The following is a 57,671-nucleotide window of genomic DNA, read 5'->3' on the forward strand; positions in this document are numbered from 1 at the left end:
TCGCCGGGATCTGCGCGGGTCGACGGGGCCGGGAGTCAAACCGGTCTGTTCCAGGATCTGTCGGAGTCGCTGACGGCCCCTTCCGGGCGACTTTGATCCTGCCCGTCCGAGGGGGAACGTCGATCGGGATGAAACAAGCCCTCAATCGCCGTCCCTCGAGACAAACGGTTTCGCGGAGCGGTCGGTCCACGCCGAAACGCAAACACTAAACCCACGGTCATCCGGGCTTGGCCCGGCCGCTCCGCGCCTCCTCACCTTCTCAGCGGCCGTCCGCGTGAGACGGCGACGCCGTGTGTCTCAAGTCCTTCCCCCGTGGGGGAGGTGTCGGCGAAGCCGACGGTGGGGGGAGTGATCGGATGCCGGCTAGACCTGCGATCGAAGACCCCAAAACTCCCCCCACCGGTCGCTGCGCGACCACCTCCCCCACGGGGGGAGGATTTTCACCCCGGCTCGGTCGCCAGCTCGCAGCGGCGCTAAGCGGTCGGGTAATGGCCCAGGTCCGCGCTATGGCCGCCGGCGTCATGGCCCTCCATCGCCACCGCCGGGCTCGCCATCACTGCCTTGAACGCCGTCTTGAACGCCGCCATCTCGGCGGGCGTCCCCACCGAGATCCGCACGGCGTTCGGCCAGATCGGCCAGGTGCGGCCGATATAGACGCCCTTGGCCTTCATCGCCGCGATCACGCCCTTGCCGTCGCGGCCAGTGTCGATCATGAAGCAGTTGGTCTCGGGCGCACCGATCACTCTGTAATCGTTGGCCTTCAGCCAGGCCAGGGTGTCGCGGCGGGTGTCGCCGATGATCGTCTTGCGCTCGGCGACCAGGCCCTTGTCCTCCAACGAGGCGCGAGCGGCGGCCGAGCCGGTGATCGGCATGGCGTTCTGGCCGAACGGCGCCAGCTTGGCCAGCAGGTCGGGCCGAGCCACCGCGAAACCGCAGCGGATGCCGGCCATGCCATAGATCTTCGAAAAGGTCCGCAGCACTATCAGGTCCTTGCCGGCCGCCACCAGGTCCAGCGTGTCCTGGGCGTCCGACAGGTGGATATAGGCCTCGTCGACCAGCAGGATCGAGCCGGCGGGCTTGTGGTCCAGCGCCCAGGCGATGTCCTGCTTGGTGGTGGTCGTGCCGGTCGGGTTGTTGGGGTTGCAGATATAGATCACCCCGGCGGCCGGATCGGCGGCGACCATGGCCTTGACGTCGTGGCCATAGTCGGCGGCCAGCGGCACCTTGACGATCTTGGCCTTGCTGGTCATCGCCGCATACATGCCCGCCTCATAGGACGGATCGGCGGTGACGAAGCTGCGGGTCGGCGAGGTGAAGGCCAGCACGCTGTAGTGCAGCGGCTCGGAGGAGCCTGCATAGACGGCGATGTTCTCGACCTTCAGCCCGTTCTGGGCCGCGAAGGTCATGGCCAGCATCTCGGTCTCGCCATTGAGGTCGTAGCGGCCGCCCAAAGGGGCCACGCGGGCGATGGCGTCGCAGGCGGCCTTGGACGGGCCCAGCGGGTTTTCGTTGGCGTTGATCAGCACCGAACCGGGCGGCGGAACGCTGGGGCCCTGGCCGTGCAGGGCCATGCCGGACGGCGGGGCGGCGGTGGTCTGGGCGGCGCGAGCCAGGCTGGCCTCGGTCAGGATCGGCGTCGCGGCGACCAGCGCGGCGGCGCGCAGGAACGACCGGCGGCCCAGAGCCTTTGTGTCAGAATTTTGCATGTCCATGTTCGTTCCCGTCTCCTTGGCGCGGGTCTTGCCGGCCCGACCTTGGCAGGACACGCCGCTCTTGAGGGACGCGCAAGGTCTCGTCTGGAGCCGCGCCGCCGAAGCGATATCCTGCTCGCGGCGGGAGCATCCCTGCTCGGGGGATCGTCAGCGCCGACGCCAGGACGCTCTTGTCATTCGGGCGAGGGCGCGAAATGAGTGCGTCCCCCTTGGTGTCCGGAGCCGCCCATGCCCAACCGCCCCTTCGCCGTCGGCCTCGTCGCCCACGACGACAAAAAGACCGCCCTGGTCGCGTGGGCCGTGGCGCACCGGGGCTTTTTGAGCCAGCACAAGCTCTACGCCACCGGGACCACCGGCGGCCGGATCCTCGAGGCCTTGCCGGACCTGGACCTGACCCGGCTGAAGAGCGGACCGCTGGGCGGCGACCAGCAACTGGGCGCGCTGTTGGCCGTGGGCCTGCTGGACATGCTGGTGTTCTTCGTCGACCCGCTGTCGCCCCAGCCGCACGATGTCGACGTCAAGGCGCTGATCCGCATGGCGACCCTGGCCGAGGTGCCACTGGCCTGCAACGTGGCGACGGCCGACCTGATCGTGGCGGGGCGCTAGAGCATTTTTCGAGCGAAGTGGTTGCGGTTCGCGTGAAGAAAAATGCGTCAAAACAGAAGATTAGAGCTCACGGCCTGACGCAGTCAGGTCGGGAAATGCTCTAGCGGGGGAACTTCAGCAGGTTCGGCTTCGGGATCGCGGCCTTGAAGCTGCCCCGGGTCTTGGCGGTGTCGAGGCCGAAATCGGCCCAAGCCTTGAGGAAGCCGGCGGCGGGCGCGGCGTCGGTGAGCGGCGTCAGGGTCAGCACCGGACGGGCGGCCAGCAGCTTGCGGGCGGCGGCCCAGGCTTCGGGGTCGGCCAGGGCGCAGGCGCCGTCGGTCGCGGCCAACTCGGCGGCCAGGGAGGGCTCGGCGACATAGAGCTTCACGGCCGTCTGCGCCGGCAGGTCGGCCAGGGCGGTCAGGGCTTCGATCAGGCCGGTCAGAACCATGCGCGGGCCGGTGACGCGACGCTCACCGCCAGCCGCGCCGGCCAGGGTCCCGTCGGCGTTGCGCCGCACGTAAGCCCAGCCGCCATAGCCGGGGTCGGGTTTGCACAGGGCGGCGGTCCAGAGGGTCACGGCGGTCATGGCGCCTGTCTAGGGCCGTCGCCCCGACGTGGCCAGAGGCGGGTGACGAACGGGCTGAAGACAGCTTCGCCGGAACAGAAAGTAAACCAGGCCTTAAAAACCTTGGTTAACGTCATCTTCAGGTCGATGAACAGAGTTCTAACGCGGATGGCTTTTTCGCCGTCCCGTCAAGAACCGGTAAGCAAGAAATGTGCCATATCGGGGCGGAAGCAACGCTTTTGTTGGCTTTGAGGAACGAAGCGTAAACGAGTCCCAAATATTTATGGTTAACGCCATCTTAGGATCGGTTAACGACTTGTTAAACGCGATGGCTCCGGCTTTGCTACTGATGCGTTGAACCCTTGCCGGACGTCCCGGCGTGGGACGTTCCGTGTGCGGAGTACGCAGCGATGTTTGAGTTTGGTCGTGATTTGAAAAGACTCTTCGGAGTCGACGCCGGCGCCCCCGCCAGGGCCGCCGCCCATCGGGACGGACTGACCGGCGGCGACACCTCGCTGCTGGAGTTGCTAGACCTGCGACTGCTGGTTAACGAGGCCCGGTCGGCCGACGTGGCCGCCGGCCGCATCGGCGCCAAGGATCGCGGCCGCCGCCTGCTGGAAGCCGCCACGGTCTGGCGCGAACTGGCCCGCCGCTCCGGCGACGCCGCCGCCTTGCGCAAGGGCGCGGCGCAGGCCGAAGCCGCCGCCAAAATCTTCGAGACCGAACGCCGCGCCGACTGCCTGGCCGCCGCGCGCTGCGAGCAGGCGACCCTGGCGGTTCTGGGCGCCGACATGTTCGGCGATGAGGGTCTGCACGCCGCCGCCGGCGCCACCCTGACCCTGGCCAAGACCGCGCCAGGCCATCGCTGCGCCATGGCTGAGGCCCTGATGGCCGGGCTGGAAGGCCGCGTCGCCTTGGCCGAGAACGATATCGACCGCGCCCTGGCTGCGGCCCAAGCTTTTGAATCGCCGCTACGAGGCCTGTCGGCCGCGCGTCGGGTCAAGGGCGGGGCTTCGCGCCTGCTGCTGGCCGACCAGCGCGCCGCGCGCGTCGAGCTTTTGCTGTCGTGCGCCGCCCGCCTGAAGGACCGCGCCTTGACCGAGGTCGCGCTGAACGAGGCCAAGGCCGCCGAGGCGGCGCTAGACCCGGACTTCGAGCCCCTGGCCTGGTCGCGGCTCGAGTCGCTGCGCGGCACGGCGCTGGTGCAACTGGGCGAACTGGACGGCGAGATCAACCACATCGCCGACGGCGTCGAGGCCCTGGCCCAGGCGTTGGAGCCGGTCACCGCCGACCACAGCCCCATGGACTGGGCCCGCGCCCAGGCCGCGCTGGGGGCCGGCCTGCAAGCCATGGGCGAGGCGACGACCTCGGAGCGCTGTTTCGAACGCGCCGTCACCTGCTACGACCGCGCCTCGCACATTCTCAAGACCCAGCCGGCCCTGGCCCTGCGCGCCGTGGTCGCCAACAACCGAGCCCTCAGCCTGGCCCGCTGCGCCGAGCTGACCGCCGACCTGGCCGTGCTCGACGCCGCCGAGATGGCCTTCAAGGCCGAGCTTACCGCCGCGCCAGGCGCGCGCGATCCGGCCGCCTGGGCCGTGGCCCAGATGAATCTGGCCCGGCTCTACGAGGCGCGAGTCGAGATCACCGGTCGCGACGATGGCCGCCTGGATCGGGCCGCCATGGCCTTGGCCAGCGCCTTTGACGTGTTCGCCGAACTGGGCCTGCGGTCGCTAACCGAGTTGGCGGCTCAAGGGTTGCAACGCGTGAAACAGGCGCACCCCGCCTGACCCAGAATGAAACCGGCCAGCTCCGACGGGGCCTGGACCCAAGCCAGTAGGGAAGACCCAGTGATCGCTTCGTTGCTCGCCGCCGCCGCCGTTTCCATCGCTCCCGCGCCGACCACCTCGGCTCAACCCGCCATGACCCAGATCCGGGACACTACGCCTCGGGTCGCCGAAGCGATCCTCAGCTGCATGGTCAAGCGCGATGGCGGCCTGACCGCCTGCTCGGTGCAGAGCGAGACCCCGGCCGAACTGGGCGTCGGTCAAGCCGCCCTGTCGATGGCCTCGCAGTTCCAGGTCGAGCTGATGGGCCCCGACGGCAAGAGCCGTGCTGGCTCATTCATTGAAGTCCCGGTCCGCATCCGTATTCGCTAGACTGGCCTACCAGGGCTCGCCGGGCGGCGGGTCGTCGCCGCGCGGCGGCGGGGCGTAGCGATCGTCCTCGCGGTCATCGCGCCAACGACGCTGCTCCAGCCGCTCCTGCTCCAGCGCGGCCCGTTCGCGGCGGTCGTCCTCGGCCATGCGCTCACGTTCCCAGCGGGCGCGTTGCGCCTCCCGGGCGTCATCGCGCGCCCAGCGCTCGCGCTCCCACCGATCATCACGACGGTCAGGCTCCGTCTGGGGGAGACCAACCTCCTCGTCGTCGCGCTCGACGGGGATGACCCGGGGAGGCGCGGGCCCCATCACCGGCCTCGGCGGCGGCGAATCTGCAGCGGGGGCGAAGGTGTCGGTCAACGCCTGCCGGCCCTTGGTCATGGCCAGGGCGGCGTCGGAAAGGCCAACATCCAGGAGGCCGGTCCGCGCGACCGCCGCTTTCGGCGGTTGGACCAAATGGATACTGATCCCGTCCGCTCCCGCCGCCGCCTCCGTGGGCGGCTCCGGTCGCGTCAGGGCTGGCCACGCCAGGGCGGCGATGGCGGCGGCCGTCATGGTCCCGGCCACGGCGACGCAGGCGACCAGGGTCGCGCGTTTCTTTGACTGTTCCACAAGGGCGCTCCGGAGGAAGGCCCCTCGATGGACTTCAAACGATCGCCTGCCGAGCGAGTTCCGCCCGTGGCCGGATCAACGCGACGCCAAACGGGGCTCGGTCTGGTTTCCGCGCCTCCAGTGGTCGGGATCAGGCGCGAGCCTTAGGCCGCCGCCACGTCGCCCGTGGTGCGACGCATGCGCCAGAAGCGGATGGTGCGCAGGGCCGCATCGCGGGGCAGGGCGGCGTAGAGCTCGCCATAGGCCTTGGCCTTGTCCATGGCGTTGTCGTTGGGATCAAGGATCAGCAGGGCGAAGGTGAGGAACAGGGCGCGATCAAAATCGGCCGCCTTGCAGACCACCGCCAGGCCGTCGAGCTCGCGGCGCTCGATGATCTTGCGCGCGGTGTGGAAGTCGATGTCGGCCATCTCGGCGAGGGCGACCAGAAACAAGGTGGTCTTCTTGGCCCGCAGCATGCCGGCCAAGACCGGCGGCGTGACGCCGCCGCGAGCCTTCATCGCGCTGATCTCCTCGACCGCCGCAGCATAGTCGGGCGGCAGGGCGCCGTCACGTTCGGCCACGCGGTTGCGGCCGGCTTTCAGGGCCGCGTCGAGGGCGATCGGATCGACATTGGCGTTGCGCTCCATGATCCGGTCGCGCAGGCGCGCCTCCGCCACGAAATACATCTCGTTGAGCAGGTCGATGGGCAGGGCCTGGCGATCGATCACCGCCTCGTGCAACTCGGGATTGGCGGTCGCGCGGTCGATGGCCGTCTCGTGGGCTTTGCGCGACAGCACCGCGCCTTCATTGCGCAGAAGCACGCTCAAAGTGGTGTCGTCGCCGCGCGCCACGATGGCGTCCGAGACGACCATGGGCACGGCGAGGCGCTGGGAGATGGCGCGCAGATGGTCCTGGCCCTGGGTGCGGGCCACGTGCAGCAGATCGGCCTCGGTAAGCTGCGGGGCGCCTTGCAGGATCGGGCGGGCGACGGCGATGGTGTCGCTGACCAGGGCCCGGGTCAGGGTCGGCGGCGCTTTCGCCACCGTGCCGAGCCGCTCGGCCAGCTCAATCTTGACGGCCTCTTCCATCTCGCCGGCCAACTGGCCCATGACGTCGTCGAACAGGCCCATCTCCACATCGTCGTGGCTCTCGCTGGCGAAGAACAGGTCGGTGACCCCACGCAGCAGGTCGCGGCGGCGCTCGCTGGACGGCTCGTCGGCCAGGGCGATGAGGTCGTGCAGACGCGACTGGATCACTGGAATTTCCGGGTCTTGCGGCTGTCGCCGTTGTCATCTTCGTCGTCGCCATTCACGCCGGCCGCCAGCCAATCGGCCGAGCCATGGCGGGGCGCGGCGTCTCTGGCTTCGGGCGTCGGTTCGCTGGCGGTGATCAGCACGCGGCTGTCAGGGCCCAGGGGCGGGATGGCGTCGGGCGTCAGGCCGTATTCACGGCCCACGGAGTAGAAGCGCGCACCTGTTCCGGCCGTGTTCACGGCGGCGACCTGCCGGGCGGCTGGCGGCGGCGGCGACGCGGGCGGGGTCGGCGGGGCGTAGAGGCTGGTCGGCAGCGGCGCGGCCGGTGGTGTGAAGGCTGCCGGCCTTGGCGTGGCCGGGGCGCGAGCGGGCTGGTAATTGGTCGATGCGGCGACCGGCGCCGGTGTGGCTGACGTCGAGACGAAGGCGGCCGCCTGACGCTTGTTGGCCCAACCCAGCATGGGTCCGTCATAGCGCGCGGTCGCCGCGGCGGCGGTCACGGCGACGGCGGCGGTGGTCTGGCGGGGGCTGCTGGGACCATAGCGGCTCTCGCGCGCGCCTTCGGCGTACGCCGGGGCGGCGACGCTGATCAGCACGGGCAGGAGGACAACAAGGCGCATGAACCGGTCCGGAAACGAGCAGGGTCCCCTTGATCCATAAGCATCCCGACTTAATCCGGGCCTAACGGCGACGCGAATTCGCGCGCCGTGACCCTGGGCCGCGCCAGGCTCGGGTCAGCGACCCCACCACCAGGCCAGCAGGCGGCGTTCCACCAGCGCCATCACGCCGTGCAGCGCCACGCCGAGCACAGCCAGCACGGCCAGGGCGGCGAACATACGCGCGGTCTGCAGGCGGTAGGACGCCTCTAGCAACCGCCAGGCCAGGCCCTGGACGCCGCCGGAGCCTGCGACAAACTCGGCGACCACGGCTCCGACAACAGCCAGGCCGGCAGCCACCTTGTGGCCCTCCAGCAAGGCCGGGACCGCCGAGGGCAGGCGCAACCGCCACAGACGCTGGACGGGTCCCGCGCCATAGAGGTCGAATAACCTGGCCAGATCTGGATCTACGGACTTGAGGCCGGTCAGGGCGCCCGAGAAGATCGGGAAGAAAGCGGCCACGGCGGCCAGGGCTGTGACCGCGCGCTGCGGATGGTCTATCCCAGCCCAGATGGTCATCAAAGGTCCAAGGGCCAGGAGCGGCGTGACCTGCAGTATGACGGCCACGGGCCGTATAGCGTCCTCCAGCACGGGATTGAGACTGACCAGCAGGGCCAGGCCGCAGGCGAGCAGGCTGGCCAGGGCCAGGCCGATCAGGGCGGTCGACAAGGTCCCCCAGGCGCTGGACAGCAGCAGCGGCCAACCCTGGGCCAGGGCGGCGCCGATCGCCGAGGGCGCGGGCAGGAGGTAGACCGGCACGTTGAGGACGCGACAGCTTAGCTCCCAGGCGGCCAGGAGAAGGATGATCAGGGCAAGGGGGGCGAGGAGCTTCATTACCAAGTCCGCCTCCCGTGGGGGAGGTGTCGGCGAAGCCGACGGAGGGGGGAGTCGGTCGAGGCGGGTCTGCTCCCCCCACCGGCGCTTTCGCGCCGCCCCCCCCACAGGGGCAGGGCCTGTTGAGCGGCGGTCATGCCGCCGCCTCGACACCGCGCGCCAGCAAGCCTGACACCGCCTCCGCCGTCTCGCGGAACGCTGCTGTCGTCCGAAAGCCGGGCGGCCGGACGACAGGCCCCTCGACCGCCACCTCGCCCGCGATGCGGCCCGGACCGGGGCTCATCACGACGACCCGCCGGGCCATATAGACGGCCTCCTCCACATTGTGAGTGACGAAGACCACAGCGGGCGCCAGGGCCTCGACCAGGTCCAGAACATCATCAGCCAAGGCCCGCCGGGTGATCTCGTCGAGGGCCGCGAAAGGTTCGTCCAGCAGCAGCAAGCGCGGGCTGGTGACCAGGGCGCGCGCCAGGGCGGCGCGCATGGCCATGCCGCCCGACAGCTGGGCGGGGCGGGCGGTCTCGGCGTCCTTGAGGCCCACCCTGGCCAGGGCCGCGACAGCCTGCTCCCGAGCCTGCCGCCTTGGCGTTCCAGCCAGTTCGAGCGGCAGGGCGACATTGGCCGCCGTGCTCATCCACGGGGCCAGGGTCGGGGCCTGGAACACCACCGAGGTCTCGCCCCGACCGGCGGCGCGGGTCACCGTACCCCGCGTCGGCGACTCCAGCCCCGCCAGCAGACGCAGCGCCGTGGACTTTCCGCAACCCGACGGGCCGACGAGGGCGACGATTTCTCCGGCGTTCAGGGTCAGGTCTATGGGACCCAGGGCGCGCCCGCGACCGGGGTAATCCACCTCGACCTGTTGCAGGGCCGCGATCACTTCGGCAGGTAGTCCAGCGAATAGGCCCGCTTGTAGTCCATGCCCTTAGGATAGACGCCCTGGCCAGAGGTTGCCGCGAAGAACGCCGCCCAGCGCGCGTCGGTCATAGCGCCCACGCCGGTGCGGGGCACCACGCTGTAGGACCGCATCTTGTCGCGCGCCTGGTCGAGGACGTCCTGGGTCATTTCCGGATTGTCCTTGAGGATCAGGGCGTCGCCCGGCTTGGCGTCGCCATAGACGTAAGACGTCCAGCCCGCAGCCGTGGCCTCGACGAAGGCTTTCACCGCCGCGGGGTTCTTGGCGATCAGGGCGTCGGGGACGAGCGCCATCGAGGCGTATGAGGGGTAACCGTCGTCGGCCAGCAGGAATACCGCCGGCTTCAGCTTGCCCTCCCTCTCGATGAGGTAGGGCTCGGAGGTGACATAGCCCTGCTGGATCACCCGCTTGTCGGCCAGGAACGGCGCGGCCGAATAGTTGTAGCTGTGGACCTGGTCGTCGGTGAAGCCGTGCTTGGCCTTCAGCCACACCCAAAAGGCGGTCTTGGAGGCGTCCGACAGCAGGATCGGCCGGCCCTTCATGTCGGCGATGCTGTTCACGCCCTGGCCGGGGTGGGCGATCAGGACCTGGGGATCCTTGTCCATGAAGGCGGCGACCGCTTTGACCGGCACGTTCTGCTGGGCCAGGTTCAGCACGATGAAGCTGTTGGAGCCGACGCCCACGTCCACCGCCCCGGCGGCCAGAAGCTGCGGCACGTTCACGCCGGGACCTCCTTGGATCAGGGTCACGTCTAGCCCGCGCTTGGCGTATTCGCCGGTGGCCAGGGCTTGGTAATAGCCGCCGAGTTCAGCCTCAGCCTTCCAGTCAGTGGCCAGCTTCAAGGCCGTGCGGCCGGGAGTCTCCACAGCCTGCTTGGCGGGCGAACAGGCGGCCAAAACGGCGCAGAGGGCCAGGGCGGCCAGGCGCAGGGTGTTCATGCTCTTCTCCCCGAATAGCGGGGGGAGGTTAGTGGGGGAGGCGGTGAGAGGGAAGCCTAGTTCCTTCCCCTCTGGGGGAGGCGGCCGAAGGCTGGTGGGGAAAGCTTTGGGATCGTCGATCCGAGTCCGGCTAACTGCCGATCACGCCCCCTCCGTCGGCTGCGCCGACACCTGCCCCACAGGGGGAAGAATGCCTACTTCCGCGCCAGCCACCGACTGACCTTGGCGTACAGCACCTCGCGCTGCACGGGCTTGGCCACGTGGTCGACCATGCCGGCGGCATAGCAGCGCTCGACCTGCTGGGGCAGGGCGTCGGCGCTCATGGCGATGATCGGGATCTTCCCGGCCTCTCCGTCGAGGGCGCGGATGGCCCGGGTGGCGGCCAGGCCGTCCATCTCTGGCATGTGGATGTCCATCAGGATGATGTCGTAGCCGCCGCGCGCGGCCATGGCCACGGCTTGCTGGCCATTGTCGGCGGTCTCGACCCGGCAGCCGACCAGGGCTAGCAGCGCCGCGCCGATCTCGCGGTTCATCGGGTGGTCATCGACGAGCAGGATGCGCGCCGCGCCGGGTTCGGCTGCTGGCTGTGCCTCTGGGAGGTCATAGGCTTCGACCTGCGGCGCGCCGAGCTCCAGCCAGAAGGCCGAGCCGTGACCCAGGGCCGTATCGACGCCGATCCTGCCGCCCATTAACTCGACCAGGGCCTTGCTGATCGCCAGGCCAAGGCCGGCGCCTGCGTAGGCGCGACTGGCCGAGCCGTCCACTTGGCTGAAGCGCTGGAACAGACGCCCTTGCTGCTCGATGGCGATGCCAACACCGGTGTCGACGATCTCGAACCGCAGCCTATCCTCGATCTCGCCCGGCTCAATCGCCAGGCGGGCCCGGATCCGGCCGACCTCGGTGAACTTCACCGCGTTGTTTAGCAGGTTCAGCAGCACCTGACGCAGGCGCAGGCCGTCCAGGTCATGCAGGCCGCCGACCTGGTCGACCACCTCGACCTCGATGGTCAGGCCCTTGTTCTCGGCCTCGGGCCGGATAATGCCGACCGCGTCGTGCAGCACGGCCGCCGCCGAGGTGGGCTGGAACAGCAGCTCCACCTGGCCGGCCTCGACCCGCGAGAAGTCGAGGATGTCGTTGACCACGGTCAGCAGGGCCTTGCCGGCGGTGTCGATCAGACCCAGTTGGCGGCGCGCGTCGGCCGGCAGGTCCGTGCGCTCGACCAGGAGTTGGGAGAAGCCGAGCACGCTGTTGAGCGGCGTGCGGATTTCGTGGCTCATCGTGGCCAGGAATTCGGTCTTGGCCTCGTTGGCGGACAGGGCGCGGGCGCGGGCGGCGCGGGTCAATTGTTCGCGACGGACCAGCAGACGGCGCAGGCGCTCTTGCTGGGCCAGGGCCAGGCCGGTGGCGAGGCTGGTGACGAACAGCACACCGACGAACACTTGGACAAATCGGTTCTGATGAGCGTGGGACCAGCCCGTGGAGATCTGCTGGGTCCACAGGCCGTTCACGGTGAGCGGAATGGCGACGCAGGCGACGATCAGCGAAGCCTGGGCCGCGCCGCGCGGACCCAGGCGGAAAGCGGTCAGCACGGCGGCCGGGAACAGCAGGAACGGGGCGGGCAAGCCCTTGGCGTAGAAAACTGCGCCGCTAAGCCCTGCCATCAGCACGGCCAGCCCCAGCTGTTCCGGCGGCGCCCGTTGAAAGGTGCGGCGATGCTCGGCGTCGATCAGCACCAGCACGCCGGGCAGCACGATGGCCATGCCCAGCACGCCGCACACGAACCAGGCGCCCATCACCGGCAGGAACGGCTGTCGATAGAAGATCAACAGCAGCGTCGCGCAGACCGCTGACATCAGCAAGGCCACCGGAGCGGTCAGGGTGGTCAGCAGGGCCAGCTGTCGCATGGTGCGCACGCGCGGCGGACCGCCGAAGAACCGGCGGATCACCACCCACGCCAAGACGGCTTCGCCGAGGTCGACCACGGTATAGATGACGGCGCGGCCAACACTGTCGCCGACCAACAGGTCGATGACCAGATGGGCCACCAGCGCGATCGCGGCGAGGATGAGCCTGCGGGGGCGGCTGAGAACCAGAAACCCCGCCGTCAGCAGAGCGTTCGACGGCCACAGCGCGGCGATGCCCAAGGCGTCGCGGGTCAGGAAGTCGCTGAAGGCCTGGCTGGCCACCAGCGACACCGCCAGTAGCGCCAGGAGCGAGTCCTGCCGTCGTTGCTCCTGATGGGCGGCGCTAGCCTGCATCTTGATCCCGTTCCCCCGGCGGAAGGAATACGATGAACGACCGCCTTGAGTTTCTTCGATATTCCGGATGTGACGCTTTGTCGCATCCTTAGGCCGAGCGCGATCCCGTCGAGGTTGTGGTCATTCAGCGGGGTTTGTTGGCCGCGCGCCAGGCGTCGATCCGCGCCATCAAGGGCGTGGCGGTGACGCCGTGCACCAGGATCGAACACAACACCACGAAGCCGGTGATTGCCCATAGGCGATCCCACCGCTGGAAGTGCCCGTGATTGAGACCATAGGCCAGGTAGTAGAGCGAACCAATCCCTCGAATACCAAAGAACGCCACGAGGGCCCGTTCGCGGAGGGAGTGGGGCGAGCCGATCAAGCCGATCCATCCGGCCAGGGGCCGAATGACGAACACCAGGGCCAGACCAAAGGCGATCTCTTTCCAGGTCAGGGAGTCCAGCAGACCGCCGGCCACCGCCCCACCGAGCAGCACCAGGACCAACATCATCAGCAGGCGCTCCACCTGTTCGGCGAAGTCGTGCATGGCTTCGTGGAAGACGTGGTCGCGCTCGGTTTCGCGCAGGGCCAGGCCAGCGACGAACACCGCCAGGAAGCCGTAGCCGTGCGCCGCCTCGGTGACGCCGTAGGCCACCAGGGTCGCGCCGAGGGCCACGAGACCGTCGCCCGTACCCGACATCCGGGCGTGCGGCGCCTTGAAGGTGGCCCAGCCCAGCAGCTTGCCGACGCCCCAGCCGACGCTTACGCCCGCCGCCACCCGCCACAGGACGTCGATGGTCAGCCAATGGGTCAGCAGACCCTGACTGGCCGCGCCGCCCGCCAGGGCGATGGCGACGGCGAGATGGACAAAGGGAAAGGCGAAGCCGTCGTTGAGTCCGGCCTCGGCGGTGAGAGAAAACCGCGCCTCGCCCCGGTCGCCGGCCATCGGCGGTCCGACCTGAACATCCGAGGCCAGCACCGGATCGGTCGGCGCCAGGGCCGCGCCTAGCAGCAGGGCCGAGGCCAAGCCCAAACCCAGGCCGTGCATGCCCATCAGGGTCACGCCCAGGATACTGAGCGGCATGGTGATGGCGATCAGCCGCCAGGCAGAAGCCCAGCGCTTCAAGCCGATCCGCCGGTCGATCTTCAGGCCCGCGCCCATCAGCGAGACGATGACCACGATCTCGGTCATGCGTTCGGTCAGGGTGGAAAAGCGCAATGGATCGGAGCGGAACGGCACGACGCCGCCGTGGAACACCGCGACCCCGATCAGGACACAAAGAATGGCCAGCGACAGCGGCAGGCGGCTGAGCGCCATCGGCAGCCAGGCGACCAGCAGCACCACAACGCCCAGGCCCAGCAGGAATAACAGATAAGGATCGAACATCCCGTCCCTAACGCATGGAAGCTCGCGACGACCCTGTCTAACCGCAGAACAAATTGTCCAGCTTGTGCGTTAGGGCGCCAAGGGAGCGCCCATGGACAAGCTTTTCGCCAAATTCGCCAACGCCACCGCCAAGATCACCGGCAGCCCGCCGGCCTTTCTGATCTGCGTGCTGATGGTGCTGGTCTGGGCCGCCAGCGGACCGCTTTTCAAGTTTTCCGAGACTTGGCAGCTGGTGATCAACACCGGCACGACCATCATCACCTTCCTGATGGTGTTCCTGATCCAGAACACCCAGAACCGCGACGGAGCTGCCGTTCAGACCAAGCTTGACGAACTGATCCTGACCTCAGCCGCAGAGAACAAGTTCATGGGCATCGAGAAGCTGACCGACAAGGAGCTGGAGGCCATGCACGCCCGCTGCACCGAGCATGCGGAGATGGCCCAGTTGCGCTTGGACAAGATTGGCGAAGAACGTGAGAAGCGGACCAAGTCCAAGGCCTCGCCGCGTATCAAGCGCAGTCCGGCCAAGCGCCCGCCGGCCAAGGACGCGCCAGCGCGCCGGGTGAAGACCTCTTAAACAACGCTCATTTTGGCGAATGCCGAGAGGCTACTTCTTCTCCAGCAGCAGCGTGCCCTGCTTCTTGACCTGACCGGTGATCTTGCTGGCGATCATGCCCAGCAGGCCGGGCAGGACGATGTCCATCCGCACCGATTGCTCCATCACGAACAGCGCGCCCGAGATGGTCTGACCCATGGCCAGGGCCGAGAAGTTCAGGGTGTCGCCGTCCCAGGTCTTCCGAACGTCCCTCAGCGCGCCGCCCGCCTGGCCGATCAACTGTCCAAACCCCTCCTCGATGCGGCGACGCGCCTCGGCGGCGCCGAGCTGATGTGGAATGGTGATGGTGATCGGCTTGCTCATTCGTCGGGCTCTCGTTCGGCAGGGCTAACGCCCGGAAGCGACATATGGGTGCGAAAACCGTCGTCGGCCACGTCCGGATCTGACGCAGCGGGCGGCGATGGTCACGGTGTCCACGGAGAACGCCATGACCGACATCCCCATGCCCAGCCTTTTCCAGCCCCAGACCCGTCCGGTAAACTTCACTCGCCCGGGCCGTCCCGGCGGCGTCGTGGGCGCGCTGAACTATGCCGGCGTGCTGTTGGTGTGGGTCGTGCTGTTCGTATGGGATCCCCGGTTGGCCATGCAGGTGCTTCGCGAGCGCCGCGCCGACTCGCCGATCCCGCGCCGGATCGGTTGAAGAGTCTCGCCAAACTGGCTTATCGATGAGCCATGCAGCGCACCGTCTCGATCGTCCCTGTCAGCCACCGCCTGAAGGCGCCGTTCCGCATTTCGCGCGGGGTCAAGACCGCCGCCGAGACGGTGGTGGTCGAGGTCGTCGAAGGGGATCTGATCGGGCGCGGCGAGTGCGTTCCCTATGCCCGCTACGACGAAACGGTCGAGAGCGTCATCGCCGAACTGCAGCCACCCGTCCAGGCCCTGCGGGATGGCGCCGCGCCGCATGAGGCCCTCGCGCTGCTGACGCCCGGCGCGGCCCGCAACGCCCTGGACTGCGCGCTCTGGGACTTGCGAGCCAAACGCGAGGGGCTGAGCGTCGAGGCCTTGACCGCTCTGCGTGTGCCCGACCGCCTGATCACCGCCGTGACCATCAGTCTGGACACCGTCGAGGCCATGGGCGCGGCCGCCCTGGTGGTGGCAAGCGCGCCGCTGATCAAGGTCAAGCTGTCGGCCGACGAGCCGGCCGCGCGGCTGCTGGCCGTGGCGCGGGCCGCCCCGCACGCCCGCCTGATCGTCGACCCCAATGAAGGCTGGGATTTCGCCACGCTCGACGGGCTCAAACCCATCCTGTCGGACCTGAATATCGCCCTGGTCGAGCAACCGCTTCCGGCCGGGGAAGACATGGCGTTGGAGGGCTATGATCCGCCCTATCCGATCTGCGCCGACGAGTCGGTGCATACCGCCGAGGACTTGGCGGCTCTGAAGGGTCGCTATGGCGCCGTGAACCTCAAGCTCGACAAGGCTGGCGGACTGACCGAGGGGCTGCTGATGCTGGAGGAGGCCCGCAACCACGGCTTCACCCTGATGGTTGGCTGCATGGTGGCCTCGTCCCTGGCGATCGCGCCGGCGCTGCATCTGGCGGGGTCCTGCGCCTTCGCGGATCTCGATGGACCCTGGTGGCTGGCGGAGGATTATCCCGGCGGCGCGCGAGTGGCCGACGGGTGGTTGACGCGACCGGCGGAAGGCTTCTGGGGCGACGGCGTGACAGCGGCGGGGCTGTGGCTTTGACCCTCAGCCCGCTCCCCTCCGGGAGAGGGAGGGGTCCAAGCGAAGCTTGGGAGGGTGAGGGGTTTAGACGTCCGCGCTGGGATCGCCGACCTGTCGCAGGTGGATGCGATCGAGGTCTACGACTGCTTCACCGCCACGCAATACATGGCCATCGACCACCTCGGCTTGACCGCGCCGGGCGAGAGCTGGAAGGCGATCGAGGACGGCTCCATAACCATGCGCGGCCGCCTGCCGATCAACCCGTCGGGCGGCGGCTCGACCACGACAACGGTGAGCCTGTTGGTGGGGGTGTAGATTTTCCCCTCAGAGGGGGAAGGATCTTCCTTGAGCCGCCAGACGTAGCTACCATCAATTTGAAAGTTCAATCGTGCCTCTGCTCACCCTCTTCCTGATCAACGCCGCCGTCTCCGCCGCCGCTTTCCTCGGCCTGTGGCTGATTGGCCTGCGGCTCAAGGACGTCAGTTTCGTCGACGCCTGGTGGGGCGTGGGCATGGCGCTGATCGCCTGGAGCACGCTGGCCCAGGTCGGCGTGACGCCGCACGGGGCGCTCCTGACCGGCCTGTGCACCCTGTGGGCCGTGCGCCTGGGTGGCTATCTACTGTGGCGCTGGCGTAAGCAGGGACCAGACCGCCGCTACGTGACCATGATGCACCATGCCGAGACCGTGCGGGGCTGGAGCTTCGCCAAGGCCTCGCTGCTGATCGTGTTTTCGCTGCAATATCTGCTGCAGTTCGTCGTGGCCCTTCCGGTGCAACTGGGTCAACTCAGCCCTTCGCCGCTCGGCCCCCTGGCCATCGCCGGCGCGGTGCTGGCGGTGGTGGGCATCGGCTTCGAGAGCCTGGGCGACTGGCAGTTGCTGCGCTTCAAGGGCGACCCGGCCAACGCGGGCAAGGTGCTGGACACCGGCCTGTGGCGCTACACCCGACACCCCAACTATTTCGGCGACGCCTGCGTCTGGTGGGGCCTCTACCTCGTCGCCGCCGAAACGGGGCTGGGGGCGTGGTCGCTGCCGGGCCCGATCCTGATCACCGTGCTGCTGACCCGGTGGAGCGGCGTGCCGACCGTCGAGGGGCGCATGCGCCGCAAGCGGCCGGACTACGAGGTCTATGTGGCGCGGACGTCTGGCTTCGTGCCGTGGTTTCCGAAGAGGGGGTCACGCTAAAACCCTCTCCCAAAGGGAGAGGGAGGGGCCTAAGCGAAGCTTGGGAGCGTGAGGGGTTTAGATGCCGGACGGCGTGCCGGCAGGGCTTCGGTCAGAATACGGAGAAGGGCGTAACCCCTCACCCTCCCATCGCTGCGCGACTGGCCCGTGCCTCTCCCTTTGGGAGAGTGTTTAGGCTAGCGCGCCCCGCCCAGACCGCGTGCGTGCCGCTGCTGATCTTGTGCGGCAAGGCGATGCGGCACGCGGGCGTCATCGTCTTGGCGTCGACGATCAGGCACTCCGAAGCCCCCCGATTCTCGTCGATGATGAAGCTGACCAGATAGCCGTCATCCTCGCTCGTCGCCCCGACGCGCGGCGCGAACGGGGCCTCGCTGGCGTAGCGGCCGGGGCCCAGCGCCAGTGACCAGCTCTCGCCCGTCTCGAGGTCGTGCTTGACGAAGCCGTTGAACAGGAACCAGCCCGGCTTGGCGGTCGTGGAATAGGCGTAGCGATAGGGCCGGCCGGCATAGGCCTGATTAAACATCCCAAACTCCAGGATCCGCTCGTCCAGGTGACCTTCGGTGGTCTCGCCGGTGGCCAGGTTGAAGCGCCAGCGGTGCAGCTTGGGTCGGAAGCTGTGCTCGTCGAGATAGGCCATCAGGTGGCCATGACCCTCTGGCGCGTCCTCCAGCGGGCGCGGTGTCGGGTTCTCCTGGAAATAGCCGTCGAGCACGATCTCGTCGCCGTCCTCATAGGCGTTCAGCCAGTGCAGCACATAGGTCGGGGCTGCCTCGAACCAGCGAACCGCGCCGCCGTGACGGGGTACGATGCCGAACCGTGACGGCAGGCCCTTGTGCAGGCGCACCGCGTGGATGTCGCGCTCCAGCAGATTGGCGTCCCAGAACACCGGCAGGTCGTTGAGGATCGAATAGTTCGCCGTAAACGCCATGTCGTGCGGCAGGCGCGGACCGGGCAGGTCAATGGGCTGGTAGACGGTGCGCTTGCCGTTTGCGTCGACCACCCCGTAATGCATGTAGGGCGGGTACTTGGAATAGTTGAAGAACAATAGCTCGCCTGTCGCCTCGTCGACCTTGGCATGGGCCGAGACGCCGTCCAGCGGGGCCCAGCCGGCGACGCCCAGATTCTCCAGGGTCAGGGGGTCCAGGCGATAGGCCTCGCCGCACTGGTAGAAGGTGGCGATGGCCTCGCCCCCGTGCACGACGATGTCGGTGCTGGCGGTGTCCTTCAGGCCGCCGTGGGCGCCAAAACCAGGGCGCTTCGACGTGCCAGGTCCATCGGCCAGCCCGCCCCAGAGACTCTCGCCGGCTTCCTGCTCGGCCTCGAAGCCGCGGGTGCGGATGAAGCGGTTGCGATAGCGTGCCTGGCCGTTCTGGAACTCGATCTGGTGAACCATGCCGTCGCCGTCGAACGGGTGATAACGGCCCAGCGGCTGGTGCACGGGGTTTTCGGTGTTGCGCAGGTAGACGCCGTCCAGGTCGGTCGGGATCGCGCCCTCCAGAACCTCCAGCTCGACCGCATCGACCTCCTCGTGCAGCGGCGTCCAGGCGCCGGTCATGTAGGGGTGGTTGGTTTGCTGCAGCGACGTGCGCACCGGGGGCTGGCGGTCGACTTTCATGGTGGGTTCCTGGCCTCCGAGCGTCGTGTCGCGCCTTGGTTGCAGCCTATAAAGGTCAGTCTTGCTGTGCAAGCGACGGAAAGCGCACAAGAGATGACCGACGCCGTTCTTTCTCCACGCAAAGTGGTTTAGCGGGTACACGCTGTTCATCGTGTGAGAGTGATATGCCGGTCGATACGCCACCCGCCGTCGAGCAAGTCGTCGTCACGGCGGCCCGCCTGCCGCCATCCGCCGCCGACGCCGCGTTCTCAATCGTTCACCTCGGCGAAGCCGATCTGGCCAAGAGCCAGCGGGTCGATGAGGCGGTCAGCCATACACCAGGCGTCTCGCTGTTCCGGCGCACATCCAGCCTGTCGGCCAATCCGACCACTCAGGGCGTCAGCCTGCGGGCCATCGCGCCGTCGGGCGCGGGGCGGACCCTGGTCACCCTGGACGGCGTGCCGCTGAATGACCCGTTCGGTGGCTGGGTAATCTGGTCGCAGCTGGCGCCGGAGTCGCTGGCCGGGATCGACATCGTGCGCGGGGCCGGGGCGGGACCTTACGGAGCCGGCGCCTTGACCGGCGTCATCGCGCTGCGCGAACGCGACAGCGGGATCGCCGGCGACGTCTCGGTGGGAAACCTGGGCAGCCAGCGCGCCTCGGCGGCGGCGGTCTCGACCCTGGGGCGGTTCGAATTCTTTGGCGGGGCTTCCTATGACAAGTCGGACGGCTACGTCCCGGTGCGCGGCAAGGCCCAGGGGGCAGCCGACACACGCACCGACCTGGAGGCCAAGAGCATCGCCGGCCGTGTCGACATGGCCACCGCCCTTGGCATTCTGTCGCTGCGCGGCGGTTTCTTCGAGGAGGATCGCGGGGCGGGCCTGGCGGGCGCGCGGGCCAACGCCTCGGGCAATGTGCTCAGCGCCACCCTGGCCAAGGCTCCGCGCGGCCAAGCCCTGGGCTGGCGGCTGCAGGCCTGGCGGCGCACCAGCGACCTGTTCAACACCTCGGTCGCCGTGGCGGCCAATCGGGCGACCACCACGCCGGCCAACAGCCAGGATAAGACCCCGGCCACCGGCTGGGGCCTGAACGGCGCGCTGCGTCGCAAGGTCGGCGGACTGGAATGGGAGCTCGGCGCCGACGGACGCCTGAACGACGGCGAGGAGCGCGAGCGCTATAGCTTCTCCAACGGCGCCTATACCCGCAATCGCGTGACCGGTGGCAAGACCTCGGTGGTCGGGACCTATGGCGACGGCTCGTGGTCGAGCGGTCCCTGGCTGGTGGCGGGCGGGCTGCGGCTGGACCATTGGGAGACCACCGACGGCTTCCGGATCGAGCGCAACAGCCTGACCGACGCCGTGCTGCTCGACCAGCATCCCGCCGACCGCGATGGCGAGGTGGTCAGCGGTCGCCTGGGCGTGACGCGCCAGATCGGCGACGAGACCGTGGCCCGCCTGGCGGCCTACACGGGCTTTCGGCCCGCTAATCTCAACGAGCTCTACCGTCCATTCCGGGTGGCCAACGACGTGACCGAGGCCAATGCCGGCCTGAAGCCCGAGCGACTGATGGGGCTGGAAACCGGCCTGTCTCGCAAGGGCGGCCAGGGGCTGATCGAGGCCACGGTGTTCTGGAACCGGGTCGACGATCCGATCGTCAATGTCACCCTCGGCGTCGGGCCGGGGACCTTCCCGGTCGGTGGCTTCATTCCGGGCGGCGGGACGCTACGCCAGCGCCAGAACGCCGGGACCATCGACGCCTATGGCCTGGAGGCTAGGGCCGAGCGCACGGTCGGCTCCGTGACCCTGACCTCGGCCCTGTCGGTCACGGACGCCCGCCTCGACGGCGGCTCTGACGCTCCGCAACTGACCGGCAAGCGTCCGGCCCAGGCTCCGATCTGGAGCGCCACGGCCGGTCTGTCGGCGGTCCTGACCGACAAGCTGACCTTGGCCAGCGACCTGACCTACGAAGGCAAGCGGTTCGAGGATGACCTCAACAGTCGGGTGCTCGATCCGGCCTACCGGCTGGACGCCCGCCTGGAATGGCGCGTGCGGCCGTTGGTGACAGCCTATGTGTCGGGCGACAACCTGTTGGACGCCAACATCCAGACCTCACGAACGGCGGGCGGCGTGGCGGGCTTCGCCGCCCCGCGCATGGTGCGCTTGGGGCTGAGGGTGGCGCTGTAGGCTGCTGAAAGGGACAGGCACATGTGCCTGTCCCCAGCCGCGAATGCATCACCGCACCGGCTTGCCGTGGAACACCACCTTCGCCCCCTTCACCACCGCCTTGCCCAGTTCCGCCGCGTCCCAGTTCGCTAGGCGCACGCAGCCGTGCGAGGCGCGCTTGTTGACCAGCCTGGGATCGGGCGTGCCGTGGATGCCGTAGGTGTCCTTGGTCAGGTCGATCCAGGTTGAGCCCACCGGATTGTTCGGGCCTGCCTTGATGGTCAGCTTGCCCTTAACCTTGCCGAAGGTCAGGCGCGAGGGGTCGTAGGTGTAGGTCGGTCGCGGGGCGACGGTGTTGACCGCCCATTCGCCCACCGGGGCCGGACGCTCGGTGCTGCCGACCGTGGCCGGATAGACCGCCAGCAGCTTGTCGCCGTCGGCATAGGCCTTGAGAACGCCCCTGGCGTTGTCGATCTCGATGCGGGTGACCTTGCCGTCCAGGCCTTCGGCGCCAACCGCCGCGACGATGATCGTGGTCCCGGCCTTGCTGAAGTCGACGCCGGGGTTCAGGGCCTGCAGCAGCGGCTCGTCCATGTGGAACTTCTCGGCCAGGGCTTCGAGCGGCGTGCCGTAGGACAGGGCCGGCAGCTTGGCCATCGCCTCGTAGTCGTCCTTGGGAATGTCGGGCTGGAACGGGCCGGCGGCGTCCTCGGCGGTGATGACGTAGTCGGTGACGGCCGGGCCGGCGTCGGCGACCAGGGCGTCCCAGACGGCGGGAGTCAGCTTGCCGTCGACGGTCAAGCGGTGGGCCTCCTGGAAGGCGCTGATGGCGTTGGTCAGGTTCGAGCCTTCCTGGCCGTCGATGACGCCGGGCGAGAAGTGGGCGCGGTCGAGCAGCACTTGGGCGCGGGTCAGATAGGCCTTCTTGGCCTCGGGCGTGGTCACCGCGGTGTCAAAGACGGCGCCGTTCACGGCCTGGGCCATCGGCGACGGCGCGGCCGGAGCTGGCGCGGCTGCGGCGGGAACGACAGGGAGGGGCGCGGGCGTCTGCGGGGCGGCGGCTGCGGGCTTGCGCGAGGCCGGCGGATTGGTCTGCGCCGCAGGGTCAGAACAGGCGGCGGTGGCCACCATGCAGCCAAACAGCAGAACGACGGGACGCAGGATCGAGGGCATGAAATAACTCCGAGGGAACGCCTAGCCACTCTGAAGCCTTCAGCCATGGCTAAGTTCCAAAGTGGCGGGGGAGCCCCTATTGAAGATCCTGCGTCGGCTGATCTGGGTGTTCGGAGCGCTGGCCGTGCTCGTCGCGGCGTTCTTCGCTTGGGTGAACTGGCCCAACAGGCCCGCGCCTTCCGTGCCGCCGCCGTCGGTCTCGGCGCCGCGTCCGCCGGTCGAGTATGAGCCGCCGAGCTATTTGCCATCGAACGATCCGCCGTCGGCGCCGAATGTCGCTTCCGCGCCGATCGCCGGCGGACCGCCCGAGGACTGCCAGCCGGGCGGTCCCTCGGTCAGCGCCGCGCCGGTCAACGCCGCTTCGCTGGGCACGATGGCCTGGGCGCCGTTCGGCAGGGGCGAGACCGGCTGGGAGATCTACGCCCCGCGTGTCGCCAACGAGATCGCCACCGCCTGCGCGCCGGGAACGCCGCGCTTCGCCGACGCCCTGGCGCGCTGGCAGGGCGGCCACGGTCTGAAGGCGACAGGCACTTTCGATCCGGACACCTTCAAGGTGATGCTTGTGCGCTGGCACCGGGCGCGGCCGTTCGTGCGGGTCAATGGAGAGGGCGTCTGCCCCAATGCGCCGGCGGTCTCGAGCCTGGCCACCGCGCGGCCGCAGGAAAGCTTTGGCGGCAAGATCATTCAGCTGCGCCCCGGCGCATTGGAGGCCTATCGCCGGATGTACGCCGAGGCCAAGGCCGCCGGCGTGCTCACCCGCCCTGAGGCCCTGACCATCTATTCCGGCTTCCGCGACCCGGCGGCCGACGCCGCCCGCTGCGCCCGCGACAACAATTGCCAGGGCATGGTCCGCACCATCTGCTCGGCCCACCGAACCGGTCTGGCGATGGACGTCTATATCGCCGCCGCCCTGGGCTTTGGCCCCGATAGCAGCAACGACGCCAACCGGCTGATCATGACCCGGTCGGACCTCTATCGCTGGCTGGTCGCCAACGCCGGTCGCTTCGGCTTCGTCAACTATGTCTACGAGCCCTGGCACTGGGAGTGGACGGGCGAGCCGATGCTGCCCGGCGTGCCGATCAACAGCCTGCCGCAGGCCGGGTCGGGCAGCGCGACAGACCCCCTGCTCAATCCGCCCGCAGCACCGGCGCCGGTCGTTGCGCCAGCGCCAGCGCCGCCGCCAAAAGCCCGCCCGCCGTCGAAACCCCCGCCGCGCCGGCCAGCAGGATCATGACCCCGCCCCAGTCGACGCTCCAGCTGGCCTCGAACACCTTGACCACCACGGGCCAGGCGGCGGCGAAACCCAACGTCACGCCCGCCGTGCCCGCGATCAGCCCGACCGCGCCATATTCGATGGCGTAGGCCAGCAGGATCTGGCCGCGCGTCGCGCCAAGCACCTTGAGCGTGGCGGCCTCGCGGGCCCGGGCTCGCGCTCCTGCGGCGATGGCCCCGGCCAGCACCAGCAGGCCCGCCAGCCCCGCCACCGCCGCCGCGCCGCGAACGGCGAGGGCCAGGCGGTCGAACAGGGCGGCCGCCGCATCAAGCTGCTCGCGGACGCTGATCACGTTGACGCTCGGAAAGCTGGTCCCCAGACGGCGGGTCAGAGCCGCCTCCCGCGCCTTGTCCAGGCGGACGATCGCGACACTGCGCAGGTCAGCGCCTTCGAGCGCCTGGGTGTTGAGGATCAGGTTGAAGTTGGGGCCAAAGCCGCCGAACTCGATCTTGCGCAACACCGCGACCCTGGCGTCGATGTCGCGGCCCAGGATGCTGAGGGTGACGATATCGCCGAGCTTGAGCCCGGCGGCGTCGGCGATCTCGGTGTTGAGGGCCAGCAGGGGCGGGCCGGCATAGCCGGGCTTCCACCAATGACCGCCGACCGTGCCGGGGTCGGTGGGTTCGCCGGCCAGAAGCGACAGGCCGATGTCGTTGTCGAACGCCCAGCGTTGGCCGGGTTTGATGGTCTGCAGATCGACGGGCTTGCCCTTCAGGCCGCTAATGCGGCCGGTGGCGAACGGCATGCGCAGATAGGTCTTGGGCGTCAGCGGGCCGATCGCCTTGGCGACCTCGGCGTCGAAGGCGGCGGCCTGGTCGCCGGGGATCTCGGTGAAGACCATGGTTGGGGCGGTGCGCGGCGCGGTGGTGGTGATCTGGGCCAATAGGGCCGACTGGATCAGCACCACGCAGGCCAGCAAAGCCACGCCCAGGCCGATGGCCGGGCTGGCGGTGCGGGCCGCCGAGCGCGGTCCGGCCAGGTTGGCCAAGCCGAGCTTGGCGGGGCCGCTGGCCAGTCGCCGGACCTTGCCCGCGCCCCAGGCGGCGGCCCGACCCAGCGCCCAGAGGATCGCGAACGACACGATGACGCCGGCGATCATGATCCCCGCCGCCACGGGGGTCGGAGCGGTGACGACGGCCAGGGCGGCCAGGCCCGCGCCGGCCAGAACCGCGCCCACCGTTTCCAGGCTAAGCGGAATGCGACCGCCCAGGCTGCGGCGGAACAGGGCCGAAGGCGGCGTTCGCCGGGCCCGGGCCAGGGGAATCAGCGAGAAGGCCGCCGCCGCCAGCAGGCCGAACAAGCCGGCCTTGGCGAGGGGCCACGGATAGACCGCGAACAAGGCGGGGATCGGCAGGGACGAGCCGGCCAGCTGTCCCAGGATCAGCGGGGCGACGGCGCCGATCGCCAGGCCGATGGCGACGCCCGAGGCGGCCAGCACGCCGATCTGGATCAGGTAGAGGTTGCGGATCAAGGCCCCATCCGCACCGACAGCTTTGAGCACCGCGATCGACGGCTCGCGAGTGGCCAGATAGGCGCTGACGGCGCCAGCCACGCCCAGGCCGCCGGCCACGAGTGAAGCCAGTCCGATGAAGCCGAGGAAATATTCGAGCTGGTCGATCAACCGCCTCGCGCCGGGCGCGGCGTCGAGGCGGTCGCGGGCTTGCAGGCCGGCGTCGGGGAACTTGGCGACCGTGGCCTTGCCCAGGGCGCGGGGGTCCTGGCCAGGGGGCAGGGCGATGCGCACGGTGCGAGCCGACAGACCACCCGTCGCCAGCAGACCCGTACGTTGCAGAACGTCGTCGCGCACCATGACGCGCGGCCCCAGCGAGAAACCTCGGGAAAGCCCGTCAGGCTCGCTCACCAGCACGGCGCGGGCGATGAGAGTGACCGGCCCGGCCTCGAACCGGTCGCCGAGTTTCAGGTGCAGGCGGTCCAGCAACGCCGGCTCGACCGCCGCGCCGGGGACACCGTCGCGGTCGGCCAAGGCGGCGACGACGCTGGGGGCGCCATCGAGTTTTACCGTGCCGGCCAGCGGGAAGCGGCCGTCGACGCCGCGCAGGCTGACCAGCCGGCGTTCCCCATTGGGGGCTTCGGCCATGGCCCGCGCGCCGGCGGTGTAGGTGGTGACGCCCAGCCGGTCGAAGGCGGCGCGTTCGGCGGGGGTGAAGTCGCGGTTCTCGATCGAGAACGACAGGTCGCCGCCTAGGATCTCGCGCGCCTGGCTGGCCAGGCCGTGGCGAAAAGCCTCGGCTGTCGAGCCAGCGGCGGCGATGGCCGCCACGCCCAGGGCCAGGCAGGCCAGGAAGATGCGAAAGCCGCGAACGCCCGAACGCAGCTCGCGGGCGGCCAGTTTCAGCGAGAGAGCGGCCATCAGGCTTCGATCTTGCCGACGATTTGGCCGTCCGCCATCCGTACGATGCGATCGGCGCGCTCGGCCAGCACCGGGTCGTGGGTGACCATGACCAGGGCGGAGCCGACCTCGGCCACCAGAGCGAACATCAGGTCGGCGACGGTGGTGGCGGTCTTGGCGTCGAGATTGCCGGTGGGCTCGTCCGCGAACAGCAAGGCCGGCCGCGCGGCCAGGGCCCGGGCCAGGGCCACCCGCTGTTGCTCGCCGCCCGACAGCTGGTGCGGATAGTGGGTGAGGCGGTGGGGCAGGCCCACGCGGTCCAGCCATTGTCGCGCGGTGGGCAGGGCGTCCCTGGCGCCGGCGATCTCCAGCGGGGTGGCGACGTTTTCCTCGGCGGTCATGTTGGGCAGCAGGTGGAACGCTTGGAAAACCAGGGCCGCGCGGCCTCGCCGCAGCTTGGCCCGGCCGTCTTCATCGAGCTTGGCGAGATCTTGGTTGAACAACCGCACGACCCCCGAGGTCGGCTGCTCCAACCCGGCGCCGACCGCGATCAGCGATGACTTGCCCGAGCCCGAGGGACCGATCACCGCCACCCGCTCGCCAGGGTTCACCGTCAGATCGACGCCCCGCAGAATGTGCACGGGTCCGGCCGCCGAAGGCAGGGTCAGGGTGACGGCTTCAAGGGCGAGGACAGGCGTGGAAGCGGGCAGGGGCGGCGAAGTGGCGTTGGACATGAAACTTCCTGAATCCCCACCCATTGTTGGGACGAGCGCCAACCTACATAGGAAGACATGAGCCTGACCGCACCGCGTTTTCTCAGCCGTCGCCAGATCGCCCTCGGTCTGATCGCCGCCTCACAGGTCGCCGCCACGCCGGTGATCCCGCCCAAGTCGCCCGTGGTCACCGTGCTGGGCGACTCGATCACCGCCGGCCTGGGCCTGCCGGCCCGCGACGCGATGCCGGCGCAACTGCAGGTCGCCCTGCAGCGCATGAACGTATTCGCCAAGGTACGCGCGGCGGGAGTGTCGGGCGACACCAGCGGCGGCGGGCTGGCGCGGGTCAATTTCAGCATCGCGCCCGACACCGCCCTGTGCGTGGTGGCGCTGGGCGGCAACGACCTGTTGCAGGGCGTCGAGCCCCGAGTGACCAAGGCCAATCTGCGCTCCATAATGCAAAGCCTGAGAAACCGGCGCATCCGCACCGTCTTGGTCGGCATCGCGGCGCCGCCACTGATCGGCGGGTCGTACGCCCGCGATTTCAACGCGATCTATCCAGCCTTGGCGAAGGAGTTCGCGGCGCCGCTCTATCCTAACCTGCTGGCCGGAGTGGGCGGTTCGCGGCAACTGATGCAGGGCGACGGCATCCATCCCAATGCGGCGGGCGCCAGGCTCATTGGCCAGAAGCTGGCGCCGCTGGTGGCCCAGGCGCTGCGGACGGCGCGGACGACGTGAGTCCTGGTGTCGCCAACCCGTCGCAACACCTTTCGCCCGTAAAACTGCCATCCCGGATCTTCGCGCTGCGCGCTCGTCCGGGATGACAAGGCTTTTAGGTGAGAATGGTTAGACGCCTAGGTGAAGACCTCCACCGCCACCAGCACCACCCCCGCGATCCACGCGGTTTCGATCACCATCAGCGCGACAGGACGCCAGCCGGCGGTGATCAGGTCCTTGAACGAGGTCTTCATGCCGAGGCCGGCGATGGCGGTGACCAGGCACCAGCGCGAAACTTCGCTGGCCGCGTCGGTGACCGGCTTGGCCAGCCAGCCGAGGCTGTTGATGACCACGAGCGCCGCGAAACCGACCAGGAACAGCGGCACGGTCGGCTTCGCGCCGCCGCTCGCGCCGGGACCCATGCGCGCCACGACGAAGGCGATGCCGAAGACCACCGGCAGCAGCATGGTCACCCGCAGCAGCTTCACATAGGTGGCCACGTCGCCGGTGTGCGGCGAGATCATGTAGCCTGCCCCCACCACCTGGGCGACGTCGTGGATGGTGCCGCCCAGGAAGATCCCCGCCCGAGTATGATCCAGGTGCAGGGCCGCCGTCAGCAGCGGATAGGTGATCATGGCGATGGTCGACAGGGCCGTGACCGTGACCACGGCCAGGATGGTGTCGCGCTCGCTGTCCTTGGTGCGGGGCAGCACCGAGGCGATGGCCAGGGCCGCCGAGGCGCCGCAGATGCCGACCGCGCCGCCGGACAGGACGCCGAAGCTGGAGCGCAGGCCCAGGCGCTTGGACAGCACCGCGCCCAGCAGGATCGTGGAGCCGATGGCGATGACCACGGTGACGATCGGCGTCAGGCCCAGGCCCAGGATCTGGCTGGCGGTGATCCGCGCGCCAAGCAGGGCGACGCCGAACCGCAGGATGGCCTTGGACGAGAACTCGATGCCGGGAATGCAGCGGCCTTCCTGGTGCAGGAAGTGGAAGGTCATGCCAAACAGCAGGGCGAACAGCATGACCGGCGCGCCGTAGTGCTGCGACAGCCACGAGGCGGCCAGGGCGATGGTCACCGCCACGAGCACGCCGGGATAGAGCTTGATCAGCGCCGCCTGGCCGGGGAAGCCCACCTTCGCCGTTGGCGCGCTCGCCTCGGGCCGGGAGAGGCCCTCCATGCCTTCCAGTGACTGGAACAGCGCACGGGCGGCGGCGGTGTCGGTGTCGAGATCGGAATGCATGCGCGGGCCCCGGGGCCGGCGAGTCGCACCGGTCACGAAGGGATCGAGACCCGATGGCGGGCGCCGGGACAAGTAAAAAAGCCCCCTCGCCGTCTGGCGAGGGGGCTCGAATGTCGTCTGACGGCGCAGACCGGGGGTTAAAGCTCCCGGCCGCCGCCGCCGAAGACCGGCTCCGAAGGCGGCGCCTGGACGTGGGTGGGCGTGGCGTGCTGGTGCTTGAACATCTTGTCGGTGATCTTGCTGGACCAGTTCTTCAGCTTGTCCATGAACACGAACACCACCGGGATGTAGAGCAGCGACAGGAAGGTCGAGGTGATCAGCCCGCCGATCACCGCGATGGCCATGGGCGCGCGGAACTCGACGTCGGCGCCAAAGCCGAACGCCACCGGCGCCATGCCTGCGGCCATCGCGACCGTGGTCATGATGATCGGCCGAGCCCGCTTGTGGGCCGCGTCGAGCAGGGCCTCGTGGCGGCTCATGCCGCCCTTCATGGCCATGATCGCGTACTCGACCAGCAGGATCGAGTTCTTGGCCGCGATGCCCATCAGCATCAGGATGCCGATCAGGGTCGACATCGAGAAGCTGCTCTTGGCCAGCACCAGCAGCAGGAAGGCGCCGCCGATGGCCAGGGGCAGAGCAGCCATGATGGTCACCGGATGGGCGAAGCTGCGAAACAGCAGCACCAGCACCACGTACATCAGCAGGATGCCGGTGATCAGGGCGGCCATGAAGCCGGTGACCATCTCCTGAATGAACTCGGCGTCGCCAGCCGCCACTTCCTTGACGCCGGTCGGCAGAGTCTTGACCGACGACAGGGCGTGAACGCGCTTGCTGGCCTCGCCGACCACGATGCCGTCGAGCTCGGCGGTGATCTCGGCCACCCGGGCCCGGTCCTGCCGCGAAATCTGCGACGGGCCGGCGCCGTAGCGGACGTCGGCCACGGCGTTCAGGGGCACCGAGCCGCCGTGGCTGGACGGCACCTTCAAGGTTTCCAGCACCGACATGTCTTGGCGGGCGTCGTCGGTCAGGCGCAGGCGAATCGGCACTTGGCGGTCGCCCAGATTATATTTGGGCAGCGACTGGTCGATGTCGCCGATGGTGGCGACGCGCACGGCTTGCGAGATCGCGCCAGCGGTGACCCCGGCCCGCGCGGCCTGGTCGGGCTTGGGCGAGACGATGATCTCGGGCCGGGCGATGGCGGCGGTGTTGACCACATTGGCCAGGCCCGGGACGTTGCGCATCTGGGCCTCGACCGAGCGGGCGGCGGCTTCCAGTTGCGGACCGTTGTCGCCCACCAGGCGTAGCGTGTAGCTGGAGCCGTCGCTGGGACCACCGCCGTTGTTGCTGCCGGCCCCGATCCGCGCGCCGGGGATCGCCTTGAACTGATCGACCATCTGGCGGCTGAAGTCGCGCTGGCTCATCCGCTGGCCCTTGCCGACCAGATCGGCGGTCAGCTCGGCCTTGTTGACCCCGTCGTTGCCGACCGAGGCGTAGACCCCGGTCACTTCCGGACGAGCCCGAAGTTCGCGGGTCATGCGCTGGGCGATGGCGTCGGTCTCGTTGAGCGTCGCCCCCGGCGGCAGCTCGAGGCTGAACGGCGCCCGCCCGCGGTCGGCGGCCGGCTGGAACTCGAAGGGCAGATGGGTGGCCAGGAAGACGGTGCCGACCAGCATCGGTATGGCCAGCAGGGCCACGATGATCTTGTGGCCCAGCGCCCAGTTCAGGCTCTTGAGATAGGGCCCCATCCACGCCGGATCCTTGTCCGGCTTGTTGTGGGCCTTGAGCATATAGGCCCCCATCAGCGGAGTCAGCATGCGGGCGACCAGCAGCGAGAACAGCACCGAGACGCAGGCGGCAAGGGCGAAGGCCTTGAAGAACTGGCCGATGATTCCGGGCATGAAGCCGACCGGCGCGAACACCGCTACGATGGTGAAGGTGGTGGCGACGACCGCCAGGCCGATCTCGTCGGCCGCCTCCATGGCCGCGTGATAGGGCGATTTCCCGCCTCTCATGTGCCGGACGATGTTCTCGATCTCGACGATGGCGTCATCGACCAGAATGCCGACGGTGAGGGACAGCGCCAGCAGGGTCACGCCGTTCAACGACTGGCCGAGCGGGGCCATGATCGCGAAAGTCGGGAATAGCGACAGGGGAATGGCAACGGCCGCCAGGAAGGTGGCGCGCCAGTCGCGTAGGAACAGAAGCACCACCAGCACCGCCAGCAGGGCGCCCAGGCCGAGCGCCTCCAGCGAAGCATAGTAGCTCTGCTCGATATATTTCACGTTCGAGGTCAGCTCGACGATCTGAAGCTCGGGGTGCTCCTTGTCGAGCTTCTCAACCTCCTTGCGGACCTTCTCGGCGACCTTGACCTCGGAGGCGCCGCGCGAGCGGACCATGTTGAAGGTCACGACTTCCTGGTTGTTGAACCGCGCCTGGTCGCGCGGTTCGGCCCAGTGGTCGGTGACCTCGCCCAGGTCGCCCAGGCGCACGGTCTCGCCGTTGTTCAGCTGGACGCGGGTCTCGCGCAGTTGATCTACGGTGTTGGCCGCGCCGAGGGTGCGGATGGCGCGCTCGGAGCCGGAGACGGTGACCCGGCCGCCGGGCAGGTCGGCATTGGCCGATTGCAGGGCGCGGCTGACTTCGGCCGCGGTGACGCCCCGGGCCGACAGGCGATCGGGGTCGAGGGCGACCTGAATCTCGCGATTGACGCCGCCCCGGCGGTTCACTTGGCCAATTCCCTTGATGGACAGCAACGCGCGGCTAACGTCGTTGTCGACGAACCAACTGCGCTGTTCAGGGGTCAGGTTTGGGGCCTGGACGACGTAGGTGATCAGCGGATTACCTGAGATGTCGATGCGCGTGACATTGGGGATCTGCATGTCCTGCGGCAGGGCGCTCTGCAGATTGGCCATGGCGTTGCGGACATCGTTGGTGACCCGCTCGTGATCGACGCCCAGTTCGAATTCGATAAAGGTCGAGGAATAGCCGTCGCCGACCGTCGAGCTGATGTGGCGCACCTGGCCAAGGCCGGCGATCGAGTCCTCGATCAGCCGGGTGACCTGGGTCTCCAGCTCGGTCGGCGCGGCGCCGGGGCGCGAGGCGTTGACGATGACCAGCGGCAGGTCGACGTCGGGATTGTCGTTGATCCGCATGCTGGTGAAGCCAGAGACGCCGGCGATGGTCAGCAGCAGGAACAGCAGGATGACGGGGATCGGGTTCCTGATCGCCCAGCGCGAGATGTTGTTTTGGTTGGGGTTCGGATTTTCCATCGCGATCCCCTAGCGCTTGGCCGCGACGACGCGCACGGCGTCGTTATCACCCAGGAAGCCCGCGCCCTCGACCACGACGCGCTCGCCGGCCAACAGGCCCTCGGCGGCGGTCTGGTTGGCGTTGCGCGACAGGATGTCGATGCGCCTGAACCGGGCGTGGTTGTTGGCGTCGACCACGAACACGCCCGACTGGTTTTGCCTGTATAGAATGGCGGCGGTCGGGATTGTCGGGGCGGGGCGGACGCCCGCCGAGATCTGGGCGCGGGCGAACATGCCCGAGCGGAAGCCGCTGCCGGGGGCCAGGCTGATGCGCGCCAGGCCGACACGGGTTTGGGCGTTGACCTCGGACGTGACGATGCGAACCGTGCCGGTGGTCTGGCCGACCTGGTCGGAGGTCACGGTGGCGGGCATGCCGGCCTGGACCGCCAGCAGGTTGGTCTCGGGAATCTCGGCGTCAAGCTCCAGCCGGCCATCGCGGACGATGCGGAACAGCTCGGTTCCGGCCGAGACGATCTGGCCCTTGGTCACGCTGCGGCGGCTGATCAGACCCGAGACCGGGGCGCGGATCGCGGCCTGGCCAAGGCGGGCGAAGGTCTCGTTGCGCGAGGCGTCGGCGGAGGCGAGTTGGGCCAGGGCGGTCTGCTGGCGGGCGGTGGCGGTGTCGAGCGAGGCTTGCGACAGATAGCCCTTGGCCTGCAGTTCGCGCGAACGGCCCAGCGCGGCGGTAGCTTCGGCCAGGGTGGCCTTGGCGCTGGCCACCGAGGCTTCCTGCTGGCGAAGCTGGGCGCGCAGCATGGTGTCGTTTAGCGAGACCAGGATCTGGCCCTGGCGAACGGTCTGGCCTTCCTCGGCATTGACCGAGACGGCGGTCAGGCCTCCGGTCTCGGCGCCGACAGGCACCTCTTCCCATGGCGTGACGGTGCCCGAGGCGCTGATCAGCCGGGGCAGGGACTGGATGGTGACTGGCACGACGCTGACCGTCAGGCTAGCGGTCACGCCCGGCTTCTTGGCGGTGTCGGTCTTGGCCTTGTCCTTGCCTTGGTCGCAGGCTGTCAGGCTCAGTGCGCCGATGCAAAGCACCAACGGCAACGCAGTCGAACGCAGGCCGCGTTTATTAATCCGTTGATGCACGACGAACCTCAGCTCCGGTGGTTTGAACAGCCAATCGCCTTCTAGCCGAGAAACGGCGTTCGCCGGATTAAATGATCGTAAGGCTTGGATGTCGGGGCATGGCCTCGTCGGATTTGAGCTTTCTGTGACATCGCGGACGCAATCCACGCGTCGATGCGCCCCGCCTGGAAGGGTCGGCTCAGCCTTTGGGGAGGTCCGACGCCGACAGGTTCGACGAGATCTTCCAGAGGTCGATCGCGCCCTCGGTGGCGTGGCGATCGATCTGGGCCAGCTCTTCGGCGGTGAAGGACAGGGTGTTGAGCGCCGCCAGGGAGTCTTCCATCTGGGCCACCGTACGGGCGCCGATCAGGGCCGAGGTGATGCGCGGATCGCGCAGCACCCAGGCCAGGGCCATCTGGGCCAGGCTCTGGCCGCGCGCGCTGGCGATCTCGTTGAGCGCCTGAATGCGGGCCAGATTGTCGGCGCTCAGCAGATGACCGCCCAGCGAGCCCGCCTTGGCCGCGCGCGAGTCCTGCGGCACGCCGCCGAGGTATTTGTTGGTCAGCATGCCTTGGGCGAGCGGCGAGAAGGCGATGCAGCCGACGCCGAGGTCGTCCAGGGTGTCCAGCAGGCCGTCCTCGATCCAGCGGTTGAGCATGGAGTAGGACGGCTGGTGGATCAGCAACGGCACGCCCTCGGCCTTGAGGATGGCCGCCGCCTGGCGGGTCAACTCGGGCGAATAGGACGAGATGCCCACGTACAGCGCCTTGCCCTGGCGATGCAGATGGGCCAGGGCGCCCATGGTCTCCTCCAGCGGCGTCGTGGGATCGACGCGGTGCGAATAGAAAATGTCGACATAGTCGACGCCCATGCGCTTGAGGCTCTGGTCACAGCTGGCGATCAGGTACTTCCGCGAACCGCCAACCTTGCCGTAGGGACCTGGCCACATGTCCCAGCCGGCCTTGGTGGAAAGGATCAGTTCGTCGCGGTGGGCGGCGAAGTCGCTGGCCATGACCTTGCCGAAATTCTCCTCGGCCGAGCCGTAGGGCGGGCCGTAATTGTTGGCCAGGTCGAAATGGGTGACGCCCAGGTCGAAGGCCCGGCGCAGGATGGCGCGGCCAGTTTCGAAGACGTCGGCGCCGCCGAAGTTCTGCCACAGCCCCAAAGAGATCGCCGGCAGGTCCAGGCCGCTGCGGCCGGTCCGGCGGTAGGGCATGGCGTCATAGCGGGTGCCGGCGGCGACGTAGGGCTTCTGCACGGGACGGTTCCTGTGGGGGACTCAGGGGCGGGATGGAATGGCGCGAATTCTCTGCAGTGTCATCCAGAACGAAACCCACCGCCGTTTTCCCGGCGAATGCCGGGACCCAGATTCATCCAGCGCGGCTCGTGGGTTTCACCTGGGCCCCGGCCTTCGCCGGGGAGACGGGAAGGAGACTACGGAACCAGCGCCCGATGGATCGGCGCCACCCACGCATCCTTCTTGATGTCATAGACTACGAAGTCGCTGTCGAACTGCCAGTAGGCCCAGGCCCAGCCGCGTTTCTCGGCCTGGCGGGCGGCCGCGGCGGTGTAGGCGGCGCGGAAGGTCATGCCGCCCTTGTCATAGGCCCCGAACTCACCCAGCAGGATCGGTCGGTCATTGGCCCTGGACCAGGCCTGGACGCCGTCGAAGTCGGTCTTCATCCGCTGGCGTTCGGCCTTCGTGCCCCAGGTCACCCCGGTCTTGGGCGTGTCGGGATTCCACGACGCGCCCTGGTGGGTGAATTCCATCGGCAGGTAATAATGGACGGTGACGATCAGGTGGCGATCGGCGGCCGGCAGGGACAGTCTGTCCAGATGGCTGATATTGTTCCAGAAAGCCGGACCCACGATGACGTTGCGGGTTGGATTGGTGGCGCGCACAATGGGCAGAAGCTCGGCGATCCAGCTGTTCCACAGGTCGTCGGTCAGGCCCTTGTTGGGCTCGTTCAGCAACTCGAAAACCACACCGTCGGGCGCGTCCTTGTAACGCTCGCCGATCTGCCTCCAGAAGGCCGACAGCTTGGGTCTGCAGGTGGCGGGGTCGTCGCCGCAATCGCCGAAATTGTGCTCGTCGAGGATCACCGTCAGCTTCTGGTCCAGCGCGGCCGCGACCACGGCGTCGAGGGTCTTCAGCCAGGCCGGGTCAAGCTGGTTGTCGGCGTCCATGTGCGAGAAGGCATGCAGGTTGATGCGCACCGCATCGAAGCCGCCGTTCTTGATGACCTTGAAATGGCGATCGACCTGGAAGCGGGCCGTGGCCGGGTCCTTCCATAGCGGGTCATAGCCCAGCACGTTGACACCGCGGGTCATGGCCTTGACCTGATCGCGCGGCGTGATTTCGCCGGCGGCCGCCGGCACGACGGCCAGGGCCGATAACAGGGCGCAGGCGGTCAAGGTTTTCAAAACGGAGAGCATGGCGTTTCCTCGCGGGCCCGCGCTTAGAGGCGGGCTCTTTATGACAACGCTGTCACTATTCACCCAAACGGGTCGGGGCGCAACCGCCCGTTCAGGCGTCGCGGCGGGCGGCTTCGGATTCAGTGCCGGGCGAGGCGGCGCGGATCAGTTCCAGCACGTCGACGATGATGATCTGCATGGCGCTCTGGGCGGCAACCGCGTCGCGGGCGATGATCGCGGTGGCCACATCCTCGTGCGACGGGATCGAAGCGGTGCGGCCCTTGATGCGGTTGGTGAAGCGGATCGAGATCCGCAGGGCGGTGTTCACCAGCTCATAAAGGTCGCGATAGAACGGGTTCTTGGTGGCGTTGAGGATTGCCACGTGAAAGGCGATGTCGGCCGACAGCGGATCGTCCTCGCCCTCGGCGGCGGCCTTCATCCGTTCCAGCGCCTTGCGGATACCATCCAGCCCCGCCTTGTCGGCGTTGCGGGCGGCCAAGGCGGCGGCGGCGGGCTCGATGCCCAGCCGCATCTCGGTGAACTCGGCCAGCAGGCGAAGGCTGAACTTGCGTTCCAGCAGCCAGCGCAGGACGTCGGGATCCAGCAGGTTCCACTCGTTCTCTGGCTCGACCACCGTGCCGTGGCGAGGGCGGGCGCTGAGCAGGCCCTTGGCGGTCAGCATCTTGACCGCCTCGCGGGTAACCGTGCGGCTGGCTCCGAACTGCTTGGACAACTCGCCCTCGGTCGGGAAGCCGATCTCGACATATTCGCCGGTGACGATCGATTGGCCCAGCGCTTCGACGAGGCCATAGGTCAGGCTCAGGCCCGGCTGCGTACGGATCGCCAAGTTCACTTTCCCCTCAAACCCCTCTCGAAGCACGAATCTTCGAAAGGTCTGACCTTGTGTAGCGTGCTTCGTCGGCGCCCGGAACAACCATATCTGACGACGCCCCGTCACGGCGAACCGTGACGGGGTTTGAGGTTCAGGCTTGAGCGATCATTGCTACAGCGACGTCCGCATGATCACCACCAGATGGCGTAGAGCGCGATCAGGATCAGGATCACGCCGAGGCCGGCGATGTTGAAGCCGGTGGTGGTCTTGTAGCTGACCCCCTCCAGGCTCACGATATTGACGGCCTTCTTTTGTGGCGCGACCAGTGAGACGACGATCGCCGCGGCCAGGGTCAACAGGAACACCAGGCCGACGCGGTTCATGAACGGGATCACGAACACGCCCATCTTGTCGGCGACGAAGAAGGCGCCTGACAGGGCCGCACCGCCGATTGCGGCCACCAGGGCCGAAGCGGTGGTGGCGCGCTTCCAGAACAGGCCCAGCATGAAGATCACCACGATGCCCGGGGTGAAGAAGCCGGTGAAATCCTGGATGAACTGGAAGGCCTGCTCGGCCTTGCCCAGCAGCGGCTTGGCCATGATGATGCCGATGATCACAGCGATGACGGCGGTGATGCGGCCGACGGTGACGAGGTGGCCTTCGCTTGAGCCGGTCTTGACCTTGGCGTAGATGTCCAAGGTGAAGATGGTGGCGATCGAGTTGATCTTGGCGGCCAGCGACGCGACGATCGCGGCCACGAGGGCGGCGAACACCAGGCCCAGCACGCCGGGCGGCAGCAGCTTCATCATCTCGGGATAGGCCTGGTCGGGCTTGGCCAGGCCGGGCACCAGGATCAAGGCCGCGATGCCCGGCAGCACGACGATCACCGGCATCAACAGCTTGAGATAGGCCGCCAAGGCAATGCCCTTCTGGGCTTCGGCGATGTTCTTGGCGCCGAGGGCGCGCTGGATGATGTATTGGTTGAAGCCCCAGTACGAGACGTTCATCACCCACAGGCCGCCGAACAGCACGCTGAGGCCCGGCAGGTCCTTGTAGTGCGGGTTGTCCTTCGAAAGGATCATGTCGAACTTTTCGGGGAATTGGGTCGTCAGATGGTTGAAGCCGGCGACGACGCCCTGGCCCGCGCCGATCTTGTCGAGCGACAGGTAGACGATGATCAGGCCGCCGGTGATCAGCAGGGCCACCTGGACGATATCGGTCAGGGCCACGGCCTTCAGGCCGCCCCACAGCTGATAGGCCAGGGCGAAGACGCCGATGATCACCAAGGCGAGCATCTGGTCGATGCCGGCCACGGTGTGGATGGCGATTGAGCCCAGCCACAGGATCGAGGTCAGGTTCACGAAGACGTAGAGGATCAGCCAGAACACCGCCATCACGTTGCGGACGCTGGGTCCGTACCGCTGTTCCAGGAACTGCGGCATGGTGCTGATGTTGTTCTTCAGGAAGATCGGCAGAAAGAATTTGCCGACGATCAGCAGGGTCAGGGCCGCCATCCACTCGTAGGAGGCGATGGCCAGGCCCAGGGCGTAGCCCGAGCCGCTCATCCCGATGATCTGCTCGGCCGAGATGTTGGCGGCGATCAGCGACGCGCCGATGGCCCACCAAGGCAAGGCCTTGCCCGCCAGGAAGTAGTCGGTGGAGTCCTTCTTGTGGCCGCCCTTGTCGCGGGAAACCCACTGGGCCAGGCCGAAGATGGCGACGGCGTAGATCGCCAGGATGACGAAATCGATGGTTTTCACTGAGGTCCCCCCTAGGGCCGTATTCTCGTTTTGGCGTTGCGCTTAGCTCGGGAACTCGGCGGTCCAGGCGGCGACCAGGGCCTTGGCCCTCTGGCTGACGTCCTGGGCCGAGTAGCCCGGTCGATAGAGTTCGCCGCCGACGCCGATGCCCGACACGCCAGCCTCGATCCAGGGTTTCAGATTGGCCGCGCCGACGCCGCCGACGGCGTAGACGCTGACGTCCTTGGGCAGCACGTCGCGCACCGCCTTGATGTGGCCCGGGCCGAAGGTGCCGGCCGGGAACAGTTTCAGCGAGCGCGCGCCGGCCTTGACGGCGGCGAAGGCTTCGCTGGGCGTGGCGAAGCCGGGCATCACGGTCAGGCCCAGGCCGACGGCATGGCGGATGACGGCAGGGTCGGTGTTGGGCGTGACAATCAGCTTGCCACCGACGCCGGCAACCTGATCGACGACGTCAGGCGACAGCACGGTGCCCGCGCCGCACAGCGCCTGGTCGCCGAAGGCGGCGCATAGCTTGCCGATGCTGACCAGCGGATCGGGCGAGTTCATCGGCACTTCGATCGCGCCGATCCCGGCCTCGACCAGGGCGGCGGCGACGTCGAGAATCTCCTCGGGCTTGACGCCGCGAAGGATCGCGACGATCGGCGGGGTCTTGGCGTCGGGCGAGCTAGGCAAGGACATGAACTCCACTGTTCTGGGCTGACGACAACGTTGTCAATCCGGCCAGGACAGCCGAGTCGCCATCCACGGATACGCTGGCGCCGCCATGGGCGGTGATGGCTTCGGCATAGAGGACGCTCAGGGCCGGGTCTCCGATCAACGACACCTGGCCCAATTTCCCAAACCAGCTTGAGGTGGTTGCGGTATCAGCGCCTATCAACAGGCCCGACAGGAAGCCCATGGCCTCGTCCTTGGCCAGGCCGTCGAGAAGTTGTCGGCTGCGGGTCTCGAAAATCAGATGGGGCAGGGCGCCAGGACCGTGTTCGACGATCCGGGCCACGCCTCGCGTGAAACCGGCGGCCAGGCCCTCGGCCGATTCGGCGTCGCCAGGCGCCGCCTTGGCCAGGATCGAGTGTTCCCGTAGCAAGGCGTAAATCTCGCCGACCGGCGCCGTGAGGAACGATGTGATCGCCCCGTCGTCGACCACGACCCATTTGGTGTGGGTGCCGGGCAGGGCCAGCAGGTGACGACCCTTGGCGAGGTCGGCGTTCAGGGCCAGGGCGCCGAGGATCTGGGTCTCCTCGCCGCGCATCACATCCGGTCCGCCCAGGGCGTTGCGGCACGACAGGCCTGGCACGATGGCGACAGGCAGGCCGTCCGCGTCGATCTGGATCAGGCGATCGCGGATGTCTGCGGCGCTGGCCGGGCAGGCGGCGTAGGGCGCCTCGACCCAGCCGTTGCGCGAGCCGACCATGCCGCACAGCAGGGCCTGGGAGGGGCCGGCTTCGCGCCAGTCGCCCACCAGCTCGAGGAAAGTCTCGCACGGCGACTTGGACAGGGACCCGATGCCCGGCCCATCTCGCCGATCGAGCACCATCTTGCCCTGCCGCAGGAAGAGCCGCAGGCGCGAGGTGCCCCAGTCGCCAAAGATCGTGACCGAGCTGTCCATGGGGTTCATCTCAATGCGACTCGCGGGTGACGACCGACCCACTAGATCCCACGAGGAAGTCGAGATCCGCGCCTTTGTCGGCGCCTAGCACGTGGTCGATGTACAGCTTGGCGTAGCCGCGCGTCGCCTTGGGTGGTGGCGGATTGGCGCGCCACACCACCAGGCGCGCGGCCATATCCTCGTCGGAGATCAGCAGGTTCAGTGACCGAGCGGGGCCATCAAGCTGGATCTCGTCCCCAGTCCGGACGACCGCCAGCGGGCCGCCGGCCTCGGCCTCGGGCGAGACATGCAGAATGACGGTGCCAAAGGCTGTGCCGCTCATCCGGGCGTCGCTGATGCGCACCATGTCCTTTACGCCCTGTTCCAGCAGCTTGGTCGGCAGCGGCATGTTGCCCACTTCGGGCATGCCCGGATAGCCCTTGGGCCCGCAGCCCTTGAGCACCAGGATCGAGCTGGCGTCGACATCTAGGGCCGGATCGTCGATGCGGGCCTTGAAGTCCTCGATGGTCTCGAACACCACGGCCTTGCCGCGATGGGTGAGCAGTTCGGGGCTGGCCGCGCTGGGCTTCATCACCGCCCCGCCGGGGGCCAGGTTGCCGCGCAGCACCCAGATGCCGCTGTCGGGCTTCACCGGGTTCTCGACGCCGCGAATGACCTCGCCATTATAGACCTCGGCCTTTTCGTACTGAGCGCCGATCGGCGCGCCGGTCACGGTCAGGGCGGTGGGGTCCAGGAGCGGTTGGAGTTGCTTCATCACCGCCGGCACCCCGCCGGCATAGTGCAGGTCTTCCATCAGGAAGCGGCCCGAGGGCTGCAGGTCGACCAGCAGCGGCACGTCGCGCGACAGATGATCGAAGTCCTCCAGGCTCAGTTCGACACCCAACCGACCCGCCAGGGCCAGCAGATGGATGACCGCATTGGTCGAGCCGCCGATCGCCGCGTGGACGCGCAGAGCGTTCTCGAACGCGGCGCGCGTGCAGACCTGAGACATGGTCCGCCCGTCATGCACCATGCGGACGATGGCCCGGCCGGTCTCGTGCGACATCGCCGCGCGGCGGGCGTCGACGGCCGGAATGGTCGCGTTGTACGGCAGGCTCATGCCCATGGCCTCGACGATCGAGGCCATGGTCGAGGCGGTGCCCATGGTCATGCAGGTGCCAGGCGAGCGGCTCATGCCGCTCTCGGCCGACATGAAGTCCGGCAGGGTCATCTCGCCGGCCCGGACGGCCTCGGAGAACTTCCAGACGTCGGTGCCCGAGCCGATGTCCTTGCCGCGGAACTTGCCGTTCAGCATCGGACCCGAGCTGATCACGATGGTCGGCAGATCGACGCTGGCCGCGCCCATCATCTGGCCCGGCGTGGTCTTGTCGCAGCCGCCCAGCAGCACGACGCCGTCGATGGGATTGCCGCGGATCGACTCCTCGACATCCATGGCCAGCAGGTTGCGAAACAGCATGGCGGTCGGCCGCATCTGGGTCTCGCCCAGCGACATGGCCGGAAACTCCAGCGGCAGGCCGCCAGCCTCCCAGACGCCACGCTTCACATGCTCGGCGATGTCGCGCAGGCCCGCGTTGCAAGGCGTGATTTCGGACCAGGTATTGCAGATGCCGATCACTGGCCGGCCGTCGAACACATCGTCCGGAAGGCCCTGGCTCTTCATCCAGCTGCGATGGATGAAACCGTCGCGATCCAGCTTTCCATAGCTGGCGCTGCTGCGGAAGCGACCGCTTCCGTTTCCTTGACTCATGTTCTTCCCTGACGCCCCCGGGCAACGATAAGCGCCCGATCCTCGTCATTTATAGTATAATAACGATGGTGGCAAACTCCCCTGTTTCAGGAGGGATTTGGCGGGCGTGGCGCTAAAGTCGCGTCTTTCAATGCAAAATGATAGCGCTATCAATTCCCGCTTGAAAGTATCACTTATATGACTAAAGGTCCTCTCCAGATCGTGTGATCGCCGAGCGCGACGCACGTCACTGGCGCCTTAAGAGCGCCAGGACGGATCTCTCTGGGGGAAGGAAACGGGAATGCCACGTCGCAATCTGTCTCATCGCAATCTGATGCTCATGGGCGCTTCAGCGCTTGTGCTCTGCGCCGCCGCGCCAGTCGTGGCGTTCGCTCAAACCGCCCCGGCGACCACCGACACGGTCGAGGAAGTCGTCGTCACCGGCCAGCGGGCGGCCCTGCAATCGGCTCAGAAGCTGAAGCAGAACGCCGACGAGGTGGTCGATTCCATTGTCGCCGACGATATTGGCAAGCTGCCCGACCGGTCGGTCACCGAGGCGCTGCAACGCGTCGTCGGCGTCACCATCGACCACACGATGTCGCGCGGCGATCCCGAGCACTATTCGGTCGAGGGCAGCGGTGTGAACATTCGCGGCCTGACCTATGTGCGCTCAGAACTGAACGGTCGCGACAGCTTCACCGCCAACGGCGGCCGTAGCCTGAGCTTCGAGGACGTCCCGCCCGAGTTGATGGCCGGCGTCGATATCTACAAGAACCCCTCGGCCGAGCAGATCGAAGGCGCCGTCGGCGGCCTGGTCAACCTGCGCACCCAGATGCCGTTCGACCAGAAGGGTTTCAAGGCTTCGGTCTCGGCCCAGGGCAGCTATGGTGAACTGACCAAGGGCAAGGCGACCCCGTCGGGCTCGATCCTGCTCAGCGACCGCTGGGACACCAATATCGGCGAATTCGGCGCCCTGGTCGATCTGGCCTATTCAGAAAGCAAGACGCGGACCGACGGCATCCAGGTCGAGCCCTACTACCAGCGCGCCTATGATGGCACGACCCTGCTGGTGAACCCGACCGCGACCCAGTTTGCGGCGGCGCAGAAGGTCTGGATCCCGAAGGGCGTCAACTGGCGCACGCTGGAGTTCGATCGCAAGCGCTTCGGCGCCTACGGCGCCCTGCAATGGCGGCCGACCGACAAAATCGAGATGTCGCTCACCTACTTCCGCAGCCAGTACAAGATGGACTGGAGCGAGTACGCGATCTTCTCGCAGGCCAATGTCTGGAACATCCAGGGCTCGAACCTGAAGTTCAACGATAGAGGAGTGCTGCAGTCGGGGACGCTCACGGATCCGACCGACAAAGGCATTAATTTCAACGACGACGTCCGGGCCGCCAACCGCAAGTCGGTGACCGCCGACACGGCCTACAAGATCAAGTGGGAAGCCACCGACCGCCTGACCATTACCTCGGACCTGCAATATGTCCGCGCCACGACCGACGGCTTTGACTCCACCGTGGCGACTGGCTTGCTCGTGCCGTCGGAACAGATCGACCTGACGGGCAAGGTCCCGACGGTGACGGCCAACGCCGCCTATCTGGCCGACAAGAACAACTATTACTGGGGGTTCACGATGGACCACCAGGACAAGAGCCTGGCCCACGAATGGGCCTGGCGAACCGACGCCGACTACCGTTTCGACAGCAGCATCTTCCGTTCGCTACGGGTCGGCGCGCGCTTCAGCGACCGGGACTCCCTCAACGACCAGGCGCCCTACAACTGGTCGGCCGTCAGCCAGCCCTGGCAGGTCGGGTGGAACATTTCGGGGCTGGCCAAGCTGAGCGATCCGCGCTTCCAGGCGGCGACCACGCTGCACAGCTTCAGCAACTTCTTCAACGGCCAGGCTGACACGCCGGCCGCGGTGATTTTCCCGGACGCCTCGCTGGCTCTCGGTTTCCCGGCAAGCTACGTGGCGCTTCACAAGTATCATGACATCCTGTGCGCCGAGCAGGTGGCGGCCCAGGGTTGGGGCTCATGCGACGTCTGGGCGCCCAGTTCCTTTGGCAACGACGCCTACCGCAACAGCCAGGACGAAAAGTCCTATGCGGTCTACAGCCAGCTGCGGTTCGGTTTCGATGACTTGAAGTATCCGATCGACGGCAATGTCGGTATCCGGGCGGTCAAGACGGTGCTGCACGCGCGCGGGGTGATCGCCCTGGCGGCGTCGAACATCGGCCAGAACACCTCGCCGACGCCGGTTCCGGTCTTCACGGCCAGCACGGTAAAGCAGGCCTTCCAGAACGACTACACCGACTACCTGCCCAGCCTGAACCTTCGGATGAAGGTTACGCCAGAGTTCCAGGTCCGCCTGGCCATGGCCAAGGCGATCGCCCGGCCCGACTTCAGCCAGCTCCAGGCCTACACCAGCTTGTCGCCGACCTATGTGACCTCGGGAACGGTCATCACCGGCACCAGCCTCACCGGCACGGCCAGCGGCAACCCCTACCTGACCCCGACCAAGTCGGATCAGTATGACCTGTCGGCCGAATGGTACTTCGCGCCAGCCGGTTCGCTGACCTTCGCGGCGTTCTACAAGCATCTGTCGGACGTGGTGATCAACCAGGTCTCGACGATCCAGGCCAAGGACACCACGGGCACAGTCTACAACTTCACCACCACGTCGCCAGTCAACGGCGCGCGCGGTCTAGCGCGCGGATTCGAGGTGGCCTACCAGCAGTATTTCGACTTCCTGCCGGGCTTGCTTTCGGGCTTCGGCGTGCAGGCCAACTACACCTATGTCGACAGCCGTCAGCACCTCTACACTCCGGTCAACTCGGCGCTGTGCACCGATAGCAGCGGCGGCGCGACCAATCTCAACCTGAACCTCAACGGCTGCGACACTGATGGTCGGACCTTCGGCAACCTGCCTTTGGCCAACCTGTCGAAGAATAGCTACAACTTGGCGCTTCTCTACGACAAGGGTCCGGTCTCGGCGCGCCTGGCCTACAATTGGCGGTCCAAGTACCTGCAGGCTGTCAACGTCAATGGCACGCAAGGCACCGATGGCGGCGCAAACGGCCAGAGCCAGAGCATCGCCTGGGGCCTGCCGACCTGGGCCGACGACTACGGTCAGCTGGACGGTTCGATCTTCTACAAGATCAATGAGAAGGTCACGATCGGCCTGGAAGCTCAGAACCTGACGGACTCGGTTTACAAGCAACTGATGCAACAGCACGTCGGCACGATGGGCCGGGCCTGGTTCGCCAGCGGCCCGCGCTACACCGCGCAGATCCGCGCGACGTTCTAGAAATGACGTGATCCACACGGACCCGCGCTCCACCGAGCGCGGGTTTCGTGCTGTCTAGAGCATTTCCCGACCTGACTGCGTCAGGCCGTGAGCTCTAATCGTTTGTTTTGACGCATTTTTCTTCACGCGAACCGGAACCACTTCGCTCGAAAAATGCTCTAGCGACCGGGTCAGGCGCGCGTAGTGGCGCCGGCCCGAACCTGAGCGTCCTGGGAGGGAACAGAGGTGTCCGACAAGGCCATCCGCAAGATCGTCATCGTCGGCGGCGGGACCGCCGGCTGGATGGCCGCCGCTCCGCTCGCCAAGATGCTGGGCGGGCGGTGCGAGATCGAATTAATCGAGTCCGAGGAAATCGGCACGGTGGGGGTCGGCGAGGCCACCCTGCCCACCATTCGCTTCTACAATCGCGCCCTGGAGCTGGACGGGGTCGATTTCATTCGCAAGACCCAGGCGACCTTCAAGCTCGGCATCGAGTTCCGCGACTGGGGCCGCGTGGGGTCCAAGTTCTTCCATGGTTTTGGCGATTACGGTCCGCGGATCGAGAACCGTTCGCCACACCATCACTGGCTAAGACTGCGGGCCCTGGGCGACATGACGCCGATTGACGCCTGCTCGGTGTCGGCCAGCGCGGCGGCCGTCGACCGGTTCACGCCGCCGGTGGGAGACGCGCCGTCGGTATTCAACGCCTATTCCTACGCCTTCCACTTCGACGCCTCGCTCTATGCCCGCTACCTGCGCGACTATGCCGAGACGCGGGGGGTAAAGCGCACAGAGGGCAAGATCGTCGATGTGAAGCTGCGCGGGGAGGACGGCTTCATTGAGCGCCTGGTGCTGGCCAATGGGACCGAGGTCGAGGGCGATCTCTTCCTGGACTGTTCAGGCTTTCGCGGGCTGCTGATCGAGCAGGCGCTGAAGACCGGCTACGAGGACTGGTCGCGCTGGCTGCCCTGCAACAGCGCTTGGGCCGTGCCCTGCGAAAGCGTCGCACCATTGACGCCTTATACGCGTTCGACGGCCCGCTCGGCGGGCTGGCAATGGCGCATCCCGCTGCAGCACCGGATCGGCAACGGCCATGTGTTCTGCGACGGCTTCATCGAGCGCGACGAGGCCGCCCGCGTTTTGATGGCCAATCTGGACGGCAAGCCCCTGGACGACCCGCGTCCGCTGCGCTTCACCACGGGGCGCCGGCGCAGGGCCTGGAACCGCAACTGCATTGCCCTTGGCTTGGCCGGCGGCTTCCTGGAACCGCTCGAATCAACCAGTATCCAGCTGATCGAAAACGGCGTGGGTCGGCTGATCGAGCTGTTCCCCGACCGCGACTTCGACCCCAGCCTGGCTGACGAATATAATCGCCGGATGGACACTCAATTCGAGAGCGTCCGCGACTTCCTCATCTTGCACTACAAGGCCACCACTCGCGACGATTCCGAGTTCTGGCGCTATTGCCGCGACATGCCGATTCCTGATCGCCTGGCTCATCAGATCGAGCTGTTCCGGAGTAGCGGCCGCGTGTCGATCCACGATCCGGAGTCGTTCTCCGAACCCAGCTGGATCGCCATGTATCTGGGGCTGGGGGTCGAGCCTCGATCGCACGATCCGATGGTCGATCTGATCGACGAGGGAGCCTTGCGCGGCCATTTCGAGCGTATCCGAGGCTTGGTCCGCCAGACGGTGGACGCCATGCCAAGCCAGTCGGACTTCATCGCGCGCAACTGCCAGGCTTGATGACGCCCGGAGGCCTCATCAGCTTGATGAGAGCGGCACTGGATGAAGGCGCATATCGCCTTGCAAAGCTGGCAGCCTCGGCTATTTGTCGTATTATACATATGGTAGCGGTAACGAGCTGTCGCGGCGATCTTCGTGCGACGACGGCCAATAGGGGAGGGGACAGAATGCGACCCCACAGGACCATCGCGAACAAGGCCAAGATCCCGTTCGGTCCAGCCCTTTCGCACGCCCTCGTATCGCTTATCGCGCTGGCAGCCGCGAGCGCCGCTCCAGCGATTGCGGCCGAGGCCTCGATCCCCAAATTTGTCGCCAAGGATGGTCGTCACGCCCTGCTGGTGGATGGCGCGCCGTTCCTGATGCTGGGCCTGCAAGTCAACAACTCCAGCAACTACCCTTCGCAGTTGCCCAAGGTCTGGCCGGCCGCCAAGGCGATGCATGTCAACACCCTGGAAGTGCCGATCGCCTGGGAGCAGATCGAGCCGGTCGAGGGGCGGTTCGACTTCTCGTTCGTCGACGTGCTGCTCAGGCAGGCCCGCGACAACGACGTGAAGCTGGTCCTGCTGTGGTTCGGGACGTGGAAGAATAATGGTCCAAGTTACGCCCCCGAATGGGTCAAGCTGGACAACAACCGCTTTCCGCGGGTGATCACCGCCAAGGGCGAGACCCGCAACTCGCTGTCGCCGCACTTCCCCGCCACGCTGGAGGCCGACAAGAAGGCCTTTGTGCAGTTGATGCGCCATTTGAAGGCCGCCGATCCGGATCACACGGTGATCCTGATCCAGCCAGAGAACGAGACCGGCGCCTACAGCGCCGTGCGCGACTATTCCCCTACCGCCCAAAAGTTGTTCGCGGGTCCTGTGCCGGCCCAGCTGGTCAAGGCCATGGGCAAGACGCCTGGAACCTGGAGCCAGGTGTTCGGCAAGGACGCCGACGAATATTTCTACGCCTGGTCGATCGGCCGCTACGTCAATGAGATCGCCGCCGCCGGCAAGCGCGAGCTGCCGCTGCCGATGTATGTCAACGCCGCCCTGCGCGACCCATTCAAGTATCAGGACCCCTACACCTACTCGTCGGGCGGGCCGACCTGGAATGTGCTCGAGGTCTGGAAGGCGGCGGCCCCGTCGATCGACGCCATTGCGCCGGACATCTACATGCGGGAGAGCGACAATGTTCGCAAAACGCTGGAGCAGTACGACCGCCCCGACAATCCGCTGTTCGTCGCAGAGATCGGCAGCGACAAGGGCTATGCGCGCCACCTCTATGACGTGCTGGGCCGCCACGGGATCGGCTTCTCGCCATTTGGCCTGGATCAGACCGGCTATTCCAACTACCCGCTGGGCGCCAAGACGGTGGACGCCCAGGCGCTGGAGAATTTCGCGGTCCACTACCGCCTGTTGGCCCCTATGGCGCGCGAATGGGCCAGGCTGGCCTATGAGGGCAATGTCTGGGGCGCTGGCGAGGCCGACGACCGCAAGGCCGAGACCCTGAAATTGGGCGACCGCTGGACGGCGACGCTGTCCTACGGCGAATGGCAGTTCGGCTCGATCGACCAGCCCTGGATGGGCAAGGCCGAAAAGCAGCCCGGTCGCGAGGTGCCCGACGGCGGCGCCCTGATCGCTCAGCTGTCGCCCAACGAATTTCTGATCACCGGCTATCGCGCTCGCGTCAGCTTCGGTTCGGTCAAGGGCGAACGGTTCCTGATGGCGCGGGTCGAGGAAGGCCATTTCGAGGACGGCCAGTGGGTCTTCGATCGCCTGTGGAATGGCGACCAGACCGACTACGGCCTCAACCTGACCACCACGCCGCAGGTGCTGAAGGTTAAGCTGGCCACGTACTAGATCGAACCTTCATCCATCCCGAACCCGTTTTCCCGGCGAAAGCCGGGACCCAGATTCATCCGAAGCCTCTTGCGGGTTTCACCTGGGCCCCGGCCTTCGCCGGGGAGACGGAAATAGGGCTGGCGCCGATAACAACACCCAATGATGGGGAAGAGAACCCGATGCGCATGCATGTGAGATCCACCGGCCTCGTCGCCGGCTTGACCCTGGCCCTGATGGCCTCGACCAGCGCCTTCGCCCTGGACGGGGCTTTCGAGAAGACCGCTGACGGCGTGATCGTCACCCCCGCCTCGGGACCCGCCAAGAAGGTCCGGCTGCAGGTGATGGGCGAGCGCGTGATCCACGTCACCGCCACGCCCACCGACAGCCTGGATATGCCGGCCAGCCTGATGGTCACCGCCAAGCCCGGCGGCGCCTTCACGGTCAGCGAGGCTGGCGGCAAGGTCGTGGTCAAGGCCGGCAAGGCGAGCGCCGAGGTGTCGCTGGCCGACGGGGCGGTCAGCTTCCGCGACGAGGCCGGCAAGCTGGTGCTCAGCGAGAACGGCCGCCGGTCGTTCAAGTCCGAGACCATCGACGGCAAGACCTTCTACGGCGTTAGCCAACAGTTCAATCCGGATACGGACGAGGCCTTCTACGGCCTGGGCCAGCACCAGAACGGCCAGATGAACTATAACGGCCAGGACGTCGAACTGGCCCAGTACAACCGCGACATCGCGGTGCCCTTCGTGTTGTCGACCCGCAACTACGGCCTGCTGTGGGAAAACAACGGCATCACCCGGTTTGGCGACCCGACGCCCTACGACCTGGCCTCACGCGACCTGAAGCTCTTCGACGCGGACGGCAAGGCGGGCGGCTTCACCGCCAAATACTATGTCGGCGACGCGCTGAAGTTCACCCGCGTGGAGGCCGACATCAACTACCGCTATCTGAAGGACCTGCCCAACTGGCCGGCCGAACTGACCGGTCCGGACAAGAAGCCGCTGAAGGGCGCGCGGGTGGTCTGGGAAGGCTCGGTCGAGGCCCCGGTCGCCGGCGTCCAGAAGTTCAAGCTCTATTCCAGCAGCTACGCCAAGGTCTATGTCGACGGAAAGCTGACGATCGACCGCTGGCGCCAGAACTGGAACCCCTGGTTCCACAACTTCACCTCCAGCATGACGCCCGGGACTCAGCACAAGATCCGCGTCGAGTGGGAGCCCAACGACGGCTACATCGCCCTGCTGCACAATAATCCGATCCCGGCCGCCGATCAGAAGTCACTGACCTTCACCTCCGACGTCGCCCACGCCATCGACTACTACTATGTCGGCGGGACCGACCTGGACCAGGTGATCGGCGGCTATCGCGGCCTGACCGGCGACGCGGTGATGATGCCACGCTGGGCCTATGGCCTGTGGCAGAGCCGCCAGCGCTACGAGACCGCCGACCAACTGCTGGGCGTGGTCAAGGAATACCGGTCCCGCAAGCTGCCGCTCGACAACATCGTCGAGGACTGGCGCTACTGGAAGGACGACAGCTGGGGCAGCCACAAGTTCGACGAGACCCGCTTCCCCGATCCCAAGGCGATGATCGACGAGGTCCACGACCTCAATGCTCACTTCATGATCTCGATCTGGGCCAAGTTCTATCCGACCACGGATCACTATAAGGAGTTCGACGCCAAGGGCTTGATGTACAAGCGCAACATCGAGCAAGGCGCGCTCGACTGGGTGGGACCGGGCTATCTGAACTCGTTCTACGACCCCTATTCCAAGGAGGCGCGCGACATCTACTGGCGTCAGGTCAAGGACAGCCTGAAGGTCTATGGCGTCGACGCCTGGTGGATGGACAGCGACGAGCCGGACATGCACTCCAATCTCGACATTCCCGAGCGCACCCTGCGCATGGGGCCGACGGCCATGGGTCCTGGGGCGGAGTTCTTCAACTCGTTCCCGCTGATCCACACCAGCGGCGTGTTCGAGGGCGAGCATGAACTGAACCCCGACAAGCGCAGCTTCATCCTGTCGCGCTCGGGCTTCGGCGGCATCCAGCGCAACGGCGTGGCCCTGTGGAGCGGCGACGTGGTCGCCCGCTGGGACGACTTCAAGGACCAGATCTCGGCGGGCGTGAACCTGTCGATGTCGGGCATCCCCAATTGGACCACCGACATCGGCGGCTTCTCGGTCGAGGATCGCTACACCAACAAGGACCCCGCCCACTGGGCCGAATGGCAGGAGCTGAACCTGCGCTGGTTCCAGTTCGGGGCCTTCAGCCCGCTGTTCCGCAGCCACGGCGAATTCCCGTTCCGCGAGATCTACAACCTCGCCGACGAGGGCACGGACGTCTACAAGAGCCTGGCCTGGTACGACGAGCTTCGCTACCGGCTGATGCCCTATGTCTACACCCTGGCGGCCGACACCTACCACCACGATGGCAGCATGATGCGCGGCCTGGTGATGGATTTCCCGGCCGACAAGACGGCGCGCGACATCAATGACGAGTATCTGTTCGGCAAGGCGTTCCTGGTCGCCCCGGTCACCGAGTTCAAGGCCCGTTCGCGCCAGGTCTACCTGCCGGCCGGCGCGTCGTGGTTCGACTTCGAGACCGGCAAGGCCTTCAAGGGCGGCCAGACGATCAAGGCCGACGCGCCGCTCAACCGCATGCCGCTGTTCGTGAAGGCCGGCTCGATCGTGCCGACCACCGTCGTGCAACAGTACGTGGGCGAGCAGCCCGACGCCCCGCTGACCGTGGTGGTCTATACCGGCGCCGACGGGACCTATGAGCTCTACGAGGACGACGGCCTCAGCAACGGCTATGAGCGCGGGGCCTTTAGCCGCATCCCGATGCGCTACGACAACGCGTCGGGCCGCCTGACGATCGGCGCGCGGGCGGGGACGTTCAAGGGCATGCTCGCCAACCGCATGATCAAGGTCCGCTTCATCGGCGGCGGCGGCGAGCCGGTCGACTTCGACACGGTGGACGCGACGGTCGCCTATGCCGGCCAGGCCGTGATGGTGACTCGGAAGAAGTAGAACAAGTCCTCCCCCACGGGGCCCCACGGGGGGAGGACTTTAGGCCTCGGTCACCAGCTTGCGCACGATCAGCGCCGTGGCGTTCACCCGCTCGCCGCCCGGCTGCATGACCTCCAGGTGCACATGGTCGGTGATCCCCGGATAATGCTTCTGCAGGCTCTGGTCGTGGCCGATGATCTGGCCCAGGCGCACCGTCTCGCCGACCTCGACGCCTGGCGTCACATAGAAGGCGCGGGCCACATAGCCCAAGGCGGGATTAGTGATCTCGACGAACTTCAGGTCACTGAAGCCGGCATAGGCATAGCCGATCTTGGTGACATAGCCCGAGATCGGCGCCTTCACGGCCTGGCCCGCGACCGCCACATAGTCGACGCCCTCGTGATCGCGCGAGCCGCCGTCGCGGCGGGCTCCGAAATTGCCGTCGCCGAACTCGTCGTGCCCCCGGGGCGCCGCGCCGGTCGGGTTGGCGAAGTCGGGCGCGCCGTCACCGTCGATGTCGGCCCCGCTCCAGACCAGTTCCTTGCGCACAGGGAGTGGGGGCTTGGCGGCCAACTGGGCTAGCAGGCGCTCGACCGCCGGAGCCTGAGCGCGCGGGGCGACATGAGGATTTTCCATTGCCGCCACGACCATGGGCGCGAAGACCAGGGCCAGTCCCAACGCGGCGCGCGCCAGGGGGGCAAGGGTCTTCACGGTCGCTGCGTGCATCTCATCGCCTCTCAGTGTAGTCGGGGGTGCGTCGGTCACTCGGGGGTTAACGGCCAGATAAGGCGAAGACGTGGCCGACCAAGTGCGACGGCTTGTCGCGTCCTTGGTCCGATCTACTCGAGCTTTGCTATGTAAGCCTACCGGATATTAGGCAATCCGCGATTGGGCGGGCGAGTTATTCTCGGACAGGTTCAGAAAAACTGCAGTCTCGATTTCGGAAGTGTCGGGAATGACACCCAGTCGCCGAAGACATCTGGCGCTCTAGACTCCTACCCCCGGCAGTCCGATCGCAGACACCGCCGCGACCAGCGCTCCAGACCGCACCAGGGCGTTGGCCGCCTCCATGTCCGGGTGGAAGTGCCGATCGTCGTCCAGGTAAGGCACCTGGGCGCGCAACAAACCGCGGACGGCTTCCAGCGCCGGGCTCGAGGTCAGCGGCGCGTGGAAGTCGCAGCCTTGCACGGCGGCCAGCAGTTCGATGCCGATCACGGCTTCGGCCGCCTCGACCATGGCCAGGACGCGCCGGGCGCCGTGGGCGGCCATCGAGACGTGATCCTCCTGGTTGGCCGAGGTGGGGATCGAATCGACGCTGGCCGGATAGGCCTTCTGCTTGTTCTCCGACACCAAGGCGGCGGCCGTGACCTGCGGGATCATGAAGCCTGAATTCAAACCCGGCTTGGGCGTCAGGAAGGCGGGCAGGCCCGAGCAGGCGGGGTCGACCAGCATGGCGATGCGCCGCTCGGCGATCGAGCCGATCTCGCAGACGGCCAGGGCGATGATGTCGGCGGCGAAGGCCACGGGCTCGGCATGGAAATTGCCGCCCGACAGCGCCTCGTCGGTGTCGGGAAAGATCAGCGGATTGTCTGACACGCCGTTGGCCTCGGTGGCCAGGGTCACGGCGGCCTGGCGAAGGATGTCCAAAGCCGCCCCCATCACTTGCGGCTGGCAGCGCAGGCAGTAGGGGTCCTGCACGCGGGTGTCGCCCTCGCGGTGCGAATCGCGGATCGCCGAGCCGGCCATTAGGTCGCGCAGGGCGGCGGCGGTCTCGATCTGTCCGGGTTGGCGGCGCAGGGCGTGAATGCGCGGGTCGAAGGGGGTGTCCGAACCCTTGGCGGCTTCGGTCGACAGGGCGCCGGTGACCAGGGCGGATTGGTACAGACGCTCGGCGTCGAACAGAGCGGCCAGGGCGTTGGCGGTCGAGAACTGGGTGCCGTTCAGCAGGGCCAGGCCCTCCTTGGGACCCAGGGTCAAGGGCGTCAGCCCCGCTTGGGCCAGGGCCTGCGCGGCGGGCAGGCGGCGGTCGCCCACGACGATCTCCCCGACCCCGATCATGGCTGCGGCCATGTGGGCCAGCGGCGCCAGGTCACCCGAGGCGCCGACCGAACCCTGGCAAGGCACGACGGGGGTCAGGCCCTCGATCAGCAGGGCCTCCAGCAGGTCGGTCGTCGCGGGCCGCACGCCTGAGGCGCCTTGCGCGAGATTAGCCAGCTTCAGGGCCATCATCAGGCGGACCACCGGAACCGGAGAGGGCGCGCCCGTGCCGGCGGCGTGGGACAGCACGATGTTGCGCTGCAGGGTCTCGAGATCAGCGTCGCCGATCCGCACGCTGGCCAGCTTCCCAAAGCCGGTATTGACGCCGTAGACCGGCTCGCCCTTGGCCAGGATCCGCTCGACGGCGGCGGCGCTCCGCGCGATCACCGGCGCCGCGCCCGGATGCAGCCGCGCGGCGGCCCCGCGATAGACGGCCTTCCACTCGGCGAGGGCGACCTCGCCGGGGTTCAAGACGACGTCGGTCACGCGCTTGAGCCTACCGGGCGCTCAGGTCGGCATAGGCGGCGTCGATGGCTTCATCGCGACTGGTCGGATGCTTGGCCAGGCGGTCCTTGGCGGCTTCGGCCACGGCCTCGGCGCGGGCGGGCGTCAGCTTGGCCAGGTAGCGGTGGGCCTTCAGCTTTTGGTCGACGGTGACGCCGCGCTTGATCGTGTCGGTCATGAAAGCCTCCTTGAATGAGGCGCTGGTCTACAGCCTTGGGACGCCTAAAGGAACTGTCCGTCGTCCACCGTGAATTCCGATCCCGTCACCGCGCGCGCGGCGTCGGAGCAAAGGTAGAGCGCCAGGGCTTCCAGGTCGGAGGTCTCCAGCAACCGCCGGCGCGGAAACCCGGCCATCAGCTTCTGGCCGCCTTCGCTGTCGAACCAGTCGGCGTTGATCTCGGTCCTGATGTAGCCAGGACATAGGACATTGACGTTGATCCCCTTGCGAGCCCACTCGCGGGCCAGGCTCTTGCCCATGTGGGCGACTGCCGCCTTTGAGGTGACATAGGCGGTCAGGCCGGGCAGCACATGGCGCGCGCCGATCGAGGCGACCAGCAGGATGCGCCCGCGCTGGCTTGAGGGGCTGCCGGCCTTGATCATCCGCCGAGCACCTTCGCGGGCGGTCAGGAAGGCCCCGCGGGTATTGACGGCCTGGACCCTGTCGAAGTCGTCGATGCTGATGTCGAGCGCCGAGCCATGGAGGCTGATGCCGGCGTTGGCGATCACCGATTCCGGCGGCCCGAACGCGGCTTCTATCGCGTCATAGCCGGCGATGACTGCGGCCTCGTCCTCGACATCCATGGCGAAGGCCTGGGCGGTCCCGCCGTCGGCGGTGATCTGGGCGACCAGCTCGGCCAGCTTGTCGACGCGGCGGGCGGCGGCCGCGACCCTGGCCCCGGCTCTGGCGGCGGCGCGGGCAAGGTCGGCGCCGATGCCCGACGAGGCGCCGGTGATCAGGATCGTGCGGCCGGCGAGGGTGGTCATGGCGTTTCCTTTTTACGGCAGTCTGGAAGGCTGCCGTAAAGGGCGTCAATGGCCACTGGCGATAAGGTCCTCCCCCACGGGGTGGAGGACCTTTTAAGCCAATCCCGGCCCCGAGATCTTCAGCACCGGCGTGAAGGCCGGCCGTGCGCTGGGCAGCGTGACCCACAAACCTTCGCCGTCTCGCACGAACGGCAGCGGATCGCCGCCGCCCAGCAACTCCACCCGCCGCACCTCGCCGGCGCTGGTCGGACCGGACGTCGCCAGGCTCTCGATTACCAGCTCGCCCGTCGGCCAGGCCATCGGCATCGCGTAGAGCTCGCCGGCCCTGGTCGTGAACCGGATGTCGGCCGCCTCGAACGGCTTGGCGTCGCCTTCGTTCTGCATGCCTTCGACCAGCTTGGTTGGGCCCTCGCCGAAGATCCGCCAGGGCCGCGAGGCGTAGATGGCCGGGCCGTTGACGGCGATCCAGCTAGCCATGCCTTCCAGCACCTTCTCTTCCTTGTCGTCGATCGTGCCGTCGCCGCGCTGGGGGATGGAGACCATCAGGCAGCCGTTCTTGCTGACCACGTCGATCAGCCGCTGGATCACGTCCTGGGCGCTCTTGTAGCCGTCGCGATCGTAGAGGCTGCGGTCATAGTGCCAACTTCCGATACAGGTGTCGGTCTGCCATGGCTCGGGCCGAAGGCGGTCGGAAAAGCCGCGCTCGACGTCCTCGACGATGCCCCGGCGCTGCAGCGGGCTCAGCTTCTTGCCGGTCACCACGACGTCGCTCGCACCATGCCAGGCGCGAGCCTGATTGTAATAATGGGCCGTCGCCGACAGCCCGGCCCAGCCCAGCGGCAGGGTATAGTTGTCGAAATAGACCAGGTCGGGCCGATAGCGATCGACCAGGTCGTTCTGCCGGGCCAGCCAGTTCCGGACAAAGCCGGGATTGTTTGGCGGCGGGGTCTCGATCCATTCGCCGTCGTGGGCGTCATGCCAGGCGTTGGCGGCCTTGATGCTGTCCATCCCATCGGGGATCAGCATGTTGCGGCCAGTGTAGAGCTCCTGTGGGTCGAGGCCCTGCCACCACTGGCCCTTGCCATCGGCCTTGGTCAGGCGGAAGGCGTCGTAGCGTTGGCCCTCCAGCGGACCCTCGGCGTCATAGCCATAGGCGGTCTGCCACCAGTGCCAGGCATGGGCCGAATGGTTGGAGACGCCGAACCGCATGCCGTGGGCGCGGGCGACCTTCTCCCAGGTCCCGACGATGTCGCGGCCCGGCCCCACGCGGGTGGCGTTCCAGGCGTGGTGGCGGCTGGCGAACATGTCGAAATTGTCGTGATGGTTGGCCATCGACATGAAGTAGCGGGCCCCGGCGGCCTGGTACTTCTTCATCAGGCCATCAGGATCCCAGCGCTCGGCCTTCCAGCGGCCGATCAACTCCATGAAGCCGAATTTGGTGGGGTGACCGTAGGTCCTGACGTGGTGTTCGTAGAACGGATTGCCCTGGATATACATCTGGCGGCCGTACCAGTCGCCGTACTCCGGCACGCATTGCGGACCCCAGTGCGACCAGATGCCCAGCTTGGCGTCGCGGAACCAGTCGGGGGTCTCGTAACGCTCGGCCAGCGATTCCCAGCTGGGTTGGAAGCCGCCCTTCGCGCCCGCGAGGGCGGGGCCGGCCGAGGCGGCCAGGCCGGCGGCGCCGAGGTTCAAAAGGTCGCGGCGGTTGACAGTCATGGCGATCCTCAGTGTGAAGCCGGCGACGGATCGCCATAGACGACGCCCCGGCCATGGACGCCGAGATAGACCCGGCCGAACCGCGCCGGATCGCCGGTCAGGGCCCGGACCTCGGCGAAGCCCCAGCGCTCGTCATTGAGCTTGAGCCAGGTCTTGCCGACGTCATCGGAGCGGAACACTCCTTCGGCGCCCTCGACCTTGCCCCAGATGAACACCGCCGGGTGGGCCTGGCCCGGCGCGGCCTTGCCGAAGCCGACCAGGCCGGCGTCATTGACGCCCGCCAGGCGCTTGAAGCTGTCGCCGCCGTTTGTGGAGCGCATCAGGCCCTGGCGGGTCGGCAACCAGACCTCGCCCTCGATGCCAGGAACGGCCTTGAGCGGCGCGCCGTCGGGCAGGTCGCGGGAGACGACCTTGAAAGCCTCGCCGCCGTCGGTGCTGGCCAGCACCGCGCCGTGGGCGGCGTCATAGACGTAGAACCGCAGAGGGTTCACGCGATCGGAGGCCGGGGTGAAGTTGGGCTGGTCACCGGCCGTGACGCCTTGGACCGGCCGCCAGGTCCTGCCCTGATCGCTGGAGACGTAGGGGCCAGCCTTGCGCATGGCCCAGACCATCCGCGTCCCGTCGGCCGACAGGGCGATGCGGCCGGTCTCCTTGCTCGCGTCGCGCGGCGGGGCGCTTGCGAAAGCCTTCCAGCTCTTGCCTCCGTCGGTCGAGCGGAAGCCGCCGGTCGGGGTCGGGTCGCTGGTTCGCACCATCACGTCGGGCGAGAGGGCGGCGTAGTCGAGGCCGCGATTGGTGCCGCCATTGGGCTCGAAATAGCGGCTGGCCGCAACGGCGGTCAGGTCGTCGTGACGGAAACCGCCGATGTCGCCGATCGTGCTGACCACTGGCGCACCACCTGGCGGACTGACGAGCTCCAGCGGCACGGTCTCTTCCAGACCCTCGTCGTCGAACCGCCAGTCGGTGCGGCCACTGTGATCGGCCTCGGTCAGGTTCTTCGTCCGCCACAGGCCATAGCCGGTGACATAGATCGCCTCGTCGGGATTGGTCGGGTCGATGTCGATGTCGCCGATCCAGTGGCCAAACTCCCGGCCCGGCTTGCTGGACAGGTGATCGACCCAGGTCGCGCGGCCGACATCGTGGTGGGCCTTGGCGCGCAGGGCCTTCCAGCTCTTGCCGTCATCGATGCTGCGGAACACCTCGTCGCCGACCGCCCAACGGTCGAGGGTCGAGACCACGATCACGCCGGGATGGGCCGGGTCGAGGCTCAGGCCGCCATAGCCGAAGACGTCACCGCCCTCGGGCTTGAGCGGGGTGATGTCG

The 57,671-nt window shown here is 67.4% G+C and carries 45 protein-coding genes and 1 pseudogene (1 of these 46 running past the window's edge); 15 read left to right on the forward strand and 31 right to left on the reverse strand.

Features of this window, described 5'->3' with window-relative positions; translation table 11 throughout:
• Positions 1 to 473: 473 nt before the first annotated feature.
• On the reverse strand, positions 474 to 1,706 hold the full coding sequence (locus ACP696_RS18975; protein ID WP_426044172.1) for a pyridoxal phosphate-dependent aminotransferase: 1,233 nt from the start codon (positions 1,704 to 1,706) through the stop codon (positions 474 to 476).
• A 234-nt stretch (positions 1,707 to 1,940) separates the two neighbouring features.
• On the opposite strand from ACP696_RS18975, the gene ACP696_RS18980 reads away from it, so the two are divergent.
• Positions 1,941 to 2,318 carry a methylglyoxal synthase gene (locus ACP696_RS18980; RefSeq protein ID WP_426014155.1) on the forward strand — a complete coding sequence of 126 codons (378 nt, stop codon included), beginning with the start codon at positions 1,941 to 1,943 and terminating at the stop codon, positions 2,316 to 2,318.
• Between the two features lie 100 nt (positions 2,319 to 2,418).
• On the opposite strand, the gene ACP696_RS18985 is transcribed toward ACP696_RS18980, so the two are convergent.
• On the reverse strand, positions 2,419 to 2,886 hold the full coding sequence (locus tag ACP696_RS18985) for a ribonuclease H (protein ID WP_426014152.1): 468 nt from the start codon (positions 2,884 to 2,886) through the stop codon (positions 2,419 to 2,421).
• 389 nt (positions 2,887 to 3,275) lie between these two features.
• On the opposite strand from ACP696_RS18985, the gene ACP696_RS18990 reads away from it, so the two are divergent.
• Together ACP696_RS18990 and ACP696_RS18995 are read left to right on the forward strand one after the other, a co-directional pair.
• Complete coding sequence (locus ACP696_RS18990; RefSeq protein WP_426014151.1) at positions 3,276 to 4,652, forward strand: hypothetical protein; 1,377 nt, start codon at positions 3,276 to 3,278, stop codon at positions 4,650 to 4,652.
• Between the two features lie 60 nt (positions 4,653 to 4,712).
• Complete coding sequence (locus ACP696_RS18995) at positions 4,713 to 5,021, forward strand: hypothetical protein (protein WP_426014149.1); 309 nt, start codon at positions 4,713 to 4,715, stop codon at positions 5,019 to 5,021.
• A 6-nt stretch (positions 5,022 to 5,027) separates the two neighbouring features.
• Here the strand turns inward: ACP696_RS18995 and ACP696_RS19000 are convergent, their stop codons facing one another.
• From ACP696_RS19000 to ACP696_RS19035, 8 genes are all read right to left on the reverse strand, one after another.
• Positions 5,028 to 5,633, reverse strand: coding sequence for a hypothetical protein (locus tag ACP696_RS19000; RefSeq protein ID WP_426044173.1), 606 nt, complete (start codon positions 5,631 to 5,633; stop codon positions 5,028 to 5,030).
• A gap of 143 nt (positions 5,634 to 5,776) precedes the next feature.
• A complete protein-coding gene (locus ACP696_RS19005) occupies positions 5,777 to 6,865 on the reverse strand; it encodes a DUF2336 domain-containing protein (RefSeq protein WP_426014246.1) in 1,089 nt (362 codons plus the stop codon).
• On the reverse strand, positions 6,865 to 7,485 hold the full coding sequence (locus ACP696_RS19010) for a hypothetical protein (RefSeq protein ID WP_426014147.1): 621 nt from the start codon (positions 7,483 to 7,485) through the stop codon (positions 6,865 to 6,867). Before ACP696_RS19010 ends, ACP696_RS19005 begins: the two co-directional genes overlap by 1 nt.
• A gap of 114 nt (positions 7,486 to 7,599) precedes the next feature.
• The gene (locus tag ACP696_RS19015; protein ID WP_426014145.1) at positions 7,600 to 8,355 is read right to left on the reverse strand and encodes an ABC transporter permease; all 756 of its coding nucleotides are present in this window, start codon (positions 8,353 to 8,355) and stop codon (positions 7,600 to 7,602) included.
• A gap of 133 nt (positions 8,356 to 8,488) precedes the next feature.
• Entirely contained in the window at positions 8,489 to 9,232 is a 744-nt protein-coding gene (locus ACP696_RS19020) for an ABC transporter ATP-binding protein (RefSeq protein WP_426031964.1), read from the reverse strand.
• Positions 9,229 to 10,206: an ABC transporter substrate-binding protein gene (locus ACP696_RS19025; RefSeq protein WP_426014142.1), complete on the reverse strand. Its 978-nt coding sequence runs from the start codon at positions 10,204 to 10,206 to the stop codon at positions 9,229 to 9,231. Before ACP696_RS19025 ends, ACP696_RS19020 begins: the two co-directional genes overlap by 4 nt.
• 194 nt (positions 10,207 to 10,400) lie before the next feature.
• The gene (locus ACP696_RS19030; RefSeq protein WP_426031968.1) at positions 10,401 to 12,464 is read right to left on the reverse strand and encodes a response regulator; all 2,064 of its coding nucleotides are present in this window, start codon (positions 12,462 to 12,464) and stop codon (positions 10,401 to 10,403) included.
• 124 nt (positions 12,465 to 12,588) lie between these two features.
• Positions 12,589 to 13,833: a cation:proton antiporter gene (locus tag ACP696_RS19035; protein WP_426014140.1), complete on the reverse strand. Its 1,245-nt coding sequence runs from the start codon at positions 13,831 to 13,833 to the stop codon at positions 12,589 to 12,591.
• Positions 13,834 to 13,924: 91 nt separating this feature from the next.
• Between ACP696_RS19035 and ACP696_RS19040 the strand changes: the two genes are divergently transcribed.
• Positions 13,925 to 14,410 (forward strand): low affinity iron permease family protein, encoded by a 486-nt coding sequence (locus tag ACP696_RS19040; protein WP_426044174.1) that lies wholly within the window; start codon positions 13,925 to 13,927, stop codon positions 14,408 to 14,410.
• A 30-nt stretch (positions 14,411 to 14,440) separates the two neighbouring features.
• On the opposite strand, the gene ACP696_RS19045 is transcribed toward ACP696_RS19040, so the two are convergent.
• Positions 14,441 to 14,752 carry a polyhydroxyalkanoic acid system family protein gene (locus ACP696_RS19045; RefSeq protein ID WP_426044175.1) on the reverse strand — a complete coding sequence of 104 codons (312 nt, stop codon included), beginning with the start codon at positions 14,750 to 14,752 and terminating at the stop codon, positions 14,441 to 14,443.
• 124 nt (positions 14,753 to 14,876) lie between these two features.
• Between ACP696_RS19045 and didA the strand changes: the two genes are divergently transcribed.
• The 4 genes and pseudogenes from didA (at position 14,877) to ACP696_RS19065 (ending at position 17,297) form a co-directional block, all read left to right on the forward strand.
• Positions 14,877 to 15,089 carry a DNA damage-induced SOS-independent cell division inhibitor A gene (gene didA, locus ACP696_RS19050; RefSeq protein WP_426044176.1) on the forward strand — a complete coding sequence of 71 codons (213 nt, stop codon included), beginning with the start codon at positions 14,877 to 14,879 and terminating at the stop codon, positions 15,087 to 15,089.
• A 32-nt stretch (positions 15,090 to 15,121) separates the two neighbouring features.
• Entirely contained in the window at positions 15,122 to 16,135 is a 1,014-nt protein-coding gene (gene dgcA, locus ACP696_RS19055) for an N-acetyl-D-Glu racemase DgcA (RefSeq protein WP_426044177.1), read from the forward strand.
• A 72-nt stretch (positions 16,136 to 16,207) separates the two neighbouring features.
• A pseudogene (locus ACP696_RS19060) lies at positions 16,208 to 16,429 on the forward strand (thiolase C-terminal domain-containing protein); the annotation flags it as partial.
• Positions 16,430 to 16,502: 73 nt separating this feature from the next.
• Complete coding sequence (locus ACP696_RS19065; RefSeq protein WP_426014130.1) at positions 16,503 to 17,297, forward strand: DUF1295 domain-containing protein; 795 nt, start codon at positions 16,503 to 16,505, stop codon at positions 17,295 to 17,297.
• A 118-nt stretch (positions 17,298 to 17,415) separates the two neighbouring features.
• Here ACP696_RS19065 and ACP696_RS19070 read toward each other — a convergent pair whose 3' ends face one another.
• Positions 17,416 to 18,912 carry a carotenoid oxygenase family protein gene (locus ACP696_RS19070; RefSeq protein WP_426014128.1) on the reverse strand — a complete coding sequence of 499 codons (1,497 nt, stop codon included), beginning with the start codon at positions 18,910 to 18,912 and terminating at the stop codon, positions 17,416 to 17,418.
• A 164-nt stretch (positions 18,913 to 19,076) separates the two neighbouring features.
• Between ACP696_RS19070 and ACP696_RS19075 the strand changes: the two genes are divergently transcribed.
• Positions 19,077 to 21,074 carry a TonB-dependent receptor gene (locus ACP696_RS19075; RefSeq protein WP_426014126.1) on the forward strand — a complete coding sequence of 666 codons (1,998 nt, stop codon included), beginning with the start codon at positions 19,077 to 19,079 and terminating at the stop codon, positions 21,072 to 21,074.
• A gap of 48 nt (positions 21,075 to 21,122) precedes the next feature.
• On the opposite strand, the gene ACP696_RS19080 is transcribed toward ACP696_RS19075, so the two are convergent.
• Positions 21,123 to 22,226, reverse strand: a complete 1,104-nt coding sequence (locus ACP696_RS19080; RefSeq protein WP_426014124.1) for a L,D-transpeptidase family protein — start codon at positions 22,224 to 22,226, stop codon at positions 21,123 to 21,125.
• A 79-nt stretch (positions 22,227 to 22,305) separates the two neighbouring features.
• On the opposite strand from ACP696_RS19080, the gene ACP696_RS19085 reads away from it, so the two are divergent.
• Positions 22,306 to 23,460 carry a D-alanyl-D-alanine carboxypeptidase family protein gene (locus ACP696_RS19085; RefSeq protein ID WP_426014123.1) on the forward strand — a complete coding sequence of 385 codons (1,155 nt, stop codon included), beginning with the start codon at positions 22,306 to 22,308 and terminating at the stop codon, positions 23,458 to 23,460.
• Here the strand turns inward: ACP696_RS19085 and ACP696_RS19090 are convergent.
• Together ACP696_RS19090 and ACP696_RS19095 are read right to left on the reverse strand one after the other, a co-directional pair.
• The gene (locus ACP696_RS19090) at positions 23,354 to 25,870 is read right to left on the reverse strand and encodes an ABC transporter permease (protein ID WP_426044178.1); all 2,517 of its coding nucleotides are present in this window, start codon (positions 25,868 to 25,870) and stop codon (positions 23,354 to 23,356) included. The genes ACP696_RS19085 and ACP696_RS19090 overlap by 107 nt on opposite strands.
• Entirely contained in the window at positions 25,870 to 26,583 is a 714-nt protein-coding gene (locus ACP696_RS19095; protein ID WP_426044179.1) for an ABC transporter ATP-binding protein, read from the reverse strand. The genes ACP696_RS19090 and ACP696_RS19095 overlap by 1 nt, the downstream gene beginning before the upstream one ends.
• A gap of 57 nt (positions 26,584 to 26,640) precedes the next feature.
• Between ACP696_RS19095 and ACP696_RS19100 the strand changes: the two genes are divergently transcribed.
• The gene (locus ACP696_RS19100) at positions 26,641 to 27,300 is read left to right on the forward strand and encodes an arylesterase (RefSeq protein ID WP_426044180.1); all 660 of its coding nucleotides are present in this window, start codon (positions 26,641 to 26,643) and stop codon (positions 27,298 to 27,300) included.
• Positions 27,301 to 27,416: 116 nt separating this feature from the next.
• On the opposite strand, the gene ACP696_RS19105 is transcribed toward ACP696_RS19100, so the two are convergent.
• The 10 genes from ACP696_RS19105 to ACP696_RS19150 all read right to left on the reverse strand — a co-directional run bounded on the left by ACP696_RS19105 (position 27,417) and on the right by ACP696_RS19150 (position 41,262).
• Positions 27,417 to 28,523, reverse strand: a complete 1,107-nt coding sequence (locus ACP696_RS19105) for a YeiH family protein (RefSeq protein ID WP_426014115.1) — start codon at positions 28,521 to 28,523, stop codon at positions 27,417 to 27,419.
• Positions 28,524 to 28,660: 137 nt separating this feature from the next.
• The gene (locus ACP696_RS19110; RefSeq protein ID WP_426032071.1) at positions 28,661 to 31,792 is read right to left on the reverse strand and encodes an efflux RND transporter permease subunit; all 3,132 of its coding nucleotides are present in this window, start codon (positions 31,790 to 31,792) and stop codon (positions 28,661 to 28,663) included.
• 9 nt (positions 31,793 to 31,801) lie between these two features.
• Positions 31,802 to 32,923: an efflux RND transporter periplasmic adaptor subunit gene (locus ACP696_RS19115; RefSeq protein WP_426032069.1), complete on the reverse strand. Its 1,122-nt coding sequence runs from the start codon at positions 32,921 to 32,923 to the stop codon at positions 31,802 to 31,804.
• Between the two features lie 178 nt (positions 32,924 to 33,101).
• On the reverse strand, positions 33,102 to 34,118 hold the full coding sequence (gene mgrA / locus ACP696_RS19120; protein WP_426032086.1) for an L-glyceraldehyde 3-phosphate reductase: 1,017 nt from the start codon (positions 34,116 to 34,118) through the stop codon (positions 33,102 to 33,104).
• Positions 34,119 to 34,336: 218 nt separating this feature from the next.
• Positions 34,337 to 35,338 (reverse strand): glycoside hydrolase family 5 protein, encoded by a 1,002-nt coding sequence (locus ACP696_RS19125; RefSeq protein ID WP_426044181.1) that lies wholly within the window; start codon positions 35,336 to 35,338, stop codon positions 34,337 to 34,339.
• A gap of 91 nt (positions 35,339 to 35,429) precedes the next feature.
• Positions 35,430 to 36,158, reverse strand: a complete 729-nt coding sequence (locus ACP696_RS19130) for a FadR/GntR family transcriptional regulator (protein WP_426014240.1) — start codon at positions 36,156 to 36,158, stop codon at positions 35,430 to 35,432.
• Between the two features lie 182 nt (positions 36,159 to 36,340).
• A complete protein-coding gene (locus ACP696_RS19135) occupies positions 36,341 to 37,909 on the reverse strand; it encodes a sodium/sugar symporter (RefSeq protein ID WP_426014110.1) in 1,569 nt (522 codons plus the stop codon).
• A gap of 42 nt (positions 37,910 to 37,951) precedes the next feature.
• Positions 37,952 to 38,587, reverse strand: coding sequence for a 2-dehydro-3-deoxy-6-phosphogalactonate aldolase (locus tag ACP696_RS19140; protein ID WP_426014109.1), 636 nt, complete (start codon positions 38,585 to 38,587; stop codon positions 37,952 to 37,954).
• Positions 38,574 to 39,515, reverse strand: a complete 942-nt coding sequence (locus ACP696_RS19145) for a 2-dehydro-3-deoxygalactonokinase (RefSeq protein WP_426032063.1) — start codon at positions 39,513 to 39,515, stop codon at positions 38,574 to 38,576. Before ACP696_RS19145 ends, ACP696_RS19140 begins: the two co-directional genes overlap by 14 nt.
• A 10-nt stretch (positions 39,516 to 39,525) precedes the next feature.
• Positions 39,526 to 41,262, reverse strand: a complete 1,737-nt coding sequence (locus ACP696_RS19150) for an IlvD/Edd family dehydratase (RefSeq protein WP_426032061.1) — start codon at positions 41,260 to 41,262, stop codon at positions 39,526 to 39,528.
• Between the two features lie 280 nt (positions 41,263 to 41,542).
• Here ACP696_RS19150 and ACP696_RS19155 point away from each other — a divergent pair, with 280 nt between their 5' ends.
• The 4 genes from ACP696_RS19155 (at position 41,543) to ACP696_RS19170 (ending at position 51,125) form a co-directional block, all read left to right on the forward strand.
• Positions 41,543 to 44,551, forward strand: coding sequence for a TonB-dependent receptor (locus ACP696_RS19155; protein ID WP_426014103.1), 3,009 nt, complete (start codon positions 41,543 to 41,545; stop codon positions 44,549 to 44,551).
• Positions 44,552 to 44,776: 225 nt separating this feature from the next.
• Entirely contained in the window at positions 44,777 to 46,276 is a 1,500-nt protein-coding gene (locus ACP696_RS19160) for a tryptophan halogenase family protein (RefSeq protein ID WP_426014101.1), read from the forward strand.
• Positions 46,277 to 46,443: 167 nt separating this feature from the next.
• A complete protein-coding gene (locus ACP696_RS19165; protein ID WP_426014099.1) occupies positions 46,444 to 48,117 on the forward strand; it encodes a DUF5597 domain-containing protein in 1,674 nt (557 codons plus the stop codon).
• Between the two features lie 167 nt (positions 48,118 to 48,284).
• A complete protein-coding gene (locus ACP696_RS19170; protein ID WP_426044182.1) occupies positions 48,285 to 51,125 on the forward strand; it encodes a TIM-barrel domain-containing protein in 2,841 nt (946 codons plus the stop codon).
• Positions 51,126 to 51,164: 39 nt separating this feature from the next.
• On the opposite strand, the gene ACP696_RS19175 is transcribed toward ACP696_RS19170, so the two are convergent.
• The 6 genes from ACP696_RS19175 to ACP696_RS19200 form a co-directional block, all read right to left on the reverse strand.
• Positions 51,165 to 51,830, reverse strand: coding sequence for a M23 family metallopeptidase (locus ACP696_RS19175; RefSeq protein ID WP_426014095.1), 666 nt, complete (start codon positions 51,828 to 51,830; stop codon positions 51,165 to 51,167).
• 261 nt (positions 51,831 to 52,091) lie between these two features.
• On the reverse strand, positions 52,092 to 53,627 hold the full coding sequence (gene hutH / locus ACP696_RS19180; protein ID WP_426014094.1) for a histidine ammonia-lyase: 1,536 nt from the start codon (positions 53,625 to 53,627) through the stop codon (positions 52,092 to 52,094).
• A gap of 10 nt (positions 53,628 to 53,637) precedes the next feature.
• The gene (locus tag ACP696_RS19185; protein WP_426014092.1) at positions 53,638 to 53,823 is read right to left on the reverse strand and encodes a hypothetical protein; all 186 of its coding nucleotides are present in this window, start codon (positions 53,821 to 53,823) and stop codon (positions 53,638 to 53,640) included.
• Between the two features lie 44 nt (positions 53,824 to 53,867).
• The gene (locus tag ACP696_RS19190; RefSeq protein ID WP_426014090.1) at positions 53,868 to 54,629 is read right to left on the reverse strand and encodes an SDR family NAD(P)-dependent oxidoreductase; all 762 of its coding nucleotides are present in this window, start codon (positions 54,627 to 54,629) and stop codon (positions 53,868 to 53,870) included.
• Positions 54,630 to 54,722: 93 nt separating this feature from the next.
• Entirely contained in the window at positions 54,723 to 56,348 is a 1,626-nt protein-coding gene (locus tag ACP696_RS19195; RefSeq protein WP_426014088.1) for an alpha-L-fucosidase, read from the reverse strand.
• 8 nt (positions 56,349 to 56,356) lie between these two features.
• On the reverse strand, positions 56,357 to 57,671 hold the 3' portion of the coding sequence (locus tag ACP696_RS19200; RefSeq protein WP_426014086.1) for an exo-alpha-sialidase. Its footprint extends 917 nt past the window's final position; the window shows 1,315 of its 2,232 coding nt (coding positions 918–2,232); its start codon lies off the right edge, out of view — the gene reads right to left on this strand; it ends in the stop codon at positions 56,357 to 56,359.

The organism is Caulobacter sp. DWR3-1-2 (assembly GCF_049896225.1).
In the GTDB taxonomy this organism is placed as follows: domain Bacteria; phylum Pseudomonadota; class Alphaproteobacteria; order Caulobacterales; family Caulobacteraceae; genus Caulobacter.

Bases quoted from the DNA above. Each gene is read 5' to 3' on its own strand.
- ACP696_RS18985 (WP_426014152.1), bottom strand. From the start codon at position 2,886: ATGACCGCCGTGACCCTCTGGACCGCCGCCCTGTGCAAACCCGACCCC.
- ACP696_RS18975 (WP_426044172.1), bottom strand. From the start codon at position 1,706: ATGCAAAATTCTGACACAAAGGCTCTGGGCCGCCGGTCGTTCCTGCGC.
- ACP696_RS18990 (WP_426014151.1), top strand. From the start codon at position 3,276: ATGTTTGAGTTTGGTCGTGATTTGAAAAGACTCTTCGGAGTCGACGCC.
- dgcA (WP_426044177.1), top strand. From the start codon at position 15,122: ATGCAGCGCACCGTCTCGATCGTCCCTGTCAGCCACCGCCTGAAGGCG.
- didA (WP_426044176.1), top strand. From the start codon at position 14,877: ATGACCGACATCCCCATGCCCAGCCTTTTCCAGCCCCAGACCCGTCCG.
- ACP696_RS19185 (WP_426014092.1), bottom strand. From the start codon at position 53,823: ATGACCGACACGATCAAGCGCGGCGTCACCGTCGACCAAAAGCTGAAG.
- ACP696_RS19025 (WP_426014142.1), bottom strand. From the start codon at position 10,206: ATGAACACCCTGCGCCTGGCCGCCCTGGCCCTCTGCGCCGTTTTGGCC.
- ACP696_RS19150 (WP_426032061.1), bottom strand. From the start codon at position 41,262: ATGAGTCAAGGAAACGGAAGCGGTCGCTTCCGCAGCAGCGCCAGCTAT.
- ACP696_RS19080 (WP_426014124.1), bottom strand. From the start codon at position 22,226: ATGCCCTCGATCCTGCGTCCCGTCGTTCTGCTGTTTGGCTGCATGGTG.
- ACP696_RS19165 (WP_426014099.1), top strand. From the start codon at position 46,444: ATGCGACCCCACAGGACCATCGCGAACAAGGCCAAGATCCCGTTCGGT.
- ACP696_RS19100 (WP_426044180.1), top strand. From the start codon at position 26,641: ATGAGCCTGACCGCACCGCGTTTTCTCAGCCGTCGCCAGATCGCCCTC.
- ACP696_RS19190 (WP_426014090.1), bottom strand. From the start codon at position 54,629: ATGACCACCCTCGCCGGCCGCACGATCCTGATCACCGGCGCCTCGTCG.
- ACP696_RS19110 (WP_426032071.1), bottom strand. From the start codon at position 31,792: ATGGAAAATCCGAACCCCAACCAAAACAACATCTCGCGCTGGGCGATC.
- ACP696_RS19140 (WP_426014109.1), bottom strand. From the start codon at position 38,587: ATGTCCTTGCCTAGCTCGCCCGACGCCAAGACCCCGCCGATCGTCGCG.
- ACP696_RS19040 (WP_426044174.1), top strand. From the start codon at position 13,925: ATGGACAAGCTTTTCGCCAAATTCGCCAACGCCACCGCCAAGATCACC.
- ACP696_RS19090 (WP_426044178.1), bottom strand. From the start codon at position 25,870: ATGGCCGCTCTCTCGCTGAAACTGGCCGCCCGCGAGCTGCGTTCGGGC.
- ACP696_RS19075 (WP_426014126.1), top strand. From the start codon at position 19,077: ATGCCGGTCGATACGCCACCCGCCGTCGAGCAAGTCGTCGTCACGGCG.
- ACP696_RS19095 (WP_426044179.1), bottom strand. From the start codon at position 26,583: ATGTCCAACGCCACTTCGCCGCCCCTGCCCGCTTCCACGCCTGTCCTC.
- ACP696_RS19070 (WP_426014128.1), bottom strand. From the start codon at position 18,912: ATGAAAGTCGACCGCCAGCCCCCGGTGCGCACGTCGCTGCAGCAAACC.
- ACP696_RS19045 (WP_426044175.1), bottom strand. From the start codon at position 14,752: ATGAGCAAGCCGATCACCATCACCATTCCACATCAGCTCGGCGCCGCC.
- ACP696_RS19035 (WP_426014140.1), bottom strand. From the start codon at position 13,833: ATGTTCGATCCTTATCTGTTATTCCTGCTGGGCCTGGGCGTTGTGGTG.
- ACP696_RS19125 (WP_426044181.1), bottom strand. From the start codon at position 35,338: ATGCTCTCCGTTTTGAAAACCTTGACCGCCTGCGCCCTGTTATCGGCC.
- ACP696_RS19175 (WP_426014095.1), bottom strand. From the start codon at position 51,830: ATGCACGCAGCGACCGTGAAGACCCTTGCCCCCCTGGCGCGCGCCGCG.
- ACP696_RS19195 (WP_426014088.1), bottom strand. From the start codon at position 56,348: ATGACTGTCAACCGCCGCGACCTTTTGAACCTCGGCGCCGCCGGCCTG.
- ACP696_RS19170 (WP_426044182.1), top strand. From the start codon at position 48,285: ATGCATGTGAGATCCACCGGCCTCGTCGCCGGCTTGACCCTGGCCCTG.
- ACP696_RS19015 (WP_426014145.1), bottom strand. From the start codon at position 8,355: ATGAAGCTCCTCGCCCCCCTTGCCCTGATCATCCTTCTCCTGGCCGCC.
- ACP696_RS19155 (WP_426014103.1), top strand. From the start codon at position 41,543: ATGCCACGTCGCAATCTGTCTCATCGCAATCTGATGCTCATGGGCGCT.
- ACP696_RS18980 (WP_426014155.1), top strand. From the start codon at position 1,941: ATGCCCAACCGCCCCTTCGCCGTCGGCCTCGTCGCCCACGACGACAAA.
- ACP696_RS19145 (WP_426032063.1), bottom strand. From the start codon at position 39,515: ATGGACAGCTCGGTCACGATCTTTGGCGACTGGGGCACCTCGCGCCTG.
- mgrA (WP_426032086.1), bottom strand. From the start codon at position 34,118: ATGCCCTACCGCCGGACCGGCCGCAGCGGCCTGGACCTGCCGGCGATC.
- ACP696_RS19030 (WP_426031968.1), bottom strand. From the start codon at position 12,464: ATGCAGGCTAGCGCCGCCCATCAGGAGCAACGACGGCAGGACTCGCTC.
- ACP696_RS19105 (WP_426014115.1), bottom strand. From the start codon at position 28,523: ATGCATTCCGATCTCGACACCGACACCGCCGCCGCCCGTGCGCTGTTC.
- ACP696_RS19010 (WP_426014147.1), bottom strand. From the start codon at position 7,485: ATGCGCCTTGTTGTCCTCCTGCCCGTGCTGATCAGCGTCGCCGCCCCG.